A 57,671-nucleotide genomic window follows, 5' to 3' on the forward strand; every position below is an offset into this window, starting at 1 on the left:
TGGCGGCCAGCGGTGGCATGACATGGGCTTTCGTCTGGAAGTTGCCGGCTTTGACCCCGGTAAAATGGTTACCTGCACCGATAATGAAGAAGTAATCGCCAATATTGCTAATTTGCCGACTAAAAAAGTTTATATTTTATCTACCTATACTGCTATGCTCTCTTTACGTAAAACCATGGCTGAAAAGAAAATAATTAAGGCTGGGATGTAAAAAATAGTCAAATAATTATTGTTTTAAATAATGGCAATTAAAAACCCGCAAAATGTTTATTTGTACATTTTGCGGGTTGTTTTTATTTTGCATTTTGCGCTAAGTTAAAGATCTTAACGTTATTTTCTTGCGCAATTTTTTCATTATAATTGTGCGCCACTTCAATAACAATTGAAGGCAGTTGGTAAATTAAGCGGTGAACTTCATCCGCATTTTGATGATCCAGGCTAGATGTAATTTCATCAAGTAAAAAGATTTTCTTATGACGTAAAAGTCCTCTGGCAATAGCCAGTCTTTGTGCTTGTCCACCCGAAAGATTGCTGCCTTGCTCTTTAATTTCAAAATCCAATGCTTTGCTACCGAGCTCTTTGTCTAAACCTACCTTATTCAAAGCAGCAACTAATTCTTGGTCTGTGAAATTTTGCAACAGAGAAAGATTTTCGCGAATCGTTCCTGCAAATAGCCAAATATTCTGTGAAATAAATACAAAATCTGAATACTTCAATTTGTGTCCGCCAAATTCTACTTCACCTTTTTCAATTGGAATATATCCTGCTATGGCATTTAGCAAAGTTGATTTACCAACACCTGAAGGTCCAGTAATGAGCATTTTGTCGTTTTCATCTAGGCTTAAAGACAGATTTTTAAAAATTTCTCGATCACCACGTTTAACTGACAAATTGTCAACAACTAATCTATTGTTGTTTTCTGGTAGAACAGTCTCTTGATCCGTTTTTGTTTCAGTCCAAGAGATCTTTCTGATACCTTCTGTGCTTTGTATTTGAGTTTCAAAATTGGTTAACTGCCTAAAACCACCGACTACGTGATCCGCTGTCAGAGTCAAAGTTAAAATTGTACTTACGGTAACACCTAAGATGTTATTTTTGGCCATCCATAACCCTATGAAAATTGGAGATAGAGTTATTACAATTGCAAATAACCAAGAAATAAACTGCAGAACATATTGGAATGCATTCAATTGGTAATATTTCTGTTCCTCATTATGCAAAGAATGATCAAATTTCTGCATAAATAATTTTTTAACACCAAAATTCGTAATTTCAAAGCGTCCTGCAAATAAGTCACGTGTGATCGCTAAAAAGTTTGAATTCGAGTGACTCCAAATTTCAGTTTTAGTCTTCATTTTTTCTTTACCCATATAACTAGGAAGAAGTGACAGGAAAGAAAGAGCTAGATAAACAAGACCTAAAACTGGATTAGTCATTAATACTACGACTGTAGAAGATATGACTGTCATCAAACTTTGAAAAAGCAATAAAAGCGGTTCAAAATACTTTTCCTCTATCTGTTTGGAAATACTAGTCATGTTGTTCAAAACATCAGATGAATCTAAATTCGGATTGTTAAATGAACTGGCAAAATTTGCTCTGAAATATATAGCCTTTATCTTTTCATTTAAAATTTGAATTGCTTTTTGCATTAACAGGCTAAATAAGAAAAGAGAAATATAAACGGTTAGATATGATAAAACTGCGGCAATTCCAAATACGATTAAACTGCGACCATCCTTGACATTAAGCCTGGGAATATAACCTAAAATGTAACCATTTAATACTCCTTCAAAAGAACTAGTAACGCCAAAGATAAATAGACAAAATATCATCCATGGCTTGAGATTGCTTAAGACCCACCTTACTGTAACATTTACTTCTTTTTTATTCATGGTTTTACCTCACCCTTCAAGTTATTCTTTGTTGTTGTGCATTATTAAAGCAAAATTAAAGCAAGTTAACAATAAGTTTGGAGTAAGAGGTCAAATTTAGTAACTAAGTGGGCTAATAGACGGGTCTAGGTGAAAAAATAAAATTTTTCAAGAGGAAGAAATAAGCATATAAAGCATAAAACTTTCTATTGCACCATTCACAACTAATTGACAATATTTGTAGAAACCAAAAAATACACAACCCTATTTAAGTAATGGAGTTGTGTACCAGTTTTTTAGCTGTGAAAATTAGTCTTCAAGTTCTATTTAGATAGTGATTTCTTTTAAAATCAAATGGCATCTAAAATTTAATTCTACATACTAAACAAGAGATCACATATTTGAAGTCAAATCACATTCCAGAAATCATTTTTAAAAATTAGATTTTTTGACAAATTTATTTTTACCTACAATATAAAATTTCCGATTCTTTATTATAACTGAAGTACCATATGTATTTATGGTAGAACCCTTTTTGAGAATTTTCTTACCCTTCCGTTCACCGTATTGATTATAAACATAAGAATTATGTTTTAACTTGAGATGTGTGCCTTCAATATTACCAGCAGCTATAGACAACCCATCTTCAAGCTCATAGTAGTTTCTATTATTGATCACTCTTTGACCTGTAACATCAACAACAGAGCCTGCATTGACAGTCAGCCCATTAGCCCTAGCTCCATTTTCATCGTATAAATACGCATTATGTTTGACGATTTTCTTAACCGTTGGTTGTGTTGACGTTTTTAATGCGTTATTAGCTGGTACCATTTCAAGTTCATTAATGTTACCTATATTTAAAGTTAAATTTTTAGTCTTTACAAAACGGTTTCTAGATATAATGTAATAACTTAATCCTTGCATAATGACAGGTGCACCAAAGGTTTTGATATTTTCACCTTTTTTGAACTTGCCGGCTCCTATAACATGCTGGCAATACTGATTATAAATATTGGCATTGCGTTTCAATTTTTGAATAGTCGGTTGAACGTTACCCACAGCAATATAATATTGTTTATTATTATTTTTATTATCAACTACTTTATAAAATTCTCGCCCAGCAATAGTTGTTGTGCCATATGTATTTACTATTGAACCAATACCTAAAATAATCCCATTTGCACGTTTACCGTTAGCAGAATACAAATAAGAATTATGCATTAAAGTCACTTTTTGGCTATTACCAGGAACAACATCATTGTTATTATGTTCTTTTTCAGTTTCTTTAATATTATCTACCTGGTTACCAGTGTCAGTGGCAGCAGGCGTTTGAATGATATTGGGATTAGAGTTGCCATTATTATTTGGGGGTGTAGTTTGCTTTTTCCAAGTATAAGCCCCTGGTTTAAGCGTTCCATCTTGGCTCTTTTGAAGTAAATCCTTAGTTGTTAACTGGGGTTCACTATCATTTCCAACTAATCTCCATTTATTGATAAAATTATCTTTGTTAGGTGTTATTGCAGGATTAGGTTCACTCAAAGACGTATCTTGCTTTAATTTGGTCTTCGGGCCTAGTACTAAAGTCGTAATTCCGGACACAGGTTTTGGAACAACTTTTCCATTTTCAATAATAGCTATCATAACTGCAACATCATTTGCCAACATATTTGTCATACTTGTTGTTTTTGTAGTGTCAAATGAGCTGAGGTCCAAATAATCAAGACTGACCAGGTAGCTAAGCATATCCTGCATATTGGTGACATTTTCAGTATTAAAATGACTCAAGTCCAATTCAGTCAAGTTATAATCACCATGAAACATATTTTCCATTGAAATCACTGAAGTAGTGTTTAGATTTTCAATACCTTTAATTTTGCTTAAACCAGCACAACCATTGAACATATACGTCATATTCTTGACATTCTTCGAGTTAGCCGCAAACTTGCCGCCAACATTTAAAAGACCATCGTTTCCGTCTGAAAACATGTCAGTAAACATGTAGCTCATGTCTGTTACGGACGAAGTATCCCAAGTTGATAAATCCAATGAAGTAATTTTGCTAGCATAAAACATACCTCGCATATTTGTCACCTTTGAAGTATCAATGTTATCAAGACCACTAACTTCAGTAAGATTAGTTAAACGTTGGTTTTGTGGGTCTTTCACATATTCAAACCAGTATTGAAAATCACCTTCTAATTTGAGAGGCTGTTCAAATTCAATTTTTTCTACGCTTTTTAAAATATCCTGGTCTGCAAATGCACCCTTATTTTCATCTTCACCTTTTATTGTTCCACCTATAATTTTCAAGCAGTTATTGGAATCGTACTCCCATTCCGCACCGTTTTCTCCCCATTTACCACTCTTAACAATGGTTGGTTCACCTTGAGTTTGAATAGATGTTTCGCCTATTTTGATATTTTCGTTATTTATGGAAGTTTGATTTTCAAGAGAGAATTTTGCGTTACTATCTAGATTAATATTATTTATTTGTTGCAGTTGATCTTTTATTTTTTCACTAGTTAATTGATTTCCAGTTATACTATTAGCTTTAATGACATTATTATTAGTTAAAAATAGAAGTCCTAAAGTCGCAACAGCTACACTGCTTTTTATTACAGCTCTTTTTGTTATCTTCGTATTCATATTATTATACCCTTAATTTAAAGTATCTAAAATACTTACTTTATATTCAATGTTTACTATAACACAAAGTTTTATAAGTGCATTTATTATCGCTTAATTATAAAATATATGAATAGTATATAAATATGCTATAATGTAAAAATGTCAGTTTCTATCATTAATATTAAATTCGTTTGACAAATTTTTAATTTAAAAAAGCCAAGTGTTCGTTGGTATACTTTCAAAAGATAACAAAAAATACACAATCCTGAGAAAATTTCAGAATTGCGTATCTAATCTTAATTAATAAAAACTAACTTCTCATTAACTCTGATGGGCAAATTTGTTTTTTAGCTCTCATAAACCTTGCCGTTGAGCTGTTTTTATTGGGATATCCGGGCTCGAACTATTAGACCCGTTATGCCTTTTATATCAGTATTTTAAACAGGTTGCTCGGAATATGAAGTCTGATATGAAGTCGATTTTAGCCTTCCATATACCTTTCAAATTCTGTCACGGTTTCCTGTTCGCTTTGTTTGGTTACATGAGTGTAAATATCCATTGTGGTTTTCATGGATGAATGCCCAAGCCTTTTTTGTACATCCTTCATTGATGCACCAGAATCAAATAGCAGGGATGCATGAGTATGCCTAAATCCATGAACTGTAATATGTCTAAGATGGCCATGCTCACAGATGCTATTATTCCATTGTGTAGGCTGTGTTGGTTGATTAGGCTTATTTTGCCAAGTCGGGAAAACCAAGTTATTTGTACTAATAAAATTATACCCCAGTTTCAGCATTTCTTTTTGTTGACGTGTTCTCCACTCTTTTAACATACCCATAGTCTGCTTGTCCATTTGAATGGTTCTCACACTACCACGTGTTTTTGGTGTAGAGATATAAAGTCTATTATTAATGCCCTTGCTTACCGATTTATCAACTTTTATTTTATTATGCATAAAATCTATCCTATCCCATTTTAAAGCCAATGCCTCGCCTTTACGCATCCCTGAATAGGCTAATAATCTAAAGAATACATAATACATAAAATTTCTTTTCTTAGCACAGCATAGAAATTGTTTTAATTCTTCCTTAGAATAAAAATTATCAAATTCTTTGGGTTGCTCAATATACTTTGGTCTTACAACTTTTTTCATTGGGTTCTTATCAATTAATTCAAGATCAACAGCATAGTCTAGCATGCGGGATGCATAACGTATATACCGCTTGTAAGTTTTATGAGACACTTCAAACCATTTATTTACAGCACTTTGACACTGGAAAATGGTAAGCTTATCTATATAAATATTACCTAAGTCCTTAAGAATATGATTATCGAAAATTCTAAGTGCGGTAGCATATGTACTTTCCTTAACCGTAGTTTCATAGGTCTTAGACCATAATTTAAACAAGTCCTTCATGGTGTAGCGCCTTTTGGTAAGTGGTTCATATTCACCATTAAGGACTTTTATTTTGTATTCATAGTATGACTTTTCTGCTGCATCCCTGGTCTTAAAGCCTTGTTTTTTTATTTGAATCGTATGACCGGTCGTATCATTTTTACCTACATAAATATTAAATCCGTATCTACATTGACCACTGGGTGTGGTGTACTCTTTAATTTCATTATCCATGTTTAATTAATTCCCTCCTAAACATTAGAAGGCGTGCAAGTGAACTAATCTTAAATATTTAACATGTGGTTATTATATTTATGCAGTATCATTTCACAACTAAGTTACTTAAAGAAATTAGTAATTAGTTTTACTAAAATCTATAAATGGTTCTCCATCTTCATCTATAAAAATATGTTCATTGATAAATTCCTGTCTTTTTTGTAAAAGCTCTTTTGGTGATTCTAACCATTCTTTACCATCTTTTTGATCCTTATTGTCCCTCTCTAACTTAAGTAATTTAGTAGCAAGCGCATCCCTGAGAGCATCTACTATATCCTCTTTAGTAGCATCTAAAGGTTTAGTAATTAACCATTTAACCGCAATACTATTAAAGATAAACGAGAAGTTTTCATTCCAAAAATCAATATTATTAATTTCTTTTTCGGATAATAGATTAAATCTTGGTTCATCATATGGCAATAAGCCTTGTGCTATGCATATCAAATCCACGTTGAATGAAACTTCGGAGATTTTCTCACTATAACCTAAAGAACTTTTCTTAGATTCAGAGATATAACTATTTTTTAAGACTTCTAAAATTTCCTCTTTGCTATAGGCACCCAGTATGTATGGTACTGATACGTTGAAAAAATTCGCTAATTTTTCCAATATTTCTTTATTAGGCATTCTCTCGTTGTTTTCATAATTGCTAATAGCTTGTCGAGTAAGCCCAGTCGCTTTAGCTAGGTCACCTTGGCTCACATTATTTAACTGACGTAATTCTTTTATACGAATTTTGCTATTCATGATTGTCTCCTTTAAGGCAATTTTACATTTATTTGCATTTTGTAGCAACATTTTTGTTAATAGCCACAATTTTGTTGACAAGATAACGAGAATGCTTTATGATTCTTTTGTAAACGAATTTGTTGCTAAGGAGGGAACCATGAAGTTAACAGAAAAACAGATTTTGGCACTTAAACGTAAACGAGGAGAAGAAAATTTAAGTATTAAAGAACTAGCAAAACAAGTTGGCGTTAGTCGATGGACCATCAGTCGAATTATTAAGAGTCAACCAAATTTGTCCTCTACTACTATTGAGAAAGTAAAGGATTGGCTAATTGATCAGTACACTACAATCAGATAGGAGAAAAGCTATGGAAAGAAAAATCAAAGTAACCAGTGAATTCGACAATAAGTTTATTCAAATGGCAACAGAAAGCTTGGATATTCTCTATTGTCTGACTATCCTTTCAGACAAAATAACTGAAATAGAAAGTCCTAGCGACTTAACGCTAAATCAGTTAAACGAAATATCTGCTTTAACAAATGTAATTAAGAGTTTTACTAAGCGTTACAGCGACTTAGTGAATAATTCGTACATGCTAACTTATTGTGGAGAGGAATAAACCATGGAATTCAAATTAGATCAAGAACAAAAAACAGACCTACAAAACTATGTTTGTGGTCTGATTAAAGACAGTATTAAAAAAGTAGCATCCCCTCAGCAGCCATATTTAAACCGTGTAGAGATTGCAAAGTACTTTGGTGTAGCTCCATCTACTATAACTTATTGGGCCTCTCTGGGGATGCCAGTGGCTATCATTGATGGTCGCAAACTATATGGTAAGCAATCCATCACGAAATGGATTCAGAGCAAAGAAAAAACCGTTTCTTAGACAACCACGAAAAAGAAAACGGTATTTAGATAATTATAACATCTAGAAACGTGCAAGTGAATTAATCTTAGATGTTTAACTGAAAAGGAAATAAATTATGAGTCAAGACAACGAAGAATTAATCAAATGTTTAAATGAAATAAACCAAAGTCTGAAAGATATAAATAGCTCACTTAAAAGTCTGAAAATTATAACAGCTTGTGTCGATTACTAATACAGTATTCTAGAAAGAGAGGTTTCAAATTTGTCTGATAATAAACCACGAGCAATTACCATAGACCCTGAGTTAAAGGAAAAATATGAACAATTAATCAATAAAACTGTTTGTTGGATAATAATTGATAAAGATGGCAAATCTAAAGTCAATATTTCTGAGTTAGGCAATACTATTCTTGAAGTAAATAATTGCATTATCGTTGAGAACGGCAATAAAGACGATTTTTACGAGTATAACGAAGTAAAAGGGTACTGGGAGCTTAGAAACATTAAAAGCATTAAGAGCGTTATTACAGAGCTTTTAAACAGATATAACGTGTGGACTGATCGAGTAGCCAGGGATGCTTTTCATTTTGTTTGTGACAGCATTAAGCGTGTTAAATGGAAAGATACGTTTGGCAAAAAACAAGGTAATTATTTCAACTTCAAAAATGGTGTTTGGAATTGGGATGATTTCAAATTGCAAGAGCATTCGCCTAAGTACTATTTTACATCATGTGTTGATTATGACTTAGTCCCCTTTGATGTAGAAAAAGAGTTAACTAATATCAAGAATAAAAAAGCAGCGCAATTTGAAACAACTAAGTGGCTTTGGAAATCGTTTGGCGAAAACATAACTCCAATAATGGAATTGATCGGTTATTCTTTCTACCCCAGTTACAAGCCCATTCAAGCTTTTGTTTTGATAATAAGTAATGGTGGTGACGGTAAAACAACTTTTGCCAATTACCTGCAGACGCTATTAGGCCAGGAAAACGTTGCTCATGTTTCTCTAGAGAACTTGACAGATGATAAGAGCAACAACTTCAGTCTTTCAGAGCTAGCTGGTAAATGGCTAAATATCCATGATGATATTTCAAAGTCCTTTATTAAGAACCCAGCTATTATCAAAACCTTAACAGGTGGCGGTGAAATGAACGCTCCAGTAAAAAACAAAGCTGATATCACCTTTTCTAACCATGCTAAACTGCTTTTTATTGGTAACGAAGAACCTAGCTTTTCCGATACCAGCAATGGCTTTAAGCGCAGGGCAAACATAGTTCACTTCATGCGAATAGAAAACTTTGATAAAGCCATCGATACTGAAAAAATAAGAAAAGAACGTGGTAAATTTGTTTATTTATGTATTTACATAGCAGAGAAAGCCATGGCTAAACATACTCTCACCCAAACTTTATCAATTTTGAAAGCAAGAAACAAATGGCTAACTGACAACGATCTAGTTCAGCAATTTATTAATGAAAATTACATTCAAAGTGAGGGTTCAACAGTAAACCAAGAAAATTTATATCAGACTTATAAAAATTGGTGTGATGACAATGGAATTAAACATCCCCTCACAATGACTAAACTCAAAAACGAATTAGAAAGAAAAGGGATAGTACGAATTAGCAAACAATTGAGATTATCAAACGGCAAAAGACCACGCCTTTATTTCTACAAAAATATCAAAGCTAAATAACTAAGGGAACAAAAAACAATCCTCATAAGCACTGACATATCAGCAAAGGAACCCATGTGAACAATTAAAGAACAAAATTCAAAATGACCAAATCGCTTGAATAACTAAGTAAGGAACAAAGGAACACTCTTATATTAAAACAGCAGAAGATATATATAATATATATACTATATATACGTGCGTGGCTAAAATCGTTAAAAAAATTTGTTCCTTGTTCCCAACCTTGATACTGTAAGGCTTAGGTCTGTTTTTAAATTTGTGACAGCACAAAAATAATTGTGACAAACACCTCTATACATTCGCTAATCAGTTTCAAAAAGCGTGAATGGTCAATTACCTTTTATAGAAAGCAAGGGAATTAAATTTATGTATTACTCACTTGAAGATATAAACAACTTTAATAAATTAGATTTTGTTATGCAGATTGAAAGAAAATCTGGTAAACATGCTGCTATTCATTTCTGCGATTGTATGACATTAATTTTAAAAAAAGCTGAACACAGCGATTACTTTGATGAAATGAACGATAAGCTAAGTTGGTCAAGGATAGCCGTTGAACATGATGGTACCCCTACACTATTCTGTGGTTCCTTTTCAAATAAGACATTTTATATCTACACCATAAAAGGTAATCAAATTAAACGTGAGGTCAAGCAACTAGAAAATATTTAGTAAGTAGATCAGGATGCAGTCGTAAAGTACGGCTGCATTTTTTATGCTAACAAATGCTAACCTTATCAATGGTTTACTAGCAGGGATGCTGCGGTATCAAATCAGTACCGCAGGTATAATTTATAGCCCCCCTACTCTTTTTTATTTACAGGAGCCGCAACATGTGGTGTTCGCTTGCGTGACAGACCTAATTTCCAAATTTTTTTGGTAAGGGGGGTAAAAGTGACAAAGGTTGATTTAACGGCTTCTATGGTGCCTGAAACAGTACCTAACTGGCTTAATAATTACGGAAAACATGTAAAAACGAATATGTTTGTTTATGCTAACGAATGCTAACTTTATTCACGATTTATTTAGCTGTGTAACCAATAACTCACCGCAAAGAATGGTATAGAGAAAATTGCAGACAGACCTTTCGTACAATGATACGAGTTCTGAGTGCAGTAGCGGCAAAAATTTTGTGTGCAGCTTTGCACATCTTTTTATTTGTAAAAATGCCTATACAATGGTACTGGTTGTGATTTCATTTGCACCCTAAATGTTGGAAAATGTTTGCTTTTTATTCAGAAGCAGTAACTAATTATTAATGTCAGGGATGCCAAAATGTCAAATGTGTGTTGAAACTCTATTGTTACAGATATTTTTGGATTAAATGATAACGTGAAATTACTCAAATATCTTAATAAGTCCCGTATAACATTATTTCTAAAGAGAGTTTACATAATATAAAGCTGTTCTTCAATCAAGACTGTAAACAATTCGGTTACTAGAAAGGGAGCCTTAACGTGGGGCCCCCTTATTATATTTAGTAATTAAAAAATGCTCTAAACAGTTTAATCACTTAAAAACCAGTTTTGGTTTTAAAATATTTAGCAATCATGCTAATTTTTATGCCCAATCCACATTTGGTTTGGGGTGCAAAATAAGTTAAACAACCTAAATTTTATTTCAATTGCAATAACTACTGTGAAAGCACTAGGACAATCCAATTTTGGCTTTTTCTATGATTAAAAAGGAGTGTCCATTTCGTTCACCCCTTTGAATAATTCATAAAAAAGTGTGCAGTTTTCAAAAAAGTGTGCAGCGACAAAATACGCTATATATCAGCATTTTTGACAGTTTTTGTTAAATAAATATCCTAGTAAATGCTAGTATTTGCTAGGATTATTTCTTTTTAACTAGTTGAAATGGTCGCCTAATAGTAGATTAAAAACCTGAAAAAACTTGAACACTTTTCCAAAATCAAACTTTTCAGTCTAAATAAAAAGCTGTAGTACATAGAATGGTACTGCAGCTTATTTTATAAACTTAAATGACGGGTTTAGATTCATTTCCTTTTGGATTTTAGCAAAATTTTCCATAAACTCATCAATTGCTATGTGCTTTAAATCATAATAGCGTGATTGTTTGCAACCAACATCCCCCATTACTACACGATTAGGTTTATCAAATATATACACCCCAGTTAAGATTTTTCTTGATTTTTCTGAACAAGCCTTAATTGCTTTAACAGTACATGTGGTAATATTCTTAGCATACTCAATTCTATTGTTTGTTTTAACGCCTTTAAATCTATCTACGGGACCTTTTACTAAATCAGCTTTATGTTGCCCTGAACGAGCTGCAAAGACGCTGAAATCACGTTTAAGAAAAGTTCTCACGTCTTCTTTATACTCCATTTTATGTTCCTCTTTTTGGTTAACACTTTATTTTTAACTACAGTTTGCAGTTCTATCCAAAATATGAAGTCTTTTTACTAGTACTACTCTTTAATTTAACATTTCTTAAAGAACTTTCAATTTACTTGGTATCCCTTTAAATCACTTAAAAATTAACGTTTCCCATTAACCAACTATACCAATTTAGCTAAATATTTAAGATTAGCCCACTTGCACGTCTGCCTTAAAATATGAAGTCTAATATGAAGTTTTTTAGCCCATTTTGAGCTAGTTTCAGAAAATTTGAAAAAACAAAAATGCCTTTATACCAGTGTTTAAACCACCTGATATAAAGGCAAAAATGTAATTATTGGGATATCCGGGCTCGAACCGAAACATGCAGGAACCAGAAACCTGTGCCTTACCATTTGGCTATATCCCAGTGTTAAATCACCCGCACGAGAATTGAACTCGTAACTCCACCTTGAGAGGGTGGCGTCTTAACCATTTGACCAGCGGGCAAAATCAACAGTAATTATTATGCTTGAAGATACACGCAATGTCAAGTAGTTTTCACGCTTTAGCGGTAAAAATTATTGAACAATTCTTTTGACAATCGAATCATCATTTTCAGTTCACTTACAGTAACCACATTTTTCAAAATTAATTTGAGAATTGTATATAATAGAGTAAGATATTTTATCAAAGGATAGTTTTTATGATTGACTACTCAAACACCCAGAACTTAATCGAATCAATGGTTACAGAACGGATTGTACCTGGCGTGAATTATGCTTTTATTAAAGATGAACAGGTTTTTACTTCGACTGTTGGCTTTGCGAGTACTTACCCCAAGGTGACGCAACTTAGCCCGTTTGCCATTTATGATTTAGCCAGTCTGACTAAAGTGATTATCACAGAAAATATTTTGCTTAAACTATATCAAGAGGGACAAATAAATTTTACCGAACCACTGCATGATTTTATTCCTGAATTCAAAGATGAACGCGTACGTCTTTTTCATCTTTTAACTCATACCAGTGGAATAAGGGGCTGGATAGAAAATCGGGATCAATTATCACATGACGAATTAATCAAAGCCATCATTCATTTACCTGTCACAGACGAGTTTGAACATAAAATGCGCTATGCCGATACGAATTTTATCTTGTTGGGATTAGTTGTTAAAAAGATATTTGGACAACCAGTTCAAGATGTTGGTCAAAAATTAATAATAGAGCCTTCAGGTTTAAAAAACACGACATTCAATCCTCCAAAAGACTTATGTGTTCCCACTGCAGTTTATCAAGGAAGAGTTTTACAAGGAATTCCTCATGATCCAAAAGCACGCCAATTAGGAAGTGATTGTGGATCAGCCGGCCTTTTTTCTTCAATGAACGATTTGGTTAAGTTAAGTAAAGGATATTTGGGCTTAGATAAAAATGTATTACCCTATAGTCAAAACATAGTCGCAAAGCTATTCAACAATAAAAATCCTGCTGGCTTAAAACCTCGTTCATGGGGTTGGGATCTGCGTTTTGATCCCCAGCTTCACTATCCCCTAATTCTTCATACAGGATTTACTGGTGTTCTGATGCTTCTAGACAGAGTAAAAAGATCTGGATTAATTCTTTTGACCAATCGCATACACCCTACTGGCCACAATCAAGTCTTCTTAACAATGAGAGAAAAAATCATTCAAAGTTTTTTAAAAGAAAACGACCAATAAAAAACAGCTTCTATAAGAAGCTGTTTTTTAACTCTTTTTACGATTTGGCCAAAAATGATAAACTAGATCTACTACAGCTTGAGCAAGCATGCCGCCAGCCATCCAGTACATCCCCATCATCATATTGCCTGTAAAAGTAAAGTAAGCAGTAATAGCGTATACTACCACCCACAAGACCTTAAAAAATAAGTTATCACACATCATTTGTAAAAAAACTCCCTTCAATTCACTTAGAATTATACCGTTTTTAAAGTAAAAAAGGTGGTGGAATTTTGAGTTATTTAATCACACAAAAGCTCAATTTTCGTTATAATTTGCTCTAATTGTTATTATTTCAAAATGTTTACATTCGTAAGCATTAATGAACTTTTTTCGAAAAATTTTTTGATAAAAAGCTTTTCGATCATTTTTGTGAGTTATGTAATTTAATTACTTTTTCAACTATCAAAAAAGACTTTAAAATCTTAATTTTAAAGTCTTTTTATTTGTTATTCAAAATAATTAGAAACTGTAATCAAAGCGCACGATTGTGGCATTAGTTCCAAGTTAATTTTGCCATCTTGTATTTTTAAACTTTCCCCTTTTAGTTGTGAAGCAACACGCAATTCCTTAACTTGATCCTTGTTAACATAGGTTGGTTCACCCATCTCTTGCCACAATTTCTTTGGATTAGCATGATTTTCATCAATTCTGTTAATTTCGCAGTTACCACTAATTGTTTTATCTAAATTAATTTCTAATTGTTCTGTTTTTATCGGCTCTTTTGGTACGTTATGGTTATATGCCACAATTTGCAAATCATTACCTTTTTGAACAGCTAAAATTTCTGCAGTAGCATTATTATTATCTTCAACTTTTATTCTTTGATTACCAAGATTGTGGAATATTTCAAATAATCTATAAACAGGTTTCTCTATACCATCAACTGTTTGCATACCAAAACCACCATGAAAGACACCAGGCTTTTGGGATTCTTCTTCAAAAATGTCTGAGAATGCCCAATAATCATACCCTTCAACTAGTCCATCATTATCTGCTAAAGTCTTAGCTACCATTGCTGCTCCATAAGGAGTATCATGAGCGGAATCACCAACCATCGCCGAAACGCTCCATTCTGTATAAAATAGTGGATAGTTTTGAGCTTCTTCTCTTGTCTTCGAAGTCATAACTTTGAGTATTCCTCGAGGGTAATCTTGTGGGACTCCATTTGTCTTTTTAAAAAATTCGTCAATATCCATGCCGCTTTCCCACAATGGATCATCCGTTGGATAATGATGTGTTGAAATAAAATCTAGAGGCAAATGCTTTTTCTGACAAAAAGCAATCATATCGGGTATCCAAGAATTGTAAGATGTAGCTGGACCGCCAAAACGTAATTTATCATCAATTTTCTTAGCTGTTTTTACAGTGATTTCATATAAGTGGAAGTAATCTTCTTTTGTACCTGAGAAAAAGCGTGATAAATTTGGCTCATTCCAAACTTCAAAGTACCATGATTCAACCTCATCTTTACCGTAACGTTTTAGAATATGCTCTATGAATTTAGTAATTAGTTCCTCCCATGCCTTATCGGATTTAGGCATTGAATTATTGCCGCCATAAGGAAAGATTTGATTCTTTTTTGAAGCTAAACAAGTTGGCATAAAGCTTAATTCTACAAAAGGTTTCATGCCAATTTTGAGTAAAAAATCATAAATTTTATCAATATTAACAAAATTATAGGTGATACCTTGTGATTTGCCCGTAAAATCAAAGTTTTCAATGCAAACACTCATCTCATCGTCAAATAAGCCATGAAAACGGACAAATTTGATACCCATATCTTGGTGTACTTTTGTTAATTGCTTTTGATAATCTGCTCTCAATGCAGTATAAGCGTGACTGCTGCCAACACACATTTCCCAATAATGTGGGAAAGCTTTCTTAGAATCTGAATTTATCTTAAAATTTAACATGTTATTAATCCTCCTACTGTAAATTACTTATTATTATCCGCACTCTTTTTTACTCTTGTACCGAACCTAGTCAGTAGTAATACTAAGGCCGTGGCTACTGAGACAGTTATGCCAGCCATGAATGAATCGTGGCCCGGTGCAATTTTCACTGCCGCTAATAACATTGGTACAATCATCCCTGCTACTGAACCAATTAAAGTATTAATAGAAACCGCTAATGGAAATTGCTTTTGATCAGTTAAAATTGACATTTCATACGGTGCTGTGGCGTTTACTAATACAATTCCCATACCTGAAAAGGCGTTGCCAATGATGTGCAAAACAACGTTAGATGAAAACACAATGCAGATGAAAGACAATGCAAATGCAATGAAACCCCAAGCAATCGTATCATCCTTAGTAAACTTTCTAATATATGTTAAAAATGCCGCAGTTAAGATGCCACCAATATTACCTAGCGCTGTTACCATCGCTACATAAGCAGTCCCTTTATTTTGAGTTGCTAAAACAATAGACTGATTAGATAAAAAAGTCATCATTGCCAGTGAAAGCATAAAGTTAATCAAATACAAGACGTAAACATAACCATTAAGGTGAGTTAATAAAGTCCAAAAGTTATTTTTTTGAGCATCTTTACTACTATTTTGATCGGTATTTGCAAGCTTTTGATCTTGCGGAATTAAAAATAGTGCCAAAGCAAAAACTACTAGACCCAAGCCATAGATCCAGAATAAATTGCGCCAGTTACTGTTACCCAAAATGCCACCCAGGGCGGTAAAAATCATCATACCTACATTGGTAACACCGGTAGCCCAGCCCATGGTAGTGGCGCGAGCTTCACCTTCAAAATTTTCTTGCAACAAAACCGGAACAACATTGGTGATAGTACCAGTACCAAAGCCGACCAATACCATGCACGCCAATATCAAGTTAAGACTGTTACTGTAGATTGCTGGTATTAAGCCACCAATTGCTACAAATAAAATAGCCATTAAGCCCAAATTTTTTCTGGTCATTTTAAAGGTTAAATAAGCAAAAAATATTGTAGAAATAATTTGGCCAAGTTGTGGTATAGAACCTAGCAGCTGGACTTTAGAAATTGGTTCTTTAGGAAATGATCTTGCTATTGCCGCAATCGCTGAAGTAACGGCTGTACCCAGCATCAAGAGCAAATTCATACTCAAAATACCTATTGCTTTTGAAATTTGTTTTTTAGTCATGAAAGTTACCTTCGTTTCTTAGTTAATATCCACATTAAGTTTAGGCAAAACACTTTCTTGGTGTTTTACAATCACAACTGCTTTACCAGAAAATAGCTTAATTTTACTTAAAGAATATTCGCTGATATCAGAAGGGTTGCCATTAGTCAATCCGATAATCTGACCATTATTTACTTTAATTTGCAACGAACTATTATCATCAGGCACAAAGTTATTTTGTCCATCAATTGCCTTTAACTCAAATAAAGTACAATTTTTACCCTGATACAAAATAGCAACTTTTACTTTACTAATTTTGCCACTGGTTTCCTTTTTATCTTCTAGAACAACTTTATCGTTCACGTAACCTTTAGCTAAAAGTTCTCCTGGTTCATATTCAACCTGCCAATTACATTCATAGTTTTTAACAGCTTTTTTGCCTAAATTTTTATGGTTAATAAACAGTTCCACCTCATCCAAGTTTGAAAAAACTCTGACCTTCGTTTGGTCATTTTCAATTGTTAAATCAGTTTTATTCCAAGAAGGCATGAGATGAAGTACCGGCTGATCTTGCCACTGAGCCTGATAATAATAGAAATAGTCTTTAGGCAAGCCACCTAAATCCATAATCCCAAACTGAGAACTAATACCCGGCCAGCCAAATGGTGATGGTTCTCCATAATAATCAAAAGCAGTCCATAAAAATACACCACCCATATATCGATGCTTATGTAGGTAAGACATCACAGTTTCAGGGCGTGCAGTTCCACCTACTCCCGGATCTCCTGGCTTTCTTTTTCCAGGTAAAACCATTGAATATAAAGAGCCAAAATTATTAGTGTGGCAGTTTTCAGCATCATCTTTGTAAATACCGCGTGTTGAAAAATATGATGCATTTTCAGTGCACATCATTGGTAAGTTTGGATGACTTTGATGAATAAGTTCGGCTCCTTCACCCATTACACCTGCTTCAGGATAATTGACACCCAATATATCAAAATACTTGATATAATCGTCATTTACTTTTCCCTCAGGATTTAACAATTCTGCAGAAATTAATAAGGTATCAGGAGATAAATTACGAATAATTTCTGTGATCTTTTTTACTGAACGACAACCATATTCTGTATTGCCGATAATCTCTTCATTGGCAATTGACCAAAATGCGATAGATACATGGGACCGACTTTTCTTTACCATTTTAGTCAAATTTCTTAATCGCCAAGGTGTAGCCTCTAAAAGACGGTTTTCATCAACTAAAATTATTCCTAAGCGATCACAGGCATTTAACAATTCTTCGGAAGCAAAGTGGTGTGAACTCCTAAGCGCATTAACTCCCATTTCCTTTAGTCGTTTGACTTTAAAATCAATAATATCTTGGTTCAAAGCAACGCCAACTCCACCAAAATCCTGGTGCTCACATACACCCTTTAACAAATAAGGTTTGCCGTTTAAATGAAAACCATTGACATCATAGCTGACTGTTTTAATACCAAAAGTTTGTTCTAAAAAGTCACCTTCAATCTCCAATCTTGCTTGGTATAAATTAGGATGCTCAGGCGACCATAATTTTGGTGATTTAATCTTAAAAATTTTATTAAATTGTCTAACCGAATGAGACTGTATTATCACATCCGCAAAATCAATTTGATTGGTTTGATTGATTGTGAGTTTTGGAGCGACAGAAACAGGTTTGTTCAAATCATTTTTGACAGCAAAGCTGACCAATATTTTGGCATTTTGTTCATTTGTTTCAACTGTTCTGAAGTAAAACTCATCGCTTTCGAAATGGATTAAATCTCTGATTTCAATCCAAACATTTTTATAAATCCCGGCTCCTTCATACCACCATCCTTCAGAACCAGTAGTAGTATCAGTACGCACTAATATTACATTCTCACCATCATCAGCGAACCTAATTATTGGGGAAATGTCATAGTCTATCCCTACATAGCCACTGTCATTGTGTCCCAAATAACAGCCATTAAACCAAATGTCACTTGATCCCATAATGCCATCAAAATGTAACAGATATTCCTTATCTTCCGGTGAAGTTGTTGAAAGTTTAAATGTTTTGCGGTAATAGGCTATTCCGTCAAGCTTAGAGCCTGTCATCAACGTATTTGGATCATTTCGATATGGCTCACGTCTTTTCCAATCATCAGGTATGTTAATTTCCTGCCACGTTTTATCTAAAGACTTAATAAAATCTGTACCAGCTAAATTCTGTAAACCTTTATCGGGTTCACCATTAGATATCAAGTTTAAGAAGTGACTACCTCCCGGACCAACTGGTAGAATATTACCAGTTTCATTTTCAAGTGGAGCAGTTAGCCCGCCAAAAGCATATGATTTTTTTGCTACTAATTTTGGCTTTTCGATTTCACCAAAGTGAAATTTCCAGTTATAATTTAAAGAAATAGATTCGTTCATATTTGCCTCCATTTTTACTTTACAATGTTATTATAAGCGCTTTCATAGACTAACCAGATATACTTTTTAGTGTTAAATTTAACAAAATTAGTGTTAGGAGAAAAAATGAATCGTCGAATTTATATGTCTTACAAGGCAATTCAAAAGTACTTGTCATTTTGTTTTTTAAAAAGACATCAAAAAATTTCTTTGCTGGATGCAATTTTGCATTTATACCAAAAAAGTAATTTTTCGTATGAATTGCCTAACACCTCAACTTCTTTAATCAAGACTTATAATAGTTTTTCACTCTATCAATGTTTGCAAAATTTACCTGTAGACGTAACAGCCATTATCCAAAAGCCCCAACAGCTATATAAAAATGTGTCAGAGTCTTATTTCATGTTTGCAGAAAAAGATGCTAAAATTTTGCTTCAGTTTCAAAATGAATTAGTTCATTATCATAAACACGATTACTTTGAAATAGACTTAGTATTAGATGGAGAAACCAAGTGTTTTGCCAGTAATTCAGTCTCTACCTTACACAAAGGTGACTTAGTAATAATTTCACCTGGTACTTCTCATAAAATAGAAGTCATTGGGAGTAGTATCGTTATCTGCATTGTGATGAAGAAAAGTACTTTTGATAATTCATTTTTTAACTTAATAAAAGCTGATAACATACTGGCAGATTTTTTTAACAAATGCCTTTATAGTTCAACCGAAAACTATTTAACTTTTAACGTTCAAATCACAGAGAAAATTTTAGAAATAATCCAAAATATATTCATTGAATCTTATTCTTCTTTACCACAATCAAACGCAATTTGTTGTGACTATATTTCTATTTTATTATCCTATACTCTACGCGGTTTAAGCGAGTCAAATAATTTCAAAACTTACGATAATGATCTGACCAATAGATTTGCTAAAATCATTAATACTATTAAGGTTAACTGCGATACTGTTAAGTTAAAAGATTTGGCTCGTCAATACAATTATGATAAAGCGTATTTAGGAAAGTTGATTTCTAAGAAAACAGGACATTCTTTTAACTATTTACGCAATTACTACCGCATACAAAAAAGTTGCAATTTACTGAAATATACGGATGACAGTATAAACAGCATCAGCGAACAAGTTGGCTACAGTTCAGTCAACAGCTTTGAAAGAAGTTTTCAAACTGTACTCCACCTCACCCCCAGCGCATATCGCAGAAAACCTGAATAATTTTAATAGGTGATACTCAAATTTTAATCAAGTTTCTCACAATCAATTTATTATTCAAAAACCAACTTCGACATAAAGTTCAAAGTTAATTTTAAGTTATATTCAAGTATTTATTTACAACGCAGATTTAATTCTGGGTAAAATAATTTGAAATAGTGATGAGCGCACATGATTGCGGTAGTAATTCCAAATTTATCTTGCCACTTTTTATAGCTAATTCTTCTGCGACAAGCTGAGAAGCAAAACGTAATTTTGCTACTTGTTCTTTGTCAACATAAGTTGGTTCTCCCATCTCCTGCCACAATTTCATAGGGTTAGCATGATTTTCATCAATTCTTTTAATTTCACAGTTTCCATTAAACTCGTTGTCAAGTTTAATAGCCAATTGTTCTGTTTTAATTTTGCCACTGGGCACGTTATGGTTGTAAGCAACTATTTGTAAGTCATTGCCATTTTGAACAGCCAAAACTTCAGCAGTACTATTATTGTTATCTTCAACTTTAATTCGTTGATTACCAAGGTTATGGAAAAATTCAAATAAGCGATAAACTGGTTTTTCAATGCCGTCCACCGTCAGCATACCAAAACCACCATGAAATATTCCGGGTTTTTGCGACTGCTCTTCAAAAATGTCAGAAAAAGTCCAGTATGAATAACAATCCACCAAACCGTCATTATCTGCCAAAGTTTTGGCAACCATTGCTGCTGCATATGGTTTATCATGAATAGCATCACCTAGCATGGCTGAAACGTTCCATTCAGTATAAAACAATGGGTATTCAGCTGCTTCTTTCCTAGTTTTACTAGTCATTTCTCTGAGGATGCCACGGTGATAGTCAGTTTGTTTTCCTTTAGTTTTCTTGAAAAATTCTTCAATATCCATGCCACTCTTCCATAATGGATCGTCAGTAGGATAATGATGTGTTGAAATAAAATCTAAAGGCAAATTATTTTGTTGGCAAAAGTTTACCATGTCTGGAATCCAAGAATTATAAGATGTGGCAGGTCCACCAAAACGTAATTTATCATCAATTTTCTTAGCTGTTTTTACAGTGATTTCATACAAGTGAAAATAATCTTCCTGTGTACCAGAGAAAAATAGTGGCAAATTTGGCTCATTCCAAACTTCAAAATACCATGATTCTACTTCATCTTTACCATAGCGGTTAATAATATGTTTGATAAATTTAGCAATTAGATTCTCCCACGCTTCATCAGATTTAGGCATGGAATTATTACCACCATAAGGAAAAATTTTATTCTTTTTTGAAGCTAAACATGTTGGCATGAAACCTAATTCAATAAAAGGCTTCATCCCTATCTTTAATAAAAAATCATATATTTTGTCAATATTAATAAAATTATAAGTAATTCCCTGGGATTTGCCGTCAAAACCAAAGTTTTCAATGCAAACACTCATCTCATCGTCAAACAGGCCATGAAAACGAACATATTTAATCCCCAGTTCATTATGTACTTTTGTTAATTGTTCTTGATAGTCAGATCTCAATGCGGTATAAGCATGACTACTGCCAACACACATTTCCCAGTAATGAGGAAATGGTGTTTTAATACTTGAATTTACTTTAAAACTTAACAATTTAGGTTAGTCTTCTCCTTTCATTTTTTCAAAATCACTGATTGCAGCCAGTTTAAGAGCAAAATTATTTTCTAACCACTTGGCACATAAATTGGTCCATTGATTAACAACGGGAGAAATTTGAGATTTAGAACCAGCAGCAGCTTGTGAAGCTAGGCTTAGACCATGGGTACCTTGATCAAAAACATGAATTTCATACGAGATATTATTTTTAGCTAAAACAGAAGCCAGTTCCAGTGAGTGAAGAGGGTTAACCAAAGGGTCTGTTGCAGTAGTCCATATGAAAAATGGTGGTGTGTCATTGTCAACATGATCTACAGCACTCATTTTTGTTTCGAAGTTTTTATCCGGCCTCTCTGTACCACATGTGGCAACATTTGAAGCTTTCATAAAGTGATAGTCCATAGGATTATTCTTTTTCTTTTCAAGATCGGCATCTAAAAGATGATAATCAGTAATTGCATAACCAAGAATGGCAAAAGCTGGACGTAAATCATTTTTATCAACATTTAGATATTCCGTTAAGACTGGCTCATTAAATTCAGTTGAATAAAGTGCAGCAACATGTCCACCGGCTGAAAAGCCACATACTCCAATTCTTTCAATATCAACGTGCCATTTTGAGGCATTTTTTCTAATCAATAACATAGCCTGACCGAGTTCTCTTATCTGCTTAGGATAAATCGTTTTCTCCTTCTTGGGTAAAGGCTTTGACAAGTCTGGCATTTCTAATGTACCTGTGTAATATGTAGTATATCTTAGGACAAAAGAATGATAGCCAAGCGAAGCAAAATACATGGCAATAGGTTCAGCTTCACGATCCGAACAACTGAAGTAGCCCCCACCTGGACATATTATGACTGCTGGCCGACCTTCACCTTTTAAAGTTTCTGTTGAATCATCCAAAACATATGTTGTTAACGAGGCAGATTCATTTTCTTTACCTAAAAATATTTTCTCAACTCTCACTTTAATTCTCTCCTTTTTCTTTATTTTGTTGTTTTTCTACTCGACTACCGAATCTGGTAACAAACAGTACACCAGCCGTAACAATTGAAACAACTATCCCAGCCATGAATGAATCGTGGCCCGGTGCAATTTTCACTGCCGCTAATAACATTGGCACGATCATGCCTGCTACAGAGCCAAGTAAGGTATTGATTGAAACTGCTAACGGAAATTGCTTTTGATCAGTTAAAATTGACATTTCATACGGTGCTGTGGCGTTTACTAACACGATTCCCATACCTGAAAAGGCGTTGCCAATGATGTGCAAAACAACGTTAGATGAGAACACAATGCAGATGAAAGACAGTGCAAATGCAATAAAACCCCAGGCAATCGTATCATTTTTGGTAAATTTCCTAATATAAGTCAAAAATGCAGCCGTTATGATACCACCAACATTCCCTAATGCTGTTACCATTGCGACATAAGCAGTTCCCTTATTTTGTCCAGCCAAAACAATAGATTGGTTAGATAAAAAAGTCATCATTGCCAGTGAAAGCATAAAGTTAATCAAATACAAAACGTAAACATAACCATTAAGGTTTTTTAATAAAGTCCAAAAGCCAAGTTTTTTACTGCCCTTATTGTTTTTATTATCATTCGAGAGTTTTTGGTCCTGTGGAATCAACACTAGTGCTAAAGCAAAAACTACTAGACCCAAGCCATAGATCCAAAATAGATTACGCCAGTTGCTACTTCCAAGAACTCCACCTAATGCAGTAAAGATCATCATACCTACATTGGTAACACCGGTAGCCCAGCCCATGGTAGTGGCACGAGCTTCACCTTCAAAATTTTCTTGCAACAAAACCGGAACAACATTGGTGATAGTACCAGTACCAAAGCCGACCAATACCATGCACGCCAATATCAAGTTAAGACTGTTACTGTAGATTGCCGGTATTAAGCCACCAATTGCTACAAATAAAATAGCCATTAAGCCCAAATCTTTTCTGGTCATTTTAAAGGTTAAATAAGCAAAAAAAGCAGTTGAGATGATTTGACCAAGTTGAGGTATAGAACCTAGCAGCTGGACTTTAGAAATTGGTTCTTTAGGAAAGGACTTTGCTATTGCCGCAATCGCTGAAGTAACGGCTGTACCCAGCATTAAGAGCAAATTCATACTCAAAATACCTATCGCTTTTGAAATTTGTTTTTTAGTCATTTTCTTCTCCTTCTATCTATGGATTCGCTTTCATTTTTACTTTAAAGTATATTAGTGAATTTTTGCGATAACCATAGTCAAAAAACAGGGAAATTATATTCATTTCCCAGTTTTTTTAAAAAAAATAAAAAAGTCCGACAAAACAGCCCTATCAAAACAGCTATTTTATCGGATTTTTAGTTTAATTTTAAAATCATTTTAACTAGTAATTATAAGTTCTACCTTTTTGCAAAAATTGGCTAACTATTTTTATGACGGTATTCAGCTGGTGAAACCCCAAAATATTTTTTGAAAATTTTATAAAAATAAGATGGGTTCTCATATCCCACTTTATTAGCAATTCTATCAATAGGCGCAACTGTATATGATAAATACTCTGCTGCCACATTAACTCTCTGCAAATGAACAAGCTGGATAAAGGTTTTACCTGTATGCTTTTTTAAAAAGTCGGACAAATAATTCGGATTAAAGCCAAAATAATTTGCCATTTCTTGCAAGGTGATTTTTTCGTAATTTTTTTCAATATATAGCAACAAAGAAAGTAAGTTATTTTTTTGCTTCCGAATCTCTTTCACTGTCATTCCAGAATAACTTGCTTGGCGGATTAAACGCGAAAACAGAGTCAGCATCTCTAGTCTGATCAGCTGATTAGACTGAATGTCAGGATGATAATATTCGTAAATAATGTCATAAATTAGGGCGATAATTTTAGGGTTGGCTTTTACATCAAAGAGATTATACCGTCCTTCACCATATTCTTCATCAGAAAGCAGTGAGAATAAAATATTAGAAATATTGGTGCCGTTTTTCTTATGATGCAAAAAATCAAGGTCATTAAGTGAAAAGGCGGAACTGCGTAAAGCAATGTTGACGACTATACCCTTAGAGCTTATAGGACTAACCTTATGCACTGTTTTATTTCCCATAAAAATAAGATTGTTTTGTTTGACTCTAATTCTGGTTCGCTCAACGTAAACAAAACAGTCTTCTACCAGCGGAATCATAATTTCTACATAATTATGAATATGATAAGGAATAAATGACTTAGTGGGTTGAACTGTAATTGAAATTGAACTGTTATTCAGTATTAAATCGTCAGTAAAGGTTTCATAAAAACGATACACTGGCTCTTTACCTATCCTTCCTATCTCTTTGGTAAGATTACCGTTTTTGGCAATCGTTGTTATAACGTCTTTCCATTCTCTAGGCATATTTCTACTTCGAAGTAGCTGCAGAATTTCTTCTTTCAATTTATTTTCTCCTCGTAGAATCTAAACATTTTTAAGAATAATAAATAAAATCTGTGAAATCGACATACTACACATGACTTTTGACAATAGCGATAGCGCTAACATTAAGCTACAATAAACTTGTTTTCGAATCAATATATTTATAGCACATGGAGGAAAATAATGACAGATCTAACTAAAAGGCCCTATAACTTGTCAAGTGCAGAAATTAATTTTGTTAAACATAAAGTGAAGAATATGCCACTTTCTGCTAAAATAGGACAACTTTTCTTTGTAATTGGTGAGGATGAAGATAACACTGACTTAACAGAGTTTGTTAAAAAATATCAACCAGGTGGTATTATGTATCGTCCAGATAAAGCCCAAAAATTGCAACATGAAATAGCAGTATCTCAAAAAACAAGTCAAACACCCTTATTCATTGCTGCTAACTTGGAAGCTGGCGGGAATGGCTTATTAACTGAAGGCACATGGTTTGGTAGACCTTTGCAGGTTGCCGCTACGGACGATGAACAGAATGCATATAATTTGGGTGATGTATCCGGCTATGAAGCTATACAAGTTGGTGGCAATATGTCTTTTGCACCAATTGTTGATTTAGACCAAAATTTCCGTAACCCGATTATGAATGTGCGCACATTCGGTAGCAGCGAAGAACGTGTTATCAGGATGTCAGATTCACAAATCAAAGGCCTTAAAGCTAATCATGTTATTCCTGTAGCTAAACACTTCCCCGGTGATGGCGTTGATGAACGCGATCAACACCTTTTGAGCTCAATTAACTCATTATCTGCCGACAAATGGATGGAATCTTACGGGCAAATCTATCATCACCTAATTCAAAATGGTTTGCCTGCCATCATGATTGCCCACATTATGCAACCGGCTTGGGAAAGACGTTTACAACCAGGTATTGAAGATAGGGATTTACGTCCTGCATCTACTTCCAAATTGCTAATTGATGGTCTTTTGCGCTCTGTTTTGCATTTCAACGGACTCACAATAACTGATGCCACACCAATGATCGGATACAATGCAATCTTGCCACGTTCAGAGGCTTTACCTGCAACCATTAATGCTGGTATCGACATGATCTTATTTAACAAGGATATTGATGAAGACTATCAATTTGTGACTGATGCAGTCAAAAGTGGCAAGATTTCTATGGCAAGAATAGACGAAGCTGTTACCAGAATAATTGCAACTAAAGTTGCACAAGGCGTAATGGATACAGAAAATAACCTTTGCGAACCTGCATCACAAGAAATTAATTTAAAATTAGCCGAACACGAAAAACTTGCCGCTAAAGTAGCACAAGAATCTGTTACTTTAGTTAAAGATCGCGACAAACTGCTACCGATTACACCAGAAAAATATCCTCGTGTTCGTTTAGTCGTTTTAGGTGATACAGATGATGGTGGCTTTAAAGAGGGCGGTAAAGTAACCGCAAAATTTAAAGATAAACTGACAGAAAAAGGATTTAAAGTTACGGTTTTTGATCGGAAAAATCTTAACTTTAAAGAGGTTTTCGAAGGTGGAGTGCAATATGAAAAAGATCAATTTGACCTAGCATTTTATGTTGCCAATGTTGAAACGGCAAGTAATCAAACGACAACAAGACTTGATTGGATTCATCTAATGGCAGCAGATGCTCCTTGGTTTATGAAAGACATCCCTACTGTTTTTGTTTCCACTTGCAATCCCTATCACCTGTTCGATATTCCAATGGTTTCAACTTATATTAATGCTTATACCGGCAATGATGTTACAATTGATGCTCTTCTAGAAAAAATGATGGGAAATGATAAATTTAGTGGACATAGTCCTGTAGATCCTTTCTGTGGCCGTTTTGAGACTCACCTATAAGGAGGCAGATCAATGATAAAAATTAAAGATATTTTAGTCAATCATTATAATGAACCTCTTGGTTATGATTTAGACAATCATTTGAGAATAGAATTCAGTGTTGTAGCCGATCATGATTCAAGCAATATTCAAAAAAGAATAACAATTGATGCAAACAAAACAATTTTCGACAGTCAGTGGCAACAATATGAAAATAATTACTTTGACTTTGAATTGGAGCTTAAACCACGAACAAGATATGAAGTCACTATTTGGCTAAAAAATGATAATACACAAACAAGTGCAAAAAGTTTCTTTGAAACTGGTAAGATGAATGAACCTTTCACTGCAGAATGGATTGGTAATCAAGATAAAAACATTCAAAATACACTTTTAAAGAAGGAATTTACTGTACCTACGAAAGTTGTTAACGCCCGCCTTTATATCAGTGGCTTAGGTGTGTATGAAGCTTATCTGAATCAGAAAAAAATTGGCGATGAATTTCTTGCCCCCGGTGTCACTGCCTATGACAAGCTGGTACAGATTCAAACTTACGATGTCACCAAGATGCTGAATGAAAAACCGCAACAGGAACTTTTAATTTCCCTTGGTGATGGTTGGTACAAGGGCAACTTTGGTTTTGATGGCGGTAAAGATTGCATCTATGGTGACCAGCAAATGGCTATCGCAGAACTACATATCGAATATGATGATGGCAACAGTCAAGTCATAAATACTGACTCTTCTTGGCAAACAACGGCTGGGAAAGTCACCAAATCAGCCATTTATTACGGTGAAGATTATGACGCTACTAAAGAAATAACTGATTGGCAACCGGCAATTATATTGCATCATTCTAAAGAAATATTGCATGATCGTTTAAGTCTTCCATTAAAAATAAAAGAGTATTTGCCTGTTAAAGAAATCATTCATACTCCTAAAGGTGAAACAGTTCTTGATTTCGGTCAAAACCAAGCTGGTTGGCCGGAATTTAAAAATCAGGAACCCTCTGGTAGCGAAATTGATTTACAGATGGGAGAAATTCTTCAAGATGGTAACTTTTACCGGGATAATCTTCGTGAAGCTCGTGCTGCTTTTCATTATATTTCAAACGGTGAGCAAAAATGGGTTAGACCTCACTTTACCTACTATGGTTACCGTTACGTCAAAGTTTCAGGCAATTCACAACCCTTAAGTAAAAATGATTTTAGGGCAGCGGTAATTTATTCTGATCTAGAAATAACTGGTGGTATTAATACAACCAATGCCAAAGTTAATCGTCTGCTCCAAAACGTTTTGTGGAGTCAAAAAAGCAACTTCTTTGATGTGCCAACAGATTGTCCCCAACGAGACGAACGTTTAGGTTGGTCTGGCGATGCCGATATTTTTGCCAGCACTGCCATTTTAAATATGAATGCTTACGCCTTTTTCAAAAAATATGCTAAAGATATGAAAATTGAACAAGCAGCACATAACGGCATGCTAACAATGTATGCTCCGGCAATGGGCAATAATAGTGGTGGTGCAGCAATTTGGGGAGATGCCGCAACAGTTATCCCGTGGACAGCATATGAAGCAACAGCTGATCCAGCTATTTTAAGACAAAATTACACTAGTATGAAGTCTTGGGTAGATTGGATAGGTCAAGCTACCACTACCAAGAATCTCTGGACTGGGTGCTTTCAATTCGGCGACTGGTTGTCTTTAGATGGCGAAAACCCCGCCATGCCTAGTGGTAAAACCGATGAAGATTACATTGCTTCCATTTATTACGCTTATTCCAGCTGGATTGTTGCCCAAACAGCCGAAATTTTAGGCAATACCAGTGACGCTCAAAAATATGAACAACAAGCCCAGGCTATTAAAAAAGCTGTTAGAGAAGAATTTATTACTAAAAATGGTCGCCTGGCAATTGACACCCAAACAGCTTATGCATTAGCCCTGCATTTCAACATGGTTCCTGAAGAACAAAAGAAACGCGTTGTTAAAGATTTGGTTCAAAGGCTAAACAAAGACCATAATCACCTTCAAACCGGATTTATCGGAACACCATTTATCTGTCAGGTCTTATCTGAAAATGGCGAACACCAATTAGCAACACAGATATTTTTAAATGAAGATTTTCCGAGCTGGCTCTATGAAGTTAATTTAGGAGCAACGACTGTCTGGGAACGCTGGAACTCAGTTTTACCAGATGGTTCAATGAATCCTGAAGGAATGAACTCCTTGAATCATTATTCAATCGGCGCAATCATGCAATGGGTTTACCAGCAAGTTTTAGGATTAAGAAAACAAACTAATGGTTACCAAAAAGTGCTCTTTGCACCCCAATTTGATTACCGGTTTAAAAAGATTTCTGGTCATTATCACAGCTCTTATGGTGATCTTAAAATGGCATACCAACTTGAAACTGATGCTAAGCATACTATCAAAGTCAACCTCAGTATTCCCTTTGGTCAAAAAGTAACTGTAAAATTACCTAGAGTGAAGGATAAAGTTGACCTTAATGGTCAACCAGCATCTCTTCCACTGGAACTAACTAATGGTAACTTTACAATTTCCTATGTGCCTGAAACTAGCTATATCGAGTATTACAATGTCAACATGCCAGCCAAACAGCTAATGAATGATTCAGAACTTGTTAAACAGTTAAAACCAATTAATCCTGTCTTTGATTTCTTGCAAGATTCAGATAACAGCGAAAAATTTGGGGAAAATTCCCTAGTAAAATTAAATAGTCTGTTGCCTTTTATTAACATCTCAGAATCTGAATTCAATCAAATAAGTCACATACTGAACAACACACCACTAGTGAGTGAAAGGAAGTTTTTAAATGAAAGGCGTTCTCTTTGATTTAGATGGTGTCATTGCAGATACATCGGTCTATCATTTCCAAGCTTGGCGACAATTGATTAAAAACCATTTCAATCTTGAGTTGCCGGATGAACTGGAAAAGCAAACCAAAGGTGTTAATCGCACTGATTCATTAAAAGCAATTTTGAACTTTTTAGATATCTCCGTTTCAAAAGAAAAGTTTAATGAAATGACTAATGAAAAGAATAATATTTTTCGCAATTTGCTGGCCAATTTAACTCCTGCGAATATCTTACCTGGAATTAATGAGTTAATTTCAGCCTTTAAGAAAAATAATGTCAAACTTTCCTTGGCTTCTGCTAGTTTAAATGGTCCATTTATTTTAGAAAAATTACGATTAATAGATGCGTTCGATGCTATTGCTGATCCCAGTAAAGTTGCTGCCGGTAAACCGGCACCAGATATTTTTATTGCCGCAGCTGCAGCTATAAATCTCAAACCACAAGACTGCGTGGGAATTGAGGACTCAATTGCAGGTGTCACAGCTATTAATAAGTCAGGGGCTTTATCAGTTGGTGTTGGTTCTAAAACTGACCTTAAAGAAGCTAAAGTTCTTTTCCCTAATACAGCAGCTTTAAACTATAAGCAAATTGAAACTGCATGGGAAAATTTCTCTTAGAAAAATTTGAAAACAAAAACTCGTGAATAATACAATACTGTTGTTCACGAGTTTTTGATGTTTAAAATAAATTGATGTAAGTAAGGTATGATATTTTTAATGACAGAATTAATTATTCGCCTAAGTAAGCAAAGGCAACTTTTTCATCATAAAGATGAAATACTTTTTCAAATAGAAAGCGACAAATCATTGCTACTACAACCGGAAAAACTATCCAGACAATTAGCGCCATTACAATATTAATGCTTGCTTTACCAGCGTCTAATGATGCAAGAGGTCCCACTAAGCCAACGAGACCAAAACCGGCAGAAGCTGGTGTGCCACTAACATGGAATAAAGCCACTGGAATAGCAGAAAGAGCTGCAGTAATTAAGGTTGGTAAAACAATAACTGGATATCTGAAAAGATTAGGCATCATCATTTTCATTGCTCCCAGTGCTATGGCTATAGTAACTCCAGATTTATTAGTGCGCCAAGAATGAACCACTAATACCAAAGTAGTGGCCGCCACTCCCATTGCAGCCGCTCCCGCGGAGATACCATTTAACTGAATAGCCATACCAATAGCAACAGTCGATATTGGAGAAATGATTAAAACTGCAAACATACAGGAAATTAAAATACACATCAATATTGGTTGCAAGTTAGTGAAAGAATTAATTACCGTACCCAACCAAGTTGTAATTTTACTGACATAAGGCAAAATTGACATGCCGATTAAGCCAGCTCCCCCACCCACAAATATCGGTGCGGCAACGATTTTGACGGAGCCAAAATGCTGTCCCACTACTAGTAAAAGTCCTACAGCCAGACCAGCTGTAATCATCGTATTAATCAGATCGCCTGTTCCTGCAGATACAAAAACACCTTGGGCTTTAGTTGCAGGATTAACAATTTGTGGCACAAACTTGGTTACTCCGGAACCAACATATGCGGCAGCTCCTACAATAGCAACGTCGAGTGGTTCCATTTTAAATTGAATTGCAATTAGCGCGCCAATCAATAAAGGTGTAGCACATTGAAAAATCAAAAGTGCCTGATTAATAGTTGCAGTCACCGGATTTTGTCCAAATAACTTTAAAATCGCGCTGACAACAGCATTTGGAATCAGTCCCACAATAATTCCAGTTGCAGTTCCAGCTAAAATCTTATTAAGAAAAGTTTTTACTGTTAGTTTATTGGTATTGGTTGTATCAGTCATATTTATACTCCTTTAATTAAATAGTTCTTAAGTATACTTCATTAGCAAAATAATCTGTGACAAAAGCGAAATATGCTGATTGTTAATTCGTCTCATTACTTTTCCTCCCTTAAAATTAATTATTAAGTATTTTATCATTTTATTTAAAAATGTACACAAAAAAATTAATATATTTTTTATATTAAGAAATAAAAAAGTAACTTCATTATCAATATAAATAAAGTTACATATTATAAATATTTTAAATAAATTTATTTTAATTTTTTCTCAAGTCTAAATAGGTTCAAATAACTTAGTAAAATTATGACACTAACAAATGTCAAAAATAGAAAGGCTTCTTGACTACCTTGCGCAGTTAGTGCAGCATAATTGCCTGGTCTTTTTTGCCAAGAAGAAATAATGGCTGCCATTACGGTAGTTCCCATTGAGCCAGCATATTGCTGTCCGGTTTGAAAGACAGCTGTAGCATCTGTATGCAATTCTTCAGGTTGCAATTTTGACGCCTCAGCCATTGTATTATTGAAAGCCATTTGGCGACCAATAATCATGATGCTGTAAAAGACTCCGACCATCACAGTACTGATTTTTAAGCTAAAAATTGCAAATAGCAAACATGCCGTTAAACAAAATACTGTTCCGGTTAACAAAGGCAATGGTGCACCCTTTTTATCATAAATACGCCCAAACCACGGATTTAAGATACCACTAATAATACATCCCGGAAGTAAAACTAAACCGCCAATAAGAGAGGTGGCATGATTAACAATCTGCACGTAGTTAGGAACGGCAAAACTGGTGCCAATATTAATAAATTGTAATAACAGATAGGAAATCATAGCAAAAATGAAAGGCTTGTTTTTAAAAATACTCAAGTTTATTAATTTCTTCTTACTTGAACGTGAAAGTTTAATAAATACGTATACTAAAATTGCTACGATAATCATACTAACCCAAAAGCCAATATCAGTTAGACCATTACTAATGCGATTAAAGCCTAAATTAAAAATTATCATTGCACTAGCTATAACAATGTATCTTAACCAGTCAAAACTAGGGTGCTTTTTCTCATGATATTGTTCTACAACAAATAGGCCCAAGATCATTATGAATACTGCAATTACAGCTACAATTTCAAATATTAGAGGCCAGCCAAAATAGTAAACCACAGTGCCACCAAAAGTTGGTCCTAAAGAAGGGGCTAGAATAATTACCAAACCGGTTAGTCCCATGTAAAAACCCCATTTTTCTTGCGGCATTAGTTCAACAACCATGTTAAACATCAGTGGAATTGATAAACCAGCCCCGATGGATGAAATTAAGCGACCTGTAAGTAAGACCCAGAAGTTAGTTGCAAAACCTGCTACAACCGATCCGGCAATAAAAGCTATTGCAGATGTTAAAAATAATTGTCTCGCGGAAAAACGATCATTTAAATATGAACTTGCAACCATAATTACGGAAATTGTCAGTAAATACCCTGTCGTAGTCCACTGGACTAATCCCAAGCCAATATGAAATTGCCTCATTAAAGTGGGAAAAGTAACATTTAAACTGGTTTCAGTTAAGATTGAAACAAAAGCCATTAAAGCACAACTGATAATCGCCAAAACCCGTTTGGGTGTCTCTCTTTTTTCTTCCATATATTTCTCCTTAATAAAAAAGGGTTAAAAGTCATAAACTTTTACCCTTTCCATTATGATTAAATATCACTATATATGATGTACAGGATGATCTTTATATATTTATGTTAGTCTTATTTAAAAGAAGTTTCAATAAATAATAATTAGTTTTCCTGTTTAAATCTATTTGCCAGGTCATCATGTAATTCTTCATAGCCAGGCTTGTTAAGCAAACCAAACATATTACGTTTATATTCCTCAACGCCTGGTTGATTGAATGGATTAATGCCATTGACATAACCAGAAACAGCAATGGCCAACTCAAAGAAGTAAATTAAGTAACCCAAAGTATGTTCAGTTTGATCTGGTATGTTTACTGTCATTACTGGGACTCCACCATCTGTGTGAGCCAGAACTACGCCCTCATAAGCACGTTCATTAACAAAGTTTAAACTCTTACCGGATAAGAAATTGAGCTGATCTAAATTGCGCTCATCTGAAGGAATTTCGACATCATTTGTGGGATTTTCAACTCTAATAACAGTTTCAAAGAGGTTTCTTCTGCCCTCTTGAATATATTGTCCTAATGAATGGAGGTCGGTAGTGAAGTTGGCGCTTGCTGGCCAAATACCTTTATTATCCTTACCTTCAGACTCACCCATTAATTGTTTGCACCATTCACTAAACATCCTTAAGGTTGGTTCATAATTTTCAACTATTTCAGTAGTATAACCCTTGCGGTACAGGATATTACGCAATGCAGCGTATTGATAAGGAGTTGCTTTACTCAAGTCTGTATCGGTGTATTCAGCTCTGGCATCAGCAGCACCTTTCATCAACTGATCAATATTAGCTCCAGAAACAGCTATTGGCAATAGTCCCACAGCTGACAAAACGCTGTAACGACCACCAATATCATCCGGTACAACAAATTCCTCGTAACCTTCAGCGTCTGCCTCAGTCTTCAACGCTCCCTTCACCTTATCGGTTGTAGCGAAAATTCTGGTCTTAGCTTCTTCAGCACCATACTTTTTAATTAATTTGTCTTTAAAAATACGGAAAGCAACAGCCGGTTCAGTAGTTGTACCTGACTTAGAAATAATGTTAACACTAAAGTCCTTATCGCCGACCCACTCAATTAAGTCATGTAAGTATGAACCGGACAATGAATTGCCACAAAAGACAATAGTAGGATATTTTTCTTTACCCTTGCCGTAAAAAGCACTGTTCAAAAATTCAACGGCAGCTTGAGCACCTAAATAAGAACCGCCTATTCCAATACATACTAAGACTTCAGAATCACTTTGAATCTTTTTAGCTGCTTTTTTAATTCTGGCAAACTCATCTTGATCATAATTAACGGGCAGATCAATCCAGCCTAGAAAATCATTTCCTGCACCCGTACCATTTTTAAGTTCTTTAGCAGAAGCATCAACAATAGCTTGCATTTCACTTAATTCATTTTCATGAACAAATGGAGCTAATTTGGTGCTATCAAATTTAATTAAACTCATATTTACGCTCTCCTTACTGAATTAAATACTTGTTTCACAAGAACATTTTAGCAATCTTATTTTACAAATGCCAGACCTTTTAGTTAGTTTTACGAGACATTCTCCTAATTAACATAACTAGTAAGTAACAAAGATAGCCAACTACTGCACCACAACTATTAAAGAACACATCATCAATATCAGTTACTCCAGTTTCAAGCAAAAATTGCATTCCCTCAATAAAAACTGAAAAAATAATTCCAGCTAATAAAACTCTCCAGAAAGTTTGCTTTTTAGGAAAAACAAATGGTGACAAAAAGCCAAAAGGTACAAAGCAAAGAACATTACCCAAAGAATTATAAAAAAAATCCAGCCTGCTTTGGGCATGATACATTTTCCATGTTTCCCTAAGAAAGACAAAATTAATCTCATTTAGAGGCCTGTGCAGATTCAAAGTAAGGTTCCAAGGAAAATATGTATTCCGAAAGGTCGTCAACATTAAAACCAAAATCAAGTAAAAAGCAAACAGCCATACTGCAGCTTCTGACTTTACTGTGCGTCTGCTTCTAATGGTCATTAGCCAAATTAAGCGCATTACCATAAAAAACAAAAAATAAAAAATAGTTTTATCAAGTGCCAACATGATTAGCTTAATCAAAGCAAAATGATTTATTTTGGTCGCATAAAGTTGTGAAAGCAGTTTATATATTGGTCCTAAAAATATCATACTAGTTCAGTTCCTAAAATAGAGTTTATTTAAATTATACTCAAAATTTCTCGTTTAATTATTAAAAAAGGTCTAACTAATCGGAAAAGATTGTCTAAAAGTCCAGAAACTTTTAAAATAGTCTGATAAGGGAGAGTTCATTTTGAATAAAAAAAATCTGATCAATTTCATTCAGACTCGGATAGGCTTTTTTTGCCTTCTGGTTGTTTTATTTACACTAAAATACATTTTCGCTGCCTATCATGATTTCAACTTGGGTATATCTGACCCCTATCAGCATTTTATAATGTGGTTGAGCCCAGTTGGCAGCGCTATTTTGTTAATCAGCATTGGACTTTATTTTTCTAAACCTCTTGTTTCTTATTGTGCCATGCTGCTGCTTGATGTTGCCAATTCAGGATTATTATTTGCCAATATTCTTTATTACCGCCAATTCTCTGATTTTATTACCGTTAAGACCATTACTAATGCTGGCAAAGTCGCTCCTGGTTTAGGGAAAAGCGCTGTAGCACTGCTAGAGCCTTCCGATCTATTGTTGTGGCTTGATCTTATTATCGTAGTCGCATTATTAATCACCCACAAAATAAAAATTGATCAAAAATCTTTTGGCCTTCTCACCCCGTTCGCTGTTACTTCTGTCGGTGCTTTAGTTTTGGTTCTCAATGTTTTACTGGCCGAAACATCCAGACCAAGGTTATTGCGGACAACTTTTGATCGTTCGTACATTGTTAAATACCTTGGAATTGACACTTACACTGTCTACGATGGTATTAAGAATGAACAAACAGAACAGGTAAACAGAAATGCCAATACTGCTGATTTGAACAAAATTTTGGCTTACACCAAAAAAAATAAACTACCCGCAAACCCGAAGTACTTTGGTAAAGAAAAGGGCAAAAATGTTATTATCATTCATCTTGAAAGCTTTCAACAATTTTTGATTGATCTGAAAATTAACGGTAAGGAAGTTACACCTTACCTCAATTCAATTTATCACAGCAAAAACACTCTGAGTTTTGCCAATTTTTACCATCAGGTCGGGATTGGTCGTACCAGTGATGCGGAGAACATGCTGGAAACTGGCACATATGGTATCTCCGATGGCTCTTTATTCACAGCAATGGGTAGTTCAAACACCTTTCAAGCTGCACCCCAAATTCTGCGTCAGCATGGTAACTATACATCAGCAGTTTTTCATGGTAATGTTGGTACTTTTTGGAATCGCGATGATGTTTATAAAAATCTTGGCTACAATTATTTCTTTGACCAAAATTATTTTAGTCATGACAAAAACGACCATATTGGCTATGGCATTAAAGATAAAATATTGTTTGCTGAAAGTATTAAATACTTAGAAAGAATGCAGCAGCCTTTTTACACTAAATTCATCACTGTGACTAATCACACGCCATTTGATATGGATGAAGAAGATTTAGATCCTACATTTAAAACCAGTGATACTTCCGACAAGTCAATTAACAACTATTTCGAAACTGCTCATTATCTTGATCAATCTATTCGCGAATTTTTCGATTACTTAAAGAAGTCTGGCTTAATAAAAAACACTATGGTAGTGATCTATGGTGATCATTACGGCTTGACTAATTCAGAGAATGAAACTCTAGCACCAATTGTAGGTGAAAGTTCTGATACCTGGAATGCATTCAATAACGTACAAATGCAGCGCGTGCCTTTCATGATACACGCACCCAATCTAAAAGGAAAAATTAAACACGAGGTCGCTGGTGAAATTGATGTTTTACCAACATTACTTCATCTCTTAGGAATTTCTAACCGTAGTTATATTCAATTTGGTCATGACCTGTTAGCACCAAAATATCGTCCCTGGGTTGTTTTTAGAAATGGCACTATCGTCAGTCAAAAATATGTCATTATCGGTGGTAAAGGGCTTAAAGGAGTGGTCTATGACCGTAAAAGTGGCAAACAAATTATTAATTTTACTGAACAAGAAAAGTATGAAATTAACAAATTAGCAAGGGAAGGTAAAAGATCATTAAAATATTCTGATTTACTAAATAATCATAATCTGTTGCGATTTTATACTCCCAGCGGTTTCAAACCGGTTGATCCGAATGAGTTTGACTACTTAACTAATTTCAAACAAATGGAAGATATCAGGCAACAATTAAAAAATAAATCAACTGCGCTAATCAGTAAGCACCGCAAATCTACTACCGGCCTATATAAGACAGATGCCAGTGAATTAAAGGGACGTGAGGAAGAAATTGCTGCCATTCCTGAATCTGTTTCCGGTAATCACTTAACTGAAAAGAAAAATAAATCTAGTAAAAAGCATAAAAAGTCATATAATAAAGAAAAATAAAGATTCGGAATCTTGGGAGGATTAAAATGCTTTATTTGGTGATTATTTTAGTTATTGTACTTTTATTACTCTCCTGCTGCCGGGTTGTACCACAAAATAATGAAGGTTTAATTGAAACATTGGGAAAGTATTCTAGAACTGTAAAGGCTGGACTGGTATTGATCATTCCAGTAATTCAGAGATTACGCAAAGTCTCACTGGCAATGTTTCCCGCAGAAATTTCCAAATATTCAATTATTACTAAAGATAATGCAGAAATTACTACTAGTTTAACCTTAAACTATTTGATTACTGACTCTTACAAGTATTTTTACAACAACACGGATTCGGTGAAATCTATGGTGGAACTGATTCGCGGACACTTGCGCGACATCATCGGAAGAATGGACTTAAACGATGCATTAGGTTCTACCAGCAGCATTAACACTCAACTTTCAGAAGCTATCGGTGATTTAACAGATATTTATGGCATTCGTGTAGTTCGGGTCAATATTGATGAGCTTTTACCCAGTCCAGAGATTCAAAGAGCAATGGACAAGCAGCTAACTGCGGACCGTGAAAAAATTGCAGCTATTGAAAAAGCTGAAGGTGAAGCTAAAAATATTGAATTAACTACCAAAGCCAAAAATGATGCTCTAATTGCTACTGCTAAGGCCAAAGCTGAAGCTGTTAAAACAGAAGCAGACGCAGAAGCTTATCGTATTAACCAGTTACAGTTAACCCTAGCCCAAGCCAGTGAAGGCTATTTTAAGAATCAAAGTTTAGATAGCTTTAATAATTTAGCTAAGGGTCCCAATAATCTAATTGTAATAGGTAAAGATGAATTGACCAATCTTGGTTCAATTCCTGTGACTGCGAAGGTGTGGCACGAAACAACTAAAAACAACGAATAATATGTTCTAAATAAAAAATCATTTCCTATTTTGGAAATGATTTTTTTAATCTTCAAGATATTGTTCATAACCCTGATCAAAAAGTATGATAGTAAATTCTGCTCCCTGATTTGTTTCAGATTGTACACTAATTTTGCCACCATGCTGCTTGATTAAAGAAGAAACAATAGATAATCCTAGGCCGTATTCTCCTTTTCCAGAGCGGCTGCGTGAAGGATCAGCCTTAAAGTATCTTTCAAAAGCATATTTAATTTGTTGCTGATTCATTCCAATACCGTTATCTTTAATTACAATTACCGTTGCGTGTGCAATTCTATAACCACTAATTTCAATTTTTCCGTTAGTAGTAAACTGAATTGCATTCTGTACCAAATTAACCATTATTTGTGTAAAACGATCTTTATCGGCATACACAGGTAGATTTTGGGGAGCAGTAATGAAGATCGTATCATCGGCCTTGGCAGCATTTTGCTTAAGTTGCATGGTTACGTCGTCAAATATTTTTCTGGCGTTAAAACGCGTTTTAACTAAGTTTATTTGGTTATTACGAATTTTTTCATAATCCAAATTTTCATTGACTAGGCGAATCAACCTTTTGGTTTCTCTACTCATCAAGGCAATAGACTTGGGTTTTGCTTTATCAGGAATTGCATCATATTGTAAGCCTTCTAAAATACCATTTATCGTAGTTAGCGGCGTGCGCATTTCATGGGCAGCATCAGCCATAAACTGATCTCGCCTTTTTTCCTGCTCCTTCACTTCTTGATCAGACTTTTTTAAAGTTCGAACCATCTGGTTGAAATTATCAGCCAGCTGAGTTATTTCATCATGACCACCGTAATGAGTTTGCACGTTAAAGTCGCCTGCAGTAACCTTTTTTGTAGCAATAGACAACTTTTTTATTCTGTTTGTCGCATAAAAAGAAAGAATCAAGCTGAGTGCTAATCCTACAACTAAGGCAGAGACTAAAGCGTTAAAGAGATTTTGTTTAGCAATTCTAACGGGCCGCTCTACTTGGGCAATTCTGACCCCGAGCCACATTGCCCCGATAAATTTTCCCTTATCCTTCCATGGTAAAAGCACACCAGTACAAGCATCCTTTTTATAGCCTAAACTGGAAAGTGCCTCGTTATTGTTTTTAATATGTAACTTCTTGCCTTGTTTTAATTGCATCAAACGTTGAGAAGTAAGTTTAATTTTATCATTTCTTTGAGGATAAACCTGTGAACCATGCGCGTTAAAAACACTAAGATAGACCCTGTCGCTATGAAGGACAAATTCCAGTTTATTTAAAAATTTGGGATTCAGCATCGCTGACCCTTCCTTTTTATCATTTGTAGCCAAAGTCCCTAATGCCGAAGCAAAATCTTCCATTCGTCGATAATTATATTCATACGACTGCTGAGTAGTATTATTAATTTCAGAAAAACCTATTATTGATACCGTAGTAATAATGATTAGTAAAAAACTAAGCATATGCTGATAAATCAACTTCATAATAAAGCCTACGAATCATCGAATTTATAGCCAACACCCCAAACGGTTTGGATGACATTTGCGCCTACTTTTTCCAATTTTTGACGTAATTTTTTAATATGTGCATCCACGGTGCGCTCTTCACCAAAATAATTATAACCCCAAACAGATTCTAATAATTGCTCACGGGAAAATACCTGCTTTGGCTTCTGTGCCATGGTATATAACAAGTCAAATTCTTTGGGTGTAATATTTTGAACAGGTTTATCGTCATATAATACTTCACGTCTACTTGTAGAAATTTTTATATGAGTAGTTACCACATCAAATTTTTCTCCGGATTCTGCTGTCTTAGATTGTTCCTGATTATCATCAATTCTGATTCTACGTTGCAGAGCCTTAATACGTGCTATTAACGCTAACGGACTAAACGGTTTAGATACATAATCATCGGCACCAGCATTAAATCCTTGAATTTGTTCTTCTTCACTGCTACGCGCAGTAAGCATAATTATTGGAATTGTTGGTGAAATTGCACAAACTTCTTTAGCAACTTCTATGCCATCTTTTTTAGGCAAATTGAGGTCTAGAGTGATCAAATCATATTGATCAGGATTCTTAGCAAACATTTTAACGGCTTGTTCCCCATCAGTGGCAACATCCATGGACCATCCTTCTTTTTCAAAAAACATCCCCATCATTTCTGCAACCGACTGATCATCCTCGACCATTAAAATTTTCAGTTTCATTTTCTGTCCCTAAATCCTTTTGTTCTCTCCTTTTTTACTTTGTCAGGGTCTATGTAATCTGCTGGCAATTCATGACGATTTAGCAAAAATTTTTTAAGACTTTTTTCAGTAGCCATGATTGGAAAGATAATGAAAAGATAAAATGTCAGCAGCCAAAGTAAAAAGTAACGATCCCATTTAAGTAAATGGATTCCAACTCCTAATAATAATTGAATTAAACCAAATATAATAAAATAACCACCTGCTTTATGCTGAGCAAATTTAAAACTTGCTTTATTAACTGTGGCTAAGTATGAATAATAGCCGTAAAACGGCCAAGGTCTTTTTGGAGGCGAAATGAGCCACAATAGCCCAACTACTACCATAATTGAGCCACAAGCTATATAGATCATATTTTATTATTCTCCTTAATTGTTAGGCGTAGAAATAACCAACTTCATATTACCTGTTAAAGTAAATTTCTTAATATTATTAGGAATTATCAGATTTGTTCCAATTGATAAATTATAAGATTTATTTTCTATTTGAAGTGTGCCCGTTCCCTTAATAATTGTCACTAATAAGTAAGGATGACCATTTAAGTCAGTATCCCATTGACCATTTAAATCTATTTGCCACAAGTAAAAATGAGGTGAAACGGGTGGTGCAACCAAAGTTTTAATAGTAGCATCCTGCACGTGATCTATTTTAATATCCAGTTTAGGGTCAACATGTGGGACCTGAGTAACAGCGATTGATTTTTTGGTATGCAATTCGCGTTTCTTACCGGTTTTTTGGTCAACACGATCATAGTCATACAACCTGTACGTCACATCACTAGACTGTTGGGTTTCAATAACTAGTATTCCCTTAGTAAGCGCATGGATTGTTCCAGAAGGGACATAAAAGAAATCACCAGTTTTTACTGGTACTTTGCGTAAAAGCTTATCCCATTCGCCCTTTTCTATCATTTTAGCCAACTCTGCGCGAGTTTTGGCAGTATGCCCATAAATTAGATATGATCCAGGGTCAGCCTGCAAGACATACCAGCTTTCCGTTTTTCCACTATCATTTTCTACTTTGCGAGCATATTCATCATTGGGATGAACCTGGACTGACAAACTATCATTTGCATCCAAGAATTTAACAAGTAGCGGAAATTCTTTACTTTCAGGATTGCCAAATAATTCTGGATTTTCTTGATAAACTTGACGTAAACTTTGCCCTTTGAATTGACCATTGGTTACCGTAGAAGCGTCGTCTTTATAGCCGGAAATTACCCATGCTTCTCCTACTTTACCGTCTGGAATATTATAATTAAAGATTGTTTTCAATTTGCGTCCACCCCAAATTTTGGGTCTGAAATAAGGAGTAAGAAAAATTGGCTCCATTTTAATCACCTCTCTATTAGTTTAATCTTTTAAGATGTAAATTTAAAACTATTTTTTCAAATATGACAACAATTGTTATTGCTATAATAATACTTTTTGAGGTTCATTGCTCATACAAAATAATTTTATTTTAATAGTGTATTAAGAAGGCAAAGAAAAAGTCCGTCAGTTTAATTTGACGGGCTTTTTGGGGGAATAATTTACTACTATTTCAATTTACTAATCTATTAATTTTCACTCTTTAATTTATCTAGTCGTGATTGTGCTATTTCTTGATCTAACTCATGTTCATATTGAGTCTTTTGCTCTTTATCCCAGCCATAGTAATCAGACATGTGGTTAACAACACCTTCTCTAACTTGGCTTAAAGTGTCACTCTTAAATAAAATGTGATAAGTACGCCTTAAAAGATAATCAACAGGTGTCAACGTCATTTCTTCAGCTAATGAATAATCTAGAGCAGCTGTTTCACCAAGACTTAGTCCTGCAGCGGGCTTAATCGTTTTTGCATAATCATAAATTTGCTCTGCTTGTGAGCCGAACAAATTGGCAATTTCCTTGGCATCATCAGCTGTAACACCAGCTGCTACACCATCTTTAGCAATACGAGCAAGTTCTTCTTCTGCATGATCGGAATCAAAATCACCACCTGCAACTTTAATTTCAGCAGAATCTTGTAAAGTAAAGGTTTTAGAAAATTCGTCATGGAGTTTTTGTTGTATTTTCTTCATGGCACCATTAGCCATAATACGATAATCTGTTAATTTACCACCAGCTAGAGTAATTAAGCCATCCTCAGCTTCAGTTAATGAACTGCCACGTGATACAGCGGATGGTGCAGAAGTGCTGTCAGAGACGCTGGCACCTGTTGCTGCATCTGCTGCTTCATTGCCTTCAACTTCAACTTCAATTAATGGACGAACTCCAGCCCAGCTGGCTTCAATATCGTTAATAGTTAAATGAGCGGAAGGATACTTCTTATTAATAATACTTAACAAATAATCGACATCGCTTTTTTCAACAGTAGGATGAGCATAATCGCCGGTAAAATCGGTATCGGTGGTGCCGAAATAAGTTTTACCTTCTCTTGGAATAGTAAAAATCATGCGGCCGTCTGCCGTACCTGAGCCAAAGTAAGTTGGCTGCGGCACAGTCAAGCGTGATTGGTCAACTACAAGATGGACACCCTTCGTAGGACGTAAACGTGGCTTTTTATAAACTGCTTTATCTTCTTGTCTTACTAAATCGGACCAAGGCCCGGAGGTGTTAATAACTACATCTGCATGAATTTCAAATTCTTCACCGGTTAAGTTATCATGAACGCGTACCCCATTAACCTGCTTTTGCTCATTATGTAAAATCGCAATACATTTTAATCGACTAACAGCCAAACATCCCAGTTCATGTGCCTTTTTGACATTTTCTACTACTAAACGTGAATCATTGTTTTGGTAATCAAGGTAAACGCCTGCGCCTTGTAGATTTTCACTGTTTAATTGCGGCTCACGTTTTAACGTTTCTTCTTTATCCATAGTATAGTTTGCATACTTAATTAAAGGAGAATCACCTTCAATACCAGCTAAATGATCATATAAATCCATTGCTACTTTGACGGAAAACATGGTAAAGGTTGTTCCCGGTTCATCATAAATTGGCAAGATCATAGGATCAGGTCTAGTCATATGTGGAGCAATATGCTGAACTATCGCGCGTTCCTTGACTGTATCAGAAACTACTTGGACATCAAAAGTCTTGAGGTACCGAATACCACCATGAACTAACCTGGTTGAACGTGATGAAGTTCCACCACCAAAGTCCTGCATATCGATTAAACCAGTTTTCATCTTAGCTGCACTAGCCTGCAAAGCAACACCAGCTCCAGTAATACCGCCACCGATGACTAGTAAATCTAATTTCTCATTCTTTAAACGTTCAATTTCTTCCTGTCTGGTTTTAATTGAAAACGCCATGGTATAACCTCTTTCTTTATATTAAAATCTGCTGACTATTACTTCTGGTAAGGTTTGTATGAAAAACTCTGAGCAGCCTTAACAGCTGATTTCCAGCCTTCATAAAGATGGTCTCTTTCTGCACTGCTCATTTGCGGTTTAAATATTTTACCTACTTTTTGGATTTTCTTTATTTCTTCAAAATCTTTCCAAAAACCTATAGCCAAGCCAGCAAGAAAAGCAGCACCTAAAGCGGTTGTTTCAAGATTAGCAGCACGCTCAATTTCAATTCCTAAGATGTCTGCCTGGAATTGCATTAGATAATCGTTATTGGCAGCACCACCATCAACTTTTAATTTTGGAATTTTGATTTCGGTGTCTTCATGCATAGTGTCAATAACGTCACGACTTTCATAAGCCAAGGATTGTAAAGTGGCTTTTGTAAAATCATCACTTGTTGTACCGCGAGTCAGGCCAAAGACGGCACCTCTAACGTTGGAATCCCAATATGGTGCACCCAGACCGGTAAAGGCCGGAACGACAAAGACTTCATTGTTATCTTTAGACCGGCGAGCTGCTTCTTCTGACTGAGGAGCATCATCAATAATGCCCAGTTGGTCACGCAGCCACTGAATAGCAGAGCCGGCAACGTAAATACTACCTTCCAAAGCATAATTTACTTTACCGTTAATGCCATAAGCCACTGTGGTTAACAGGTTATTGGCCGAAAATTTTGGCTTTTCACCGGTGTTCATAACAGTAAATGCACCGGTACCATAAGTATTTTTAACCATACCAGGTTCAAAAGCTAATTGGCCAAACAGAGCTGATTGCTGGTCACCAGCCATCCCGGCAATTGGTACTTCACTACCATAAAAGTGGAATTCAGCAGTAGTACCATAAATTTCAGAATTGGAACGAATTTCAGGTAAAATTTTTCTTGGAATATTTAATAATTTAAGAATCTCATCATCCCAATCAAGTTTAGTAATGTTAAAAAGCATTGTCCGACTGGCATTGGTGTAATCAGTAACATGAACTTTGCCACCAGTCAGTTTCCAGACGAGCCATGAATCAATAGTGCCAAATAATAACTCACCGTTTTCTGCACGCTCCTGTGCGCCAGGTACATGATCAAGTATCCAGCGAATCTTAGTTGCTGAGAAATATGCATCAGGAATCAAACCAGTTTTTTCATGAATCATATCGGAATAGCCGTCAGCAATGATTTTATCAGCAATATCTGAAGTTTGCCGTGATTGCCAGACAATTGCGTGGTAAATTGGCAAACCTGTTTTCTTATCCCAAATTACAGTCGTTTCACGCTGGTTAGTAATACCAATAGCCGCAATCTGATTAGGTTTAATTCCTGAATTGATAAACGAATTGGCAATTGTCGATAAAACTGAATTCCAAATTTCGTTAGCATCATGTTCTACCCAGCCAGGTTTAGGAAAATATTGATTAAACTCTTTCCGTGAATCAATTACTTTTTTACCAGAATGGTCTAAAATAATTGCACGTGTACTTGTAGTACCTTCATCAATTGCTAAAATATACTTTTCAGCCATTATACTTTCTCCTTTTTAGTTATAGAACTAATTTAGTAAAGGTAACTGTTGTTACATCTTAATTTTACCCTCGCTTTTTAGTAAGCGCTAACATATAATGGTGATAACTTATTAGATAAAGTTATAAGTAAAAGGATAAAATGTGATGAAATATAGCCTATTAGCATATAAATATTTTATAGATGTTGTAGAAACAGAAGGATTTACTCCGGCCGCTAAGAGAAATTTTGTTTCTCAAACCGCTATTAGTAATGCAATAAAAAATTTAGAGGAAGATCTAGGCGTCCAACTGATTGATCGTTCAACTTCCCATTTTAAAGTTACTTTAGCAGGTATGAATTTATATCACTATGCAGTGCCAGTACTTAAGAAATATTATGAATTTAATGAAAAAATCGGCCAGTTAAATGATTCATTTCAAACGTTGAGAATACACTATTTGCATGGTTTTGCTTATTGGGCTGTTAGCTTAGCGCAATTACTTACAAAAAACAATTCAGGCTTACAATTACAATTAGATACCGAAAATTTTGCTACAAGTATACCTAAACTTGATGCGGAAGATTATGACGTGCTAATTGGTTTCTCAACAGCGGTAAGTAAAATTAAAAATATTCATGTTAAAAAAATCGGAACTGCTAATTTTGGGATTTTACTGAACAAAAAGGCTGTTAATCAAGAAGGCAGGCTTAAAAGGAACATTATAAAAAAGCAGCCCCTTTTTTTGCAAAAATGGACTGCTACAGATAAGAATGATGTGCAAACGAAAATTAAAAATATTTTGGAGAAAACGAATATTCACTATGATCAAATTATTTATTTAGACAGTTTTGACGCTGCTTTATCAAATGTTGTTTTAGACTACGGTATGGCTATCTATCCAGAAGAACTGCCGCTACCCGAAATTTATGCTAAATGCGTTACTTACTTACCAAACTTACCTAAATTAAAATATGATGTTGTGGCAATTTATAAGAATCCAGCTATTTATAATATTCTAGACCATTGCTTGCCTAAAAAATAAATTTTGCACTATTTTGCAATTAGTGTAACTTTTCTAGCTTCCCTAATTTACTTAAACCAGTAACTAGGGAAATAAATACAGAAAGAAACATGCAAACAGCAGCTACAACAAAGATGGAGTGAACTTCTGCTTTAATTAAGAAACCACTAATTAATGACATAATGGGCCCAATTATTCGGGTAAGGGATGTAGAAATTGATGTTATTGTTCCTTTAAATTGAGGCGGTGTTTCTGCTTGAATAATGGTAAAAAAGTTTGCTTGTGACCAAACACAACCAAAGGACACTATGGCATAACCAAAGGTAACCCAAAAGAAAGACTGAATATTTATCATTATCATAAAGCCGCCCATTATTAGAAGTCCAATCATAATCATCTGTGTACCAAGTTTCATATTCTTGTTGATACGCAAGTAAACGAAATTACCAATAATGCTAGCAACTGCAGCTACTGTGTAAAAAACACTCACTAAGTTAACTGAAACTTTCATTTCCTGTTTTAATAAAAACGTTAACATCGGAACGACTGTTTGAAAGCCAACATTAGCAACAAAAAAACTTGCAATTAGCCATTTAATGTCATGATGAGCAAACAAAAAGGAAATCCCCTTTTTAGCACTATTGTTAAAGGAACTTTCTTTTTTCATTGCCCCATTTTCTGTTTGTAAAGGTTCATAGTCTTTAATAACATAAGTTAAATAGCCAAAACTTAAAGCATCTAATAAAAAACCACCAATATAATTGATCAAATTAATAATGACAGCTGCAATGCCTGGGCCAAAAGTTTTTTGCACAGACGAGATTAAACCAACTTGGCCCGAAACAGATGATAATTCTTCTTTTTTTACCGATTCTGCAATAAATATCTGGTAGCCTGTCCAAGTGATTAAATCGAAACTGCCAAGTAGGAAAACGACCAATAGCAGCCAATATATTGAGATGTTTCTTATAACCAAAAATGGTGCAATTATAATTAGCATCATTTGCATAATCAGAGAAAAAAGCATGATTTTTTTACGAGAATACATGTCAAAAATTGGTCCAATTGTTAGTCCGAATAATGCCGTCGGCAAATATTCGACTGCCGTTAACAGTCCCATTATGATTGATGAATGTGTTCTCGACAACATCAAAAGTGGAATTGCAAAAGTATAAAATTGATCGCCAAGTCCTGAAATAGCATAACCTATTAGTAGCTTGGACTTTTGTGTTAATTTTTTCATTGTTTATTTTTTGCTCATTCAAACTATATGTACTTTACTATAGTGCACAAAATAAGGATTAGGTAAAGCAAATTTCAAAGTTATTTAGTATTTGAATATTCTGCATATACTATATATACAAATTTATTTTTAATTTTGCCCTTTTTAGTGATTATAATTTGCTCCCCGCCATTATTAAAATTCTAAGAACAATAGCAACAAGTGAACAGATTAAAATGATAGTCCATGCTGTTTTCTTTCTCATTTTTTCTCCATAATATTCTATAGCTTAATACTCTAGATATTTTTAATGCTAAATTACGCGAGCACTCAAAATATCTGAGATTTTAATTTCATTTTCAACAGAACCTCTAAGAAAAGTTAGTTCTGGTTCGTCATCGTCTTCATTCATTATATCCTGAACAAAAATTTCCTTATTTTGACCATTTTCAATGTAAACTCAACATTGCGATCATAAAAATATTTTCCTAACTCTTGCAATGCCATTTTATGTGGATCCTTTTCTTCAACTCTCTAGTTATCAAACAACTTTAAATATTTTCATAAAGTCGATAATGAAATAACTTAAGTAACTTTCCATTTTAAAACCGTCTTGTGAAAGCTTATCCTTTTCAAGCAAGAAACAAAATTAAAACGCAGATAGATATGCTTATAAATCACCTTTTTTAATGCGCAATGAAAAATAAATAGTTCTTATTTTTCATTTCTTTTATTTTATACTAGTTACTTGTCAGCTAGCACTAGGAATCAAGGTATTCATTTTTACTTTTTAGTCTTTTCCCGCCACTCCTTTATCATAATACGCTATTGATTCCTTTGTCTATATAGTTAATTAGCATTTTTACTACACAATTAATTGTTTCATAATCATTCAAAAAACTTTCTTTTGTTTTATTTATTGAGCAAATTGTGCAAAAAGTGAATATTTAAAGCTAAGTTAAATGTTAAATAGTAGGCAAATGTTTGATTTTTAATTGTTTTTATATTAAAAAATAACAGTCTTACCATAAAAATTAATGAATAAATCATAGCCTAGTAAAAAAACATAGAAGTTATGATTCCTGCTAGAAAAATAAAAATTCCAATTTAATTCTTTTTTACCGTGCAGAAACAAAATAAAGCCCTATGAATGCTTTATTCATAGGGCTTTATCAATATATTTATGGAGGTGAGGGGAATTGAACCCCTGTCCAAACGCATTCCGTCACTGACATCTACGATCATAGTTATATTATTTGAACTTCACTAGTCCAAAACGCCATATAACAGGGCTAGTATGGACTAGCTAACCTGGAATGACTCTTTTTAACTATTCAGATGAGGTAGTTAAACGTAACTCACTAAGTTGATACTTGAAGTCAGACGTGAGTAATCCGAAAACAAGCAACACATGCGCCTAAACTAGGCAGCTAATGCGTAAGAATTTTCTTTATTTGCAGTTATAAAACTGTGACGTTTTTACGTAGACGTGACCTACGAACCGCAGTCAATGCGAATCTACGCCTGTCGAATCCCAAAACACCCCCGCTTTGGGTAATATAATTATAGCATAACATAGCTAAATTGCCTAATGTCAAAGCGGAACCTTGCACTCTATCTAAAAAACAAATTGCTCAAAAGCCAAGGCAATTCCATCTTGATTATTTGATGCAGTTTCAAAATCAGCTTGTCTTTTCGCCTCAGAAGAACCATTTGCCATAACTACTGAAGTTCCAGCTACTTTAAACATTGGTATATCGTTTCGTTCATCCCCAATTGCCATTACTTCAGGAGTTTCAAATCCTAGTTCTTTTCTCAAAAATTCTAATGCTATTCCCTTGTTAACACCTGGATGCATTATTTCTAAAAAATTATCTGCTGCTCGCACCACATAATTTTCATTACCAAAGGTTTTTACAACATCAGCTTCAATTTCATCAAGCTTAACTTTTTCATCAGCAAAAACAGCCTTAATTATCTGATCATCTTTAGGTAATTCATCAGGTTTTCTGATTAGGATGCCAGCACTATTTTCCCATGCCTGAACAACAGTAATTCGATTGACATTTAAATTACTAGTAATAATTGCACTGTTCTCATCAACAACATTATAATCTACGCCATACTCTTTAGAATATTGGTCAATCTTTTCATAAATTGTTTGATCAAGTCCAGATTTTTGGAGAGTCTTACCTGTCACCGTCTCAATGACAGCACCATTAAAAGTAACAACATATTGATTATCCTGAACTATTCCTAATTCATTCAAAAAATGCTTCACACCGGCTAATGGTCGCCCAGAGCAAAGCACAACCTTAATGTCGCGCTCTACTGCCTTCCTAACTACTTCAATAGTAGATTGAAGTAGTCTTCCCTGGCTGTTTAATAGTGTGTCATCAACATCAATCGCAACTAATTTAATCATTTATTTTTCCTTTACATTTTTTCAGATTTTCAGTTATTTTCCAGCGAGGCCAACCAATCATTTTGATAGTTAGAATCAGACCAATAGTGCTAATCCTATATCAAAACCTGTTTGGCTAATCTTGCCAGTTCTTTACGTTTGTTGCCTTGGGGAAAAATATGCAGGCAAGAAGTCATTAATATTATAAATAACTTTCTGCGGCTGACAAGCTTGTATAATTGTGTCTCCTAATAGCGTTATATCATTTAAAATGCTGCCTTTCTTCCATTTTTAAATCATTTAATAACGACACATTTCTTTTAGACAACAACACATAATATTCTGGCAAAAACCGTGTTTGACCAAAAACTACATATCTCTATCTAGTTCAGTCATTACCACCTGATTTGTTCCTTTAATTGCCAAAGTAGTCCTGTCTTTTGGTCAATCATACATAAATTCTCCAGTGTTATTATTCAAGTACTATAATATCAAAAATAAACAAAAAAAGTCGCTAAGTTTTTCTTAGCAACTCTTTATTGCATTACACGTTATATCGTTAACTTAAGTGCGCTAAACGCACAACATCACGTTCAATCATTAGTTCTTCATCAGTTGGAATAACTAAAGCTTTAATCTTTGAATTTGGCTTCGTAATAAATTTCTCACCATTTGATTTATTAGCTTCTAAGTCAGGCTCTAAACCAATAAATTCAAATGATTTCATAACATTTTCACGAATACCTGAATCATGTTCTCCTACTCCTGCTGTGAAAATGATCGCATCTGCACCTTTCATTTCAACCATGTAAGAACCAATATATTGTATGACACGATTTACAAAAATAGCTCTTGCAAGATCAGCCTTTTTATCAGAATTATTCTCTAAGTCACGCATATCTGAAGAAATCTCAGAAATACCTAATAATCCAGATTTATCATTCAAAATATCGATCATTTCGTTAATATCAATACGGTCTTTATTCATGATATATTGCAAAACAGATGGGTCAACATCACCTGAACGAGTACCCATAGTAACTCCAGCTAATGGAGAAAAGCCCATTGAAGTATCATAAGACTTACCGCCTTTAACAGCAGTAACTGAAGCACCTGAACCAAGGTGACAAACAATGAGTCTCAAATCCTTGGCATCTTTACCAAGCATTTGGGCTGCACGACCAACTATATAACGAACTGAAGTGCCATGAGCTCCATACTTACGAACACCATATTTTTCATAATAATGGTAAGGAATCGAATACATGTAGTGAACAGGATCCAAAGTTTGGTGAAATGATGTATCAAACACACCTACTTCAGGAACACCTGGTAGTAATTTCATGAAAGCTTCAATTCCCTTTCCCTCTGCAGGATTATGAAGAGGAGCATATTCCTTCAAATCATAAATTTTTTGCAATTTTTCTTGATCAATTAGTGCAGAATCTTTAAAATCTTCCCCACCAGCGACTATCCTATGACCAACACCAGCAATCTCGCTAAGATCATTAATAACATGGTATTGTTTCAAAGCCTTGAGCAGTAAATTAACGGCAGTTTCTTGATCTGGGATTGCAACTTTTTCACTGTGCTTTTCCCCATTTGCCAGTTCAATTTCAAAAGAAGAGCCATCAATTCCAACTCTGTCAGCAATTCCTTCTGCTAAAACCTTTTCTTCCGGTAAAGCAAACAACTTATACTTAAATGAAGAACTGCCTGAGTTGATTGCTAAAACTTTTTTCATAAATTTAATTCCTCCATAAACAAGACTTTAAACTTTTTCACAAATCAATTAATATTTTTAGTATACCACTCATTTAGTTTAACATTAAGCTTTATTAGGTCTTCTTCCTTTTTAAATGAGTCTAACTTTGTGAGAAATACTTCACTATTTCTGGCATTTTTTCCATGATTTTGAAAAATTAAAATTGATCTTTGGTTAAATTTATTTTGGAAAGCATTATCAGGTAATTCAATTATGGACCGTAAAAAAACTTTTTCTGACAGCCAAGGCATGAAGTCACTGCCGCCTTTGCCAGAAAGAATTGTCTGCGGTACAAGTAAAAAAGCGTACCCAGCTGGCCTAAGATTCCTAATAATTTGTTCAATAAATAAAAGGTGAGCAAGTGAATGACCTTTTTTAGATTTAGTAGCAAAATTAGCAGCATTTTCATCAACTGGATAATAGCCTACGGGCAAATCACTGACAACCACGTCCGGACTTTGAAACATCCAGGGTGTTAAACCATCCTGACGAAACATTTCAATATCAATTTTATTCAAATGGGCTGCTATATCTGCAAAGCTTAGCATTTCTTCGTCATTATCAATACCATAAAGTTCAAAATCTGCTTTAGAATGATTTGAAGTTTTCAGTTGTCTTACTACTGAAAACAACAGATTGCCTGTGCCAATTGCCGGATCAGCCACAATTAGTTTTTCTCTTGGTAAAAGTTTGAGCATAAACATAGCAATAATAGTTGCAATTGCAGGTGGTGTCGGCATTTGATTAACATCAAGTCCATCTTCATTAACAGCTTTTAAAACCAGCAAAGTAAAGATTTGTATCTTAATTTTTGATGAAAGCTGTTCATAGTGCAAACTAGCATATTTTTGACTCAATTTTTGAACGGTTTCTTTATCAGGAGCTCCCAACTCAACTTTTATCTGATTATTTTCTAAATTGTCAAAAGTTTCTACCAGAGCATCACCCATAGACACATTCAATGCTTCTTGCAAGCACTTAACACAATCCAAAAAATTATTAAAAAGCTTTTCTATATTATCCATAATTTATTCCCCTTATCTCTTAAACATTTTAATAGAAACAAGGTTATAAGAGCAAGCAAATCAATTATTAAACAGATATTCAATCAATAAAAAATTATTTTCCATACTTTCCTGATAAATTTCTAAATAAAATTGAATAAAAATCAAACACGTAGTTAAAACTAAGACACTGCTTAAAAGTGCGTTACTCCCTATTTTCCACCTTTTGTTTTTTTTCATTTAATACCTTCTTCTTCAAAGTAGGACGAGAATCAAATTTAAAGTATAATTCAGATTTTCTACCATCTTTTTCCGTCACATTTATTTTAATCTGTTTATCCCTTGTATGAAAATTTGCTTTTTTAACATTCAGCAATAAAGGCATGTGACCGCCTTTAGGAGTTGTCACACGCAGCATATCCTTATATAGTCCCAAATAATACGTAGAAGCTTTTTCCTTCATATTTGTTTTTACAAATACTGCTTTGGAAAAATTAGATTCTTTAGGTAACGTGTAAACCTTCGTACCCTTTTCTTCATTTATAAACCGATTTAATTGTACATATGAAAAAACAATATCATCTGTTTTATGGTGCGCTTTATTAGCCAATGTCAATGTTTTTAGCAGATTTTGTAACAGCAGTACTACGATCAATGTAATAAGTACTGAAAGCATTGCTTCAGCTAGAATAAAACCTTTATTTTTTAATTTCATATTTTTTGTTATTATTCACATCTAGAATATTTTTGTTATCGACAAACTGATAAAGCCGATCATGCACTACTACCCTTTTAATATTGTTCTTTTTCATTATGCTCCAAGCATAGGTACGATCAGTTTTTTGCTCAATTTTCCTTTCGATTAGTCTACTTTCTCTAATTATTAATTCTACAGTGGTAATGCCAATACACGCTATTATTAACCCAATCATGCTTTCCATTACGAGAAAGCCGCAAATTTTTTTATGAATCATTTATTGCACGTCCCCAAGTCATTTGTAATTTTATCTTTCGTGTATTCTTATCGTCACTGATGGTGATAGTATGAGGCGCCATCGAACCGGTAGTTGAGATCCTTAAAATAGACAAATTATAAACATGTATTGGCTGGTTTATTTTTAATGATTTAAAATAATTTTCTCCGGCAAATTCTATCTCTTTTGTATTCGGAAAATACCTAATAACACATGTTTGTTTGCTTGTTGCTGAAACACGGGCAGCTTGTTCTACCGCACTCCTAATTTCTCCAACTGTATTCTCTAAAATTAATTTTTCTTTATAAGTATTTAATTCTATTGCACCTATTCCAGTTATAATTATTGCTATAGTCAAAGTAATAACCATTTCAACTATAGTAAATCCTTTTAAATCAACTTTATTTAACATTCTTTTCAACAATACCATCTTTTACAGCATAATCTTTCGATTTTGTTAGTTGCTTTTTAGTTAAATAACCATCTTCAAACATGTTTTGAAAACTGATTGTCTTACCATTACGATCTTTATCATCTTCGTACAAAGTCACTTGGGTTTGTAGAGTTGATTTAAAGGCTTCATCTGTTTTTTTATTCGCGTTGTTTTTTTGTTTAGCTAAATTAGGAGCAATAATTACTAAAAGCATCATGATTATTGCAACTACAACTACCATTTCAATTAAAGTAAATCCTTTAACTTTACTCTGCTTTGTTATCAAATTTAGTATTCTTTTTTTCATAGTTATTCCTCAAATATTTTGCATCATTGCATACATTGGTAATAATAGCTTTAAATATAAACCAATAATACATAACCCAATTAAAATAAAACAAAACGGTTGTAAGTTCACAATCAACTTTGCTATTTTTTGCGCTAATTCATTAAAAAGTGCATTTCCTAGAAGCATGAATTTCTTACTTAAATCTACTTTCTTTGAACCGGTTTGTAATAACAAAAGCAATTCATTGGGTAAAAAGTCTTCTTTTTTAATAATTAAGTCAGGACTTATTCCTTGAGCCAACTGTTTACCAACATGCAAGCCAATTTGTTGCTGTAATGAGCCTTCCACCTGCATAGCAGCATAATCACAAATTTTTTGTAAGGAAAAACCACTCGCAAGCAAAAGTCCCACATCGTAAATCAAAATATATTCCACATATATTTGCACTAACGGTCCAATAATGGGAAAATGCTTCAGTTTACGTAAAGAAATATAATCTTGTTTTTTCAGTAAGAGCAAGACTTTACTCATAAAATAAACTATTACTAAGCAGGTAAATAACAAAGTTAACAGCATGAAATCACCGGTATGTTCCCCTGATTCAGCAAATTGTTTTGCTACAAAAGTTTGCATAAATAGTAAAAGGAAAATCATCATTAAAACTAAAACAAATGGATAGGTCAGCTCAGATTTTAGTTTTTTAAGTTGATCATTTTTTAAGCGATTCAGTGTAGCAATTTGAGTCAAGCAATCAATTAAATTTCCTTGTGCCATTGATAACTCGATTTGAGTTGCTATTGTTTTAGAAAAGCCTAACTTTAACATTTCTGAACTCAATTTCTTCCCCGACTGAATTTCACTACACAACTTAATAAAAACATTTTTGCGATTTGGCCATATGACAGGCATCATTTCTAAACTGGCGTTAAGGGAAAAACCGTTAGATAAGCTATTTTGCAAATATTCCAAAAATTCTAGCCGTTCTTTACTAGTTAATTTAACCCTGCTGATATTGCTCAAATATTTCCGCACTGATTTTTCCTCTTTCTTTGAGCTCACTTAAATTTTTCAACCAGGAAACATAATCTGCCCTTTTTTCTTGGCTAATATCTTCTTGTAACTGTGAGCCACTATCAATATCCATCAAACAAGCAAAACCTTCTGCAGTAGGTATAAGGCGTTGATAGCTTACAGCAGTTAAGCAGTTATACAGATCTGCTGTATTGATGTCTAAGCTTTCTAATCTTGAAATTGTCTGTAGAGTGCTTTTGGCATGAACTGTAGCAAAAACAAGGTGGCCACTTAAAGCCGCATTTACGGCTAATCTTGCAGTAACTTTATTTCTAATTTCTCCAATAATCAGAATATCTGGCCGATGGCGCAAAGCTGCTTCAAGTAGCCCCTCATAGCTAATATCAGCCGCTAAATTAACCTGTGTTTGCAAAAAATCTGTTTCATGAATTTCAACAGGATCTTCAATAGTCATTACCATTTGGTTTTTACCCACTATTTTCGCCAAGTTATACATAGTTGTTGTTTTACCAGACCCTGTTGGCCCACTGGTAATTATCAAACCTCTTTTTTTAGTTAGGTCTGTTAGCTTTTCAATTTGCCTATTGAAAAAGTATCTACCAGAGTTAATTTGATAAATAATCCTGACAACCAAAGATTCATTATCATTAAAATCACCAATGCTGGAAAGTCTTAAGTAGTACACAATATTTTTATATTCATATTCAAAGGCTCCCACCTGTGGCCTCCGGTGTTCCGCTATATCCATTTGAGCACCGAACTTTAAAAAATTAATTATTTCTTTGCCTTCATTCACTGAATATTGAGCTTGATTTTTGATTCCGGCAATTGTTCTAAAATTCACTACTAACATATTTCTCTGTAACAAGAAAAAAATGTCACTTGCACGTTGATTTATCGCTTCTTCAATCAAATTATTAACTGCATCCTTGATTCTCATCATTATCCTCCCTTTCTTTGTACTAATATTAATTACGCAAAAAAATAAATTTTTACTTATTATTTACAAAAAACTGGAGTTTTGCACATATTCATTTTATAAATAATTAAGGTTTATTTTTTATTCTTTTTAATAAAAACAATATATGAAGTGATTTAGACCATATTGCACCATAGTTAAGCCGAACAAAAAAAGCAGCACTTTCATGCTACTTTCACCCATTAAATACATTACTAAACTGCGATTAAAACATACTTATTTAGATAGAAAAATTTTTATTAATATGAATAAACACTAAAAACAATAAAAATTAGAAATTCACAGTAGAAGAGGTAGTATTTAAGGTCTCATCTTATTAAAATCACTCTCCTTTCAGTTTTATAATAGGATTAGTATTGGTAAAATAATCATTTCTAGTATAGATAAACTAAATTCAGGTAATTAGTTTTACGAACTAAATTACTACAGTAAAATTTAGTATTTAACTATCAAACTTATCTGCTTTAAATTCATTCTTACCGAT

47 protein-coding genes, 2 tRNA genes and 1 other RNA gene (1 of these 50 cut by a window edge) are annotated in these 57,671 nt (G+C 34.3%); 14 read left to right on the plus strand and 36 right to left on the minus strand.

Features of this window, described 5'->3' with window-relative positions; all coding sequences use genetic code 11:
• Positions 1-211, plus strand: partial view of a MurT ligase domain-containing protein gene (locus AAA915_RS01685; protein WP_338199314.1) — the 3' end only. It extends 1,142 nt beyond the left edge of the window; 211 of the gene's 1,353 nt are visible here — the last part of the coding sequence; its start codon lies off the left edge, out of view; the stop codon is at positions 209-211.
• A gap of 82 nt (positions 212-293) precedes the next feature.
• Here the strand turns inward: AAA915_RS01685 and AAA915_RS01690 are convergent, their stop codons facing one another.
• The 4 genes from AAA915_RS01690 to AAA915_RS01705 form a co-directional block, all read right to left on the minus strand.
• Positions 294-1,895 carry an ATP-binding cassette domain-containing protein gene (locus tag AAA915_RS01690; RefSeq protein ID WP_338199316.1) on the minus strand — a complete coding sequence of 534 codons (1,602 nt, stop codon included), beginning with the start codon at positions 1,893-1,895 and terminating at the stop codon, positions 294-296.
• 411 nt (positions 1,896-2,306) lie between these two features.
• Positions 2,307-4,520, minus strand: coding sequence for an SLAP domain-containing protein (locus tag AAA915_RS01695; RefSeq protein WP_338199318.1), 2,214 nt, complete (start codon positions 4,518-4,520; stop codon positions 2,307-2,309).
• Positions 4,521-4,983: 463 nt separating this feature from the next.
• Positions 4,984-6,135 carry a tyrosine-type recombinase/integrase gene (locus AAA915_RS01700; protein ID WP_038522169.1) on the minus strand — a complete coding sequence of 384 codons (1,152 nt, stop codon included), beginning with the start codon at positions 6,133-6,135 and terminating at the stop codon, positions 4,984-4,986.
• Positions 6,136-6,252: 117 nt separating this feature from the next.
• Positions 6,253-6,924, minus strand: coding sequence for a helix-turn-helix domain-containing protein (locus AAA915_RS01705; protein ID WP_052059650.1), 672 nt, complete (start codon positions 6,922-6,924; stop codon positions 6,253-6,255).
• 139 nt (positions 6,925-7,063) lie between these two features.
• Between AAA915_RS01705 and AAA915_RS01710 the strand changes: the two genes are divergently transcribed.
• The 5 genes from AAA915_RS01710 to AAA915_RS01730 all read left to right on the plus strand — a co-directional run bounded on the left by AAA915_RS01710 (position 7,064) and on the right by AAA915_RS01730 (position 10,146).
• Positions 7,064-7,264 carry a helix-turn-helix domain-containing protein gene (locus AAA915_RS01710; RefSeq protein WP_038522165.1) on the plus strand — a complete coding sequence of 67 codons (201 nt, stop codon included), beginning with the start codon at positions 7,064-7,066 and terminating at the stop codon, positions 7,262-7,264.
• Positions 7,265-7,274: 10 nt separating this feature from the next.
• Positions 7,275-7,526, plus strand: a complete 252-nt coding sequence (locus AAA915_RS01715) for a hypothetical protein (protein WP_038522162.1) — start codon at positions 7,275-7,277, stop codon at positions 7,524-7,526.
• A 3-nt stretch (positions 7,527-7,529) separates the two neighbouring features.
• Positions 7,530-7,796 carry a DNA-packaging protein gene (locus AAA915_RS01720; RefSeq protein WP_038522159.1) on the plus strand — a complete coding sequence of 89 codons (267 nt, stop codon included), beginning with the start codon at positions 7,530-7,532 and terminating at the stop codon, positions 7,794-7,796.
• Between the two features lie 244 nt (positions 7,797-8,040).
• Positions 8,041-9,474, plus strand: a complete 1,434-nt coding sequence (locus tag AAA915_RS01725; RefSeq protein WP_038522156.1) for a DNA primase family protein — start codon at positions 8,041-8,043, stop codon at positions 9,472-9,474.
• Positions 9,475-9,840: 366 nt separating this feature from the next.
• Positions 9,841-10,146 (plus strand): hypothetical protein, encoded by a 306-nt coding sequence (locus AAA915_RS01730; RefSeq protein ID WP_038522153.1) that lies wholly within the window; start codon positions 9,841-9,843, stop codon positions 10,144-10,146.
• A gap of 1,295 nt (positions 10,147-11,441) precedes the next feature.
• On the opposite strand, the gene AAA915_RS01735 is transcribed toward AAA915_RS01730, so the two are convergent.
• The 3 genes from AAA915_RS01735 to AAA915_RS01745 all read right to left on the minus strand — a co-directional run bounded on the left by AAA915_RS01735 (position 11,442) and on the right by AAA915_RS01745 (position 12,326).
• Positions 11,442-11,825 (minus strand): hypothetical protein, encoded by a 384-nt coding sequence (locus tag AAA915_RS01735; protein WP_038522150.1) that lies wholly within the window; start codon positions 11,823-11,825, stop codon positions 11,442-11,444.
• Positions 11,826-12,174: 349 nt separating this feature from the next.
• A tRNA-Gln gene (locus tag AAA915_RS01740) sits at positions 12,175-12,246 on the minus strand.
• An 8-nt stretch (positions 12,247-12,254) separates the two neighbouring features.
• A tRNA-Glu gene (locus AAA915_RS01745) sits at positions 12,255-12,326 on the minus strand.
• 196 nt (positions 12,327-12,522) lie between these two features.
• Here AAA915_RS01745 and AAA915_RS01750 point away from each other — a divergent pair.
• Positions 12,523-13,533, plus strand: a complete 1,011-nt coding sequence (locus AAA915_RS01750) for a serine hydrolase domain-containing protein (RefSeq protein ID WP_338199326.1) — start codon at positions 12,523-12,525, stop codon at positions 13,531-13,533.
• Between the two features lie 27 nt (positions 13,534-13,560).
• Here AAA915_RS01750 and AAA915_RS01755 read toward each other — a convergent pair whose 3' ends face one another.
• The 4 genes from AAA915_RS01755 to AAA915_RS01770 form a co-directional block, all read right to left on the minus strand.
• Positions 13,561-13,737, minus strand: a complete 177-nt coding sequence (locus AAA915_RS01755) for a hypothetical protein (RefSeq protein WP_338199328.1) — start codon at positions 13,735-13,737, stop codon at positions 13,561-13,563.
• A gap of 284 nt (positions 13,738-14,021) precedes the next feature.
• Positions 14,022-15,488, minus strand: a complete 1,467-nt coding sequence (locus AAA915_RS01760; protein WP_338199330.1) for a GH39 family glycosyl hydrolase — start codon at positions 15,486-15,488, stop codon at positions 14,022-14,024.
• A 23-nt stretch (positions 15,489-15,511) separates the two neighbouring features.
• Positions 15,512-16,708, minus strand: a complete 1,197-nt coding sequence (locus AAA915_RS01765) for an MFS transporter (protein WP_338199332.1) — start codon at positions 16,706-16,708, stop codon at positions 15,512-15,514.
• Positions 16,709-16,726: 18 nt separating this feature from the next.
• Positions 16,727-19,120 carry a DUF4982 domain-containing protein gene (locus AAA915_RS01770; RefSeq protein WP_338199334.1) on the minus strand — a complete coding sequence of 798 codons (2,394 nt, stop codon included), beginning with the start codon at positions 19,118-19,120 and terminating at the stop codon, positions 16,727-16,729.
• Between the two features lie 105 nt (positions 19,121-19,225).
• Between AAA915_RS01770 and AAA915_RS01775 the strand changes: the two genes are divergently transcribed.
• Positions 19,226-20,329 carry a helix-turn-helix domain-containing protein gene (locus tag AAA915_RS01775; protein WP_338199336.1) on the plus strand — a complete coding sequence of 368 codons (1,104 nt, stop codon included), beginning with the start codon at positions 19,226-19,228 and terminating at the stop codon, positions 20,327-20,329.
• A 127-nt stretch (positions 20,330-20,456) separates the two neighbouring features.
• Here the strand turns inward: AAA915_RS01775 and AAA915_RS01780 are convergent, their stop codons facing one another.
• From AAA915_RS01780 to AAA915_RS01795, 4 genes are all read right to left on the minus strand, one after another.
• Complete coding sequence (locus AAA915_RS01780) at positions 20,457-21,929, minus strand: GH39 family glycosyl hydrolase (RefSeq protein ID WP_338199338.1); 1,473 nt, start codon at positions 21,927-21,929, stop codon at positions 20,457-20,459.
• A 6-nt stretch (positions 21,930-21,935) separates the two neighbouring features.
• On the minus strand, positions 21,936-22,898 hold the full coding sequence (locus tag AAA915_RS01785; RefSeq protein WP_338199340.1) for an alpha/beta hydrolase: 963 nt from the start codon (positions 22,896-22,898) through the stop codon (positions 21,936-21,938).
• A gap of 1 nt (position 22,899) precedes the next feature.
• A complete protein-coding gene (locus AAA915_RS01790) occupies positions 22,900-24,102 on the minus strand; it encodes an MFS transporter (protein WP_338199342.1) in 1,203 nt (400 codons plus the stop codon).
• A 239-nt stretch (positions 24,103-24,341) separates the two neighbouring features.
• On the minus strand, positions 24,342-25,352 hold the full coding sequence (locus AAA915_RS01795; protein ID WP_338199344.1) for an AraC family transcriptional regulator: 1,011 nt from the start codon (positions 25,350-25,352) through the stop codon (positions 24,342-24,344).
• A gap of 162 nt (positions 25,353-25,514) precedes the next feature.
• Here AAA915_RS01795 and AAA915_RS01800 point away from each other — a divergent pair, with 162 nt between their 5' ends.
• The 3 genes from AAA915_RS01800 to pgmB are packed head-to-tail and all read left to right on the plus strand — an operon-like array spanning position 25,515 to position 30,690.
• Positions 25,515-27,218, plus strand: coding sequence for a glycoside hydrolase family 3 protein (locus AAA915_RS01800; protein WP_338199346.1), 1,704 nt, complete (start codon positions 25,515-25,517; stop codon positions 27,216-27,218).
• A 15-nt stretch (positions 27,219-27,233) separates the two neighbouring features.
• Entirely contained in the window at positions 27,234-30,050 is a 2,817-nt protein-coding gene (locus AAA915_RS01805; protein WP_338199819.1) for an alpha-L-rhamnosidase, read from the plus strand.
• Positions 30,031-30,690: a beta-phosphoglucomutase gene (gene pgmB, locus AAA915_RS01810; protein WP_338199348.1), complete on the plus strand. Its 660-nt coding sequence runs from the start codon at positions 30,031-30,033 to the stop codon at positions 30,688-30,690. The genes AAA915_RS01805 and pgmB overlap by 20 nt, the downstream gene beginning before the upstream one ends.
• 112 nt (positions 30,691-30,802) lie before the next feature.
• On the opposite strand, the gene AAA915_RS01815 is transcribed toward pgmB, so the two are convergent.
• The 4 genes from AAA915_RS01815 to AAA915_RS01830 form a co-directional block, all read right to left on the minus strand.
• The gene (locus AAA915_RS01815) at positions 30,803-31,891 is read right to left on the minus strand and encodes a PTS sugar transporter subunit IIC (protein WP_338199349.1); all 1,089 of its coding nucleotides are present in this window, start codon (positions 31,889-31,891) and stop codon (positions 30,803-30,805) included.
• A 251-nt stretch (positions 31,892-32,142) separates the two neighbouring features.
• Positions 32,143-33,531: an MFS transporter gene (locus tag AAA915_RS01820; RefSeq protein WP_338199351.1), complete on the minus strand. Its 1,389-nt coding sequence runs from the start codon at positions 33,529-33,531 to the stop codon at positions 32,143-32,145.
• Positions 33,532-33,674: 143 nt separating this feature from the next.
• Positions 33,675-35,024, minus strand: a complete 1,350-nt coding sequence (locus tag AAA915_RS01825; RefSeq protein ID WP_338199353.1) for a glucose-6-phosphate isomerase — start codon at positions 35,022-35,024, stop codon at positions 33,675-33,677.
• A 79-nt stretch (positions 35,025-35,103) separates the two neighbouring features.
• Complete coding sequence (locus AAA915_RS01830; RefSeq protein ID WP_338199355.1) at positions 35,104-35,730, minus strand: VanZ family protein; 627 nt, start codon at positions 35,728-35,730, stop codon at positions 35,104-35,106.
• Positions 35,731-35,872: 142 nt separating this feature from the next.
• Here AAA915_RS01830 and AAA915_RS01835 point away from each other — a divergent pair, with 142 nt between their 5' ends.
• Both AAA915_RS01835 and AAA915_RS01840 read left to right on the plus strand, forming a co-directional pair.
• Positions 35,873-38,074 carry an LTA synthase family protein gene (locus AAA915_RS01835; RefSeq protein ID WP_338199357.1) on the plus strand — a complete coding sequence of 734 codons (2,202 nt, stop codon included), beginning with the start codon at positions 35,873-35,875 and terminating at the stop codon, positions 38,072-38,074.
• Between the two features lie 53 nt (positions 38,075-38,127).
• Positions 38,128-38,967, plus strand: a complete 840-nt coding sequence (locus tag AAA915_RS01840) for an SPFH domain-containing protein (RefSeq protein WP_338199821.1) — start codon at positions 38,128-38,130, stop codon at positions 38,965-38,967.
• 45 nt (positions 38,968-39,012) lie between these two features.
• Here the strand turns inward: AAA915_RS01840 and AAA915_RS01845 are convergent, their stop codons facing one another.
• From AAA915_RS01845 to glpK, 6 genes are all read right to left on the minus strand, one after another.
• Positions 39,013-40,464, minus strand: coding sequence for a sensor histidine kinase (locus AAA915_RS01845; protein ID WP_338199359.1), 1,452 nt, complete (start codon positions 40,462-40,464; stop codon positions 39,013-39,015).
• A gap of 8 nt (positions 40,465-40,472) precedes the next feature.
• Positions 40,473-41,192, minus strand: coding sequence for a response regulator (locus tag AAA915_RS01850; RefSeq protein WP_338199360.1), 720 nt, complete (start codon positions 41,190-41,192; stop codon positions 40,473-40,475).
• Positions 41,189-41,584 carry an SdpI family protein gene (locus tag AAA915_RS01855; protein WP_294603672.1) on the minus strand — a complete coding sequence of 132 codons (396 nt, stop codon included), beginning with the start codon at positions 41,582-41,584 and terminating at the stop codon, positions 41,189-41,191. Before AAA915_RS01855 ends, AAA915_RS01850 begins: the two co-directional genes overlap by 4 nt.
• 15 nt (positions 41,585-41,599) lie before the next feature.
• Positions 41,600-42,562 carry a mannose-6-phosphate isomerase, class I gene (gene manA, locus AAA915_RS01860; protein WP_338199363.1) on the minus strand — a complete coding sequence of 321 codons (963 nt, stop codon included), beginning with the start codon at positions 42,560-42,562 and terminating at the stop codon, positions 41,600-41,602.
• Between the two features lie 227 nt (positions 42,563-42,789).
• On the minus strand, positions 42,790-44,532 hold the full coding sequence (locus AAA915_RS01865; protein ID WP_338199365.1) for an FAD-dependent oxidoreductase: 1,743 nt from the start codon (positions 44,530-44,532) through the stop codon (positions 42,790-42,792).
• 38 nt (positions 44,533-44,570) lie between these two features.
• Positions 44,571-46,082, minus strand: a complete 1,512-nt coding sequence (gene glpK / locus AAA915_RS01870; protein WP_338199367.1) for a glycerol kinase GlpK — start codon at positions 46,080-46,082, stop codon at positions 44,571-44,573.
• A gap of 145 nt (positions 46,083-46,227) precedes the next feature.
• On the opposite strand from glpK, the gene AAA915_RS01875 reads away from it, so the two are divergent.
• Positions 46,228-47,106: a LysR family transcriptional regulator gene (locus AAA915_RS01875; protein ID WP_338199369.1), complete on the plus strand. Its 879-nt coding sequence runs from the start codon at positions 46,228-46,230 to the stop codon at positions 47,104-47,106.
• Positions 47,107-47,125: 19 nt separating this feature from the next.
• Here the strand turns inward: AAA915_RS01875 and AAA915_RS01880 are convergent, their stop codons facing one another.
• The 11 genes from AAA915_RS01880 to comGA all read right to left on the minus strand — a co-directional run bounded on the left by AAA915_RS01880 (position 47,126) and on the right by comGA (position 57,148).
• Positions 47,126-48,328 carry an MFS transporter gene (locus AAA915_RS01880; protein ID WP_338199371.1) on the minus strand — a complete coding sequence of 401 codons (1,203 nt, stop codon included), beginning with the start codon at positions 48,326-48,328 and terminating at the stop codon, positions 47,126-47,128.
• A 1,160-nt stretch (positions 48,329-49,488) separates the two neighbouring features.
• Positions 49,489-49,854: a transfer-messenger RNA gene (gene ssrA / locus AAA915_RS01885) on the minus strand.
• 71 nt (positions 49,855-49,925) lie between these two features.
• Entirely contained in the window at positions 49,926-50,732 is an 807-nt protein-coding gene (locus tag AAA915_RS01890; protein ID WP_338199373.1) for a Cof-type HAD-IIB family hydrolase, read from the minus strand.
• Between the two features lie 538 nt (positions 50,733-51,270).
• The gene (locus AAA915_RS01895) at positions 51,271-52,455 is read right to left on the minus strand and encodes an acetate/propionate family kinase (RefSeq protein ID WP_338199375.1); all 1,185 of its coding nucleotides are present in this window, start codon (positions 52,453-52,455) and stop codon (positions 51,271-51,273) included.
• 44 nt (positions 52,456-52,499) lie between these two features.
• Positions 52,500-53,501: a class I SAM-dependent methyltransferase gene (locus AAA915_RS01900; protein WP_338199377.1), complete on the minus strand. Its 1,002-nt coding sequence runs from the start codon at positions 53,499-53,501 to the stop codon at positions 52,500-52,502.
• Positions 53,502-53,685: 184 nt separating this feature from the next.
• Complete coding sequence (locus tag AAA915_RS01905) at positions 53,686-54,195, minus strand: competence type IV pilus minor pilin ComGF (RefSeq protein WP_338199379.1); 510 nt, start codon at positions 54,193-54,195, stop codon at positions 53,686-53,688.
• Complete coding sequence (locus AAA915_RS01910; RefSeq protein WP_338199381.1) at positions 54,179-54,454, minus strand: hypothetical protein; 276 nt, start codon at positions 54,452-54,454, stop codon at positions 54,179-54,181. Before AAA915_RS01910 ends, AAA915_RS01905 begins: the two co-directional genes overlap by 17 nt.
• The gene (locus tag AAA915_RS01915) at positions 54,444-54,866 is read right to left on the minus strand and encodes a Prepilin-type cleavage/methylation protein (protein ID WP_338199383.1); all 423 of its coding nucleotides are present in this window, start codon (positions 54,864-54,866) and stop codon (positions 54,444-54,446) included. The genes AAA915_RS01910 and AAA915_RS01915 overlap by 11 nt, the downstream gene beginning before the upstream one ends.
• A complete protein-coding gene (comGC, locus tag AAA915_RS01920) occupies positions 54,856-55,194 on the minus strand; it encodes a competence type IV pilus major pilin ComGC (RefSeq protein ID WP_338199385.1) in 339 nt (112 codons plus the stop codon). The genes AAA915_RS01915 and comGC overlap by 11 nt, the downstream gene beginning before the upstream one ends.
• Before the next feature lie 9 nt (positions 55,195-55,203).
• The gene (locus tag AAA915_RS01925) at positions 55,204-56,208 is read right to left on the minus strand and encodes a type II secretion system F family protein (RefSeq protein WP_338199387.1); all 1,005 of its coding nucleotides are present in this window, start codon (positions 56,206-56,208) and stop codon (positions 55,204-55,206) included.
• Positions 56,174-57,148, minus strand: coding sequence for a competence type IV pilus ATPase ComGA (comGA, locus tag AAA915_RS01930; RefSeq protein WP_338199823.1), 975 nt, complete (start codon positions 57,146-57,148; stop codon positions 56,174-56,176). Before comGA ends, AAA915_RS01925 begins: the two co-directional genes overlap by 35 nt.
• Between the last annotated feature and the right edge of the window lie 523 nt (positions 57,149-57,671).

Source organism: Lactobacillus rizhaonensis (assembly GCF_036246345.1).
Taxonomy (GTDB): domain Bacteria; phylum Bacillota; class Bacilli; order Lactobacillales; family Lactobacillaceae; genus Lactobacillus; species Lactobacillus rizhaonensis.

Excerpts from the sequence above, each read along its gene's own strand:
- pgmB (WP_338199348.1), top strand. The coding sequence starts at position 30,031 with ATGAAAGGCGTTCTCTTTGATTTAGATGGTGTCATTGCAGATACATCG.
- AAA915_RS01755 (WP_338199328.1), bottom strand. The coding sequence starts at position 13,737 with ATGATGTGTGATAACTTATTTTTTAAGGTCTTGTGGGTGGTAGTATAC.
- AAA915_RS01790 (WP_338199342.1), bottom strand. The coding sequence starts at position 24,102 with ATGACTAAAAAACAAATTTCAAAAGCGATAGGTATTTTGAGTATGAAT.
- comGC (WP_338199385.1), bottom strand. The coding sequence starts at position 55,194 with ATGAAAAAAAGAATACTAAATTTGATAACAAAGCAGAGTAAAGTTAAA.
- AAA915_RS01800 (WP_338199346.1), top strand. The coding sequence starts at position 25,515 with ATGACAGATCTAACTAAAAGGCCCTATAACTTGTCAAGTGCAGAAATT.
- glpK (WP_338199367.1), bottom strand. The coding sequence starts at position 46,082 with ATGGCTGAAAAGTATATTTTAGCAATTGATGAAGGTACTACAAGTACA.
- AAA915_RS01825 (WP_338199353.1), bottom strand. The coding sequence starts at position 35,024 with ATGAGTTTAATTAAATTTGATAGCACCAAATTAGCTCCATTTGTTCAT.
- AAA915_RS01910 (WP_338199381.1), bottom strand. The coding sequence starts at position 54,454 with ATGATTCATAAAAAAATTTGCGGCTTTCTCGTAATGGAAAGCATGATT.
- AAA915_RS01845 (WP_338199359.1), bottom strand. The coding sequence starts at position 40,464 with ATGAAGTTGATTTATCAGCATATGCTTAGTTTTTTACTAATCATTATT.
- AAA915_RS01700 (WP_038522169.1), bottom strand. The coding sequence starts at position 6,135 with ATGGATAATGAAATTAAAGAGTACACCACACCCAGTGGTCAATGTAGA.
- AAA915_RS01750 (WP_338199326.1), top strand. The coding sequence starts at position 12,523 with ATGATTGACTACTCAAACACCCAGAACTTAATCGAATCAATGGTTACA.
- AAA915_RS01855 (WP_294603672.1), bottom strand. The coding sequence starts at position 41,584 with ATGATCTATATAGCTTGTGGCTCAATTATGGTAGTAGTTGGGCTATTG.
- AAA915_RS01895 (WP_338199375.1), bottom strand. The coding sequence starts at position 52,455 with ATGAAAAAAGTTTTAGCAATCAACTCAGGCAGTTCTTCATTTAAGTAT.
- AAA915_RS01900 (WP_338199377.1), bottom strand. The coding sequence starts at position 53,501 with ATGGATAATATAGAAAAGCTTTTTAATAATTTTTTGGATTGTGTTAAG.
- AAA915_RS01720 (WP_038522159.1), top strand. The coding sequence starts at position 7,530 with ATGGAATTCAAATTAGATCAAGAACAAAAAACAGACCTACAAAACTAT.
- comGA (WP_338199823.1), bottom strand. The coding sequence starts at position 57,148 with ATGAGAATCAAGGATGCAGTTAATAATTTGATTGAAGAAGCGATAAAT.
- AAA915_RS01830 (WP_338199355.1), bottom strand. The coding sequence starts at position 35,730 with ATGATATTTTTAGGACCAATATATAAACTGCTTTCACAACTTTATGCG.
- AAA915_RS01850 (WP_338199360.1), bottom strand. The coding sequence starts at position 41,192 with ATGAAACTGAAAATTTTAATGGTCGAGGATGATCAGTCGGTTGCAGAA.
- AAA915_RS01695 (WP_338199318.1), bottom strand. The coding sequence starts at position 4,520 with ATGAATACGAAGATAACAAAAAGAGCTGTAATAAAAAGCAGTGTAGCT.
- AAA915_RS01770 (WP_338199334.1), bottom strand. The coding sequence starts at position 19,120 with ATGAACGAATCTATTTCTTTAAATTATAACTGGAAATTTCACTTTGGT.
- AAA915_RS01705 (WP_052059650.1), bottom strand. The coding sequence starts at position 6,924 with ATGAATAGCAAAATTCGTATAAAAGAATTACGTCAGTTAAATAATGTG.
- AAA915_RS01710 (WP_038522165.1), top strand. The coding sequence starts at position 7,064 with ATGAAGTTAACAGAAAAACAGATTTTGGCACTTAAACGTAAACGAGGA.
- AAA915_RS01715 (WP_038522162.1), top strand. The coding sequence starts at position 7,275 with ATGGAAAGAAAAATCAAAGTAACCAGTGAATTCGACAATAAGTTTATT.
- AAA915_RS01880 (WP_338199371.1), bottom strand. The coding sequence starts at position 48,328 with ATGAAAAAATTAACACAAAAGTCCAAGCTACTAATAGGTTATGCTATT.
- AAA915_RS01820 (WP_338199351.1), bottom strand. The coding sequence starts at position 33,531 with ATGGAAGAAAAAAGAGAGACACCCAAACGGGTTTTGGCGATTATCAGT.
- AAA915_RS01905 (WP_338199379.1), bottom strand. The coding sequence starts at position 54,195 with ATGAAATTAAAAAATAAAGGTTTTATTCTAGCTGAAGCAATGCTTTCA.
- AAA915_RS01865 (WP_338199365.1), bottom strand. The coding sequence starts at position 44,532 with ATGGCGTTTTCAATTAAAACCAGACAGGAAGAAATTGAACGTTTAAAG.
- AAA915_RS01915 (WP_338199383.1), bottom strand. The coding sequence starts at position 54,866 with ATGTTAAATAAAGTTGATTTAAAAGGATTTACTATAGTTGAAATGGTT.
- manA (WP_338199363.1), bottom strand. The coding sequence starts at position 42,562 with ATGGAGCCAATTTTTCTTACTCCTTATTTCAGACCCAAAATTTGGGGT.
- AAA915_RS01775 (WP_338199336.1), top strand. The coding sequence starts at position 19,226 with ATGAATCGTCGAATTTATATGTCTTACAAGGCAATTCAAAAGTACTTG.
- AAA915_RS01735 (WP_038522150.1), bottom strand. The coding sequence starts at position 11,825 with ATGGAGTATAAAGAAGACGTGAGAACTTTTCTTAAACGTGATTTCAGC.
- AAA915_RS01875 (WP_338199369.1), top strand. The coding sequence starts at position 46,228 with ATGAAATATAGCCTATTAGCATATAAATATTTTATAGATGTTGTAGAA.
- AAA915_RS01890 (WP_338199373.1), bottom strand. The coding sequence starts at position 50,732 with ATGATTAAATTAGTTGCGATTGATGTTGATGACACACTATTAAACAGC.
- AAA915_RS01760 (WP_338199330.1), bottom strand. The coding sequence starts at position 15,488 with ATGTTAAATTTTAAGATAAATTCAGATTCTAAGAAAGCTTTCCCACAT.
- AAA915_RS01690 (WP_338199316.1), bottom strand. The coding sequence starts at position 1,895 with ATGAATAAAAAAGAAGTAAATGTTACAGTAAGGTGGGTCTTAAGCAAT.
- AAA915_RS01765 (WP_338199332.1), bottom strand. The coding sequence starts at position 16,708 with ATGACTAAAAAACAAATTTCAAAAGCAATAGGTATTTTGAGTATGAAT.
- AAA915_RS01815 (WP_338199349.1), bottom strand. The coding sequence starts at position 31,891 with ATGACTGATACAACCAATACCAATAAACTAACAGTAAAAACTTTTCTT.
- AAA915_RS01730 (WP_038522153.1), top strand. The coding sequence starts at position 9,841 with ATGTATTACTCACTTGAAGATATAAACAACTTTAATAAATTAGATTTT.